This window comes from Salegentibacter maritimus (assembly GCF_016236915.1).
Lineage (GTDB): Bacteria > Bacteroidota > Bacteroidia > Flavobacteriales > Flavobacteriaceae > Salegentibacter > Salegentibacter maritimus.
In genome coordinates, this window is the sequence record NZ_JAEHOK010000019.1 from 1 (window position 1) to 57,671 (window position 57,671).

A 57,671-nucleotide genomic window follows, 5' to 3' on the forward strand; every position below is an offset into this window, starting at 1 on the left:
AACGTATAGGTATAAACGCACGTTTTAATTGCGTTTATACGACGTTGTGTGCAGTAATTTAGTATAAATTTATTGATTATAATGAATTTATCTCAATTACGTAGTCATCACGAATTGGAGATAGAGAATTTTAAAAAGCTTTTTATTTTTTTAGTTATTCATTTTATCATCCGATAAGGTGAGTTGCTAAAAAAAACCGCAGGATTCAACCAACTTTAGATAGCTTGAAAATTAGCAGAAAAACCCCCATAAAAAATGTGGTCTTTTTCTACTAACTTTATTAAACTTTTTAACGTGTCAACGTTATGATAGTGCCACTATCAACGATGCCAATCGCAAAAGTTTAGAACAGAAATCTTTATTTTCTGTTTGAAACTATCTAAAGTTTCCTTTTTCTTCTCCTGCATAAAAATCTTTTTAATTTCCTGTTATTCGTGATTATTGCATACAACTCGTTATATCCTTCACAATATACTTATTTAATCAGAAATATTTCGGGATAAACGCAGGTTTTCATCACTTTTATCAGAATTTGATATGGCTTTTAAACTCACATCTAACGGACTCTTAATCTTCATCAGGTCTTTCTGGGTAACATGCGTATAAATCATAGTGGTTTCTGGTTTAGAATGTCCTAGTAAACTCTGTATATGCCGTAAATCTATTCCATTTTCTAACATATGGGTGGCAAACGAATGCCGTAAAGTATGTGGCGTTACCCTTTTCTTAATATGAGCCAATTTGCAAGCATGATGCAAAGCCGCTCTTATACTCGAAGAACTGTAAGGACCGCCTTGCGGACTCTCTACAAAATAAGTTCGGGGCCGGTAGGTGCCCAGGTAGTTTAAAAGTAGCGGAATAAAACTTTCGGCCATAATTACTACCCGGTCTTTTCGGCCTTTTCCTGAACGTATGGTAATTTGTCTACGGTCTATATCTATATCTTTTTGCTGTAGGTTAATAGATTCCCCAACTCTAAGCCCCGAAGAATATAACAAGGCAAAAACTGCCCGGTGCTTTAAATTTCTTGTGGCTCTTAAAAGGTCTATCACTTCTTCTTTAGAAAGCACTACCGGTAAATATTTGCTTTTTCTAGGACTCCAAATTTGCTCAGCTTCTAATTCGGGAAAACGATGTAAGGTGGCAAAATGCTTTAAAGCACTTACACATTGCCGGTGTGTACTAATAGCGTAATTTTTCCCGGCAATTTCTTTTTCAATAAAAAGCTCAATGCTACGATTGGTAATGGTATCTAAATTGTCTTTTTGAAATTCTAGAAACCGTTGTACAAAGGTGTTGTAGGTTTTTAAGGTACTTTTGCTTAATCGCTGTCCCAGCAAATAATTCTTAAATTCCTCCAGGATATCCAATTGTTGGGCATTTAAATTTGAACTCTTTTCCTTAGGAGCTGCTATTGCCGTTACTTTAAGATTTTTTAAGGCCGAATAATCTATAATAGACCCTATTTTTTTTAAATTATAATAAATACGTTTTTTATTGTTGACCGAATATGGTAAATAAAAGCAAGAATAGGTGCGGGACCAGCGCATGCCTGCCATATTTTTAATGAACTCATTGAGCTCAAAATCAAATTTGTAAGTGATTCCAATTTGTAGTTCGTCTCGATGGTGAAACGGAAAAAGCCTAATAGTTCTCATAAGTCTATTTTAAACAAATAAGAAACTAAATTAGTTGGGTGAAAACCCTGAAAATTACGAAGAAAACTTAGCGAAAAAGGTCTTTATATTCCATAAAAAAGTCCTCCATTTTCTCCATGTTATCATTTAAGAACTTCATGGCTTCAGGCCATTGATTTCGGTTATGTATGCTAACATTATCTAGTTGCACATATACCCGGGAAATTATTTTTCCTTCAGGAAGTTCATAGGCTTCGTCAAAAATTGCTTCAGGTAAATATTCAGAAAGTAGAATGTTTTTTAAGGAGAGCAGCTTTTCGAAATAATAGGCTCTAATTAGCGGGTCTTCATCCAAAACATCTATAGAAACCTGGGCAAATTTTCGGTTAAAAGTAAATTTTAGCTGAAGTTCTTTTATGCCGGTATTATAAAGTACCCATTTTCTTCGGAAAACAATACCAAAACTGGTCCAGAACTGTTGCCTTAATTTTTTACTTTCAGCTTTGCTAAACATAGTATACCAATTTAATTTTGTACAGTCGCATAGAAAGCAAAGTTGCTTTTTTGTTCTATGAGCAAGGAAATAGAGCGTAAAATAAACGACTTTGAATGCGGCATTACATTGTTAATTTGGTATTAGATAAAATAAGCCAGTAAAATACCACCAACAATTACCGCAAGTTTAGAAATATTGAATTTATGGTTTTTGGAGGCTTCAAATAGAATGGTGGTAGAAACGTGTAAAAAAATACCAATTACCAGGGCATTAATGTAAACTGAAAGGTCCTTAAATACACTAAATTCAGATTTAAAAAAGCTTCCTAAAGGTGTCATTAAAGCAAAAATTGCCAGGAATACACCAACTTTTATCTTGCTTAAGTTAGAATGAATCAGGAAAACCGAAAGTATTGTGGCCACCGGGATTTTGTGTATTACAACGCCGTGTAGTATATGGTCGCCTTCATCCATAGGGAAGCCTTCTAAAAAGGCATGAATGCTTAAACTTATTAAAAGCAGTATTGGGAATTTATTCATAGACTCCTGGTGGTGTAAGTGCCCGTGTTCTACCCCTTTTGATACAAATTCCAGGATAATTTGTAATAGTAGCCCCAGCATGATAAAGATTCCCACTTCGTTTGTGCCGTTTAAATAAACCTCGGGTAACAATTCAAAAACAGTAACGGCCAATAAATAGGCACCACTAAAACTAAGTAGTAATTTAAACCCCGTAGAAGAGGAGGGATTTAAGAAAGTAGCAATAAGGTATCCGGCAAGAACAGAAACAAGGGGTAAAATATAGATCATTAATTACGTAAAAATATTATTAGAAAACCTAAGTCGTAAAAGCTTTTAGAATATTTCAGTATCCAAAGCCGGCAATACTATTATTCAGCAAAATTACCCTATTTTTGTGGACTGTAAAAAACCAATATGGAAAATAATTTTAAAATGATCGCCAAGACCATGTATGGTTTTGAGCCGGTTTTGGCTAAAGAACTTCTGGCTCTTGGCGCGATGGATATAAAAGAAGGAACCAGAAATGTAAGTTTTGTGGGAGATATCGGGTTTATGTATAAAGCCAATCTTTGCCTTCGAACTGCTATAAAAATCCTGAAACCTTACCGGAGTTTTAAAATATATTCTGAAGAAGATCTTTATAAGCAAATCTATGAGTTGCCCTGGGAGGATTTTATGGACGTAGACGATAGCCTGGCAATAGACGCTACGGTACATTCCGATACGTTTACACATTCTAAATATATTTCCCTTAAAACAAAAGATGCTATTGTAGATCGTTTTCGCGATAAGTTTGGCAGGAGACCCAATGTAGACCTGGATTTCCCAACTTTGCGGCTTAATATTCATATTGAAAAGAATTTTTGTAATGTTTCTTTTGATTCCTCTGGGCAGTCGCTTCATAAACGGGGATATAAATCGGCTACCAATATTGCCCCTATAAACGAAGTTTTAGCTGCCGGCCTGTTATTGCTTTCCGGTTGGGATGGGCAATCTGATTTTATGGATCCTATGTGCGGTAGTGGTACTATTTTAATTGAAGCCGCTATGATTGCCTGTAATATTCCTCCTAATTTAAACCGAAAGGAATTTGCGTTTGAACGTTGGAAAGATTGGGATGAAGATTTATTTGAAAAAATAGAAGCTTCGGTATTAAAAAAGATGCGGGAATTTCATTTTAATATCAAAGGTTACGATACTTCGCCATCGGCAGTACATAAAGCCATAGATAATATTGAAAATGCAAATCTATCTGAATTTATAAAAGTAGAAAGACAGGATTTCTTTGCTTCACAAAAGGAAGGTGAGCGGCATTTGCATATGTTGTTTAATCCGCCTTATGGAGAACGATTGGAAATAGATATGCCAAAATTTTATAAAGAAATAGGAGATACCTTAAAGCAATCTTACCCGGGGACTGATGCCTGGTTTATAACTTCTAATCTTGAAGCAATAAAACACGTTGGCCTAAGGCCTTCCCGAAAAATAAAACTTTATAATGGAGCTTTAGAATCGAAATTGGTAAAATATCAGATCTACCAGGGATCAAAAAAAGCAAAGTTCCAGGAATAGGATTCGGGAATCGGGAGTGGTTGATTCGTTGCTTTGATGGGGAGATTGCTTCGGTTGTACCTCCTTCGCAATGACTTTGTTTCAAAAGGAATTGTCATTGCGAGACCCAATACAAAATTTGAAAAACGCTGGTATTGACGTTTCAAAGCAGCGCTTTGGAATCTTTTTCCGCAGTATAAGTTTTGTTTTGCGTGAAAAAATCTTGAAGCCTTGGAAAGATTTTAGCAAAACAAAACTGGTTTTCAGCTTTGCTGAAAAATACCTTGGAAAAAGCGCCTTTTCTTTTTTTTCGTTTTCTTTGGGCGAGCAAAGAAAATGAAAGTTAGGATGCTTAAAGTCTTTTGTTAAGTTGCTGTTATTTAGATATTTAGTAAATAACGTTAATGATATCGACACCGGAGCCCGGCAATCTCGCCCCGTCTTTGCGAGGAGCGCAGCAACGCGGCAATCTGTCGTTGGTTTTCGATCTGTCGATTCAAGTTTAAAACCAGTTAATGCAGTTTAATTTTCAATTCCCCTATTTCTTATAAAAAGGAATTAGATAACTAATAGTGTATCCATAACCAACTCCAATATTACTATCGTCGTAAGTACGGTTAAAACCGGGTATAGCCAGGTTATCAAAATTATTTGGGGCAGACTGAAACAACCTGCGCTTTAATTGAACATTAACCGAGAGGTATAAATTATTCAATACTTCAACCTTAATCCCTGCAATTAACTCTATCCAGCTAGCGGTTAGACCGGAATATTCAATATTATCGGTTCTAATATCAGGTTCAAAAAAAGGATTAGTGGTGTAGATTTGGTATTCTTCAACTTCCTGGGTAAAAGTGGCAAAACCATAGCGCGCACCTACAAAAATAAGATTCTGCATTCCGGTCCAGTTTTCGTAAGCATTGTAATCGGCTCCCAGTTTTATATAACTTCCTCGGGAAGTTAGTCGAATATTGTCTTCTTCGTAACCTATACTCTCATTACCCAATTCGGCTGCAGCATAGTAATTTTTATAAACCCTGTAATCTCCAAGAATTTCAAAACCTGAATAATCTTCCTGAAAAGCCGTTCTTGCCAGTTTACTAAGATCTGTGCCCACGCGTAATCCAAATTTTTCGCGCTTGGCAAGGCTATCCTGTACTGTTGTTTCCTGGCTAAATAGGGGAGAAGCCAAAAACAGAAAGGAAAGACTAATAAAATATACTAATATGTGCTTGTGTTTCATCTTCAATGTTGGGTTCTTCAATAATATAAGAATCAATCCATTGTCCCTCTTCACCGCCTTCAATGGTTAGCTTTAAACTATTATAAATTACTTTATAAGCACAGGCGCGGTTTATATATACCTCTTCGGTGCCGTAAGTAAATGTTAAGGTGTCGGTATTTGGCGTAAATTCATCATCTTCCTCTTCTTCGTTATCCGAATCAAAAATAGTGAAAGAATAGGTAGTGGCGTTTTGGTTTGTCCTTAAAGGAATTACAATACTATTCTGATTTATTCGTCTGTACAGGGTCTTAACAGAGTCGTGTACAATAGACCTGATGCTTAAATTGGTGGGCCTGGCAGGTTCATCACGATCACTTGCATCATAAAACCGCATGACCATCATTGGGGTGGTTTGCGTTGCTTCAGCGCAAATATCGTCTCTTTGGCAGCTTGAAAAAAGCATTAGCAATCCACCGATTAAAAAGAGGTTTTTAAGATATTTTGTATTCATTTATTTTCTTTCTAAACAAACAACATTTTCTACGTGATGTGTTTGCGGAAACATATCTACCGGCTGTACTTTAGTTACTTTGTAATATTCGTCTAGCAAAGAGAGGTCTCGCGCCTGGGTAGCCGAATTACAACTCACATAAACAATACGCTCTGGCAATATACCAATTATTTGAGCAACTACATCTTTATGCATGCCGTCCCGGGGAGGGTCGGTAATAATAACATCGGGCTGGCCATGTGTATTGATGAAAGATTCAGAAAAAACCTTTTTCATATCGCCTACAAAAAACTCGGCGTTGTTAATCTGGTTTCGTTCCGCATTTTCTTTAGCGTCTATAATAGCTTCAGGTACCACTTCAACACCCACTACCTTCTTTGCCTTTTTCGCCACAAATTGTGCAATGGTTCCTGTTCCGGTATAGAGGTCATAAACAATTTCGTCTCCCTGTAAATTAGCGAAATCGCGGGTTATTTTATAAAGTTCGTAGGCCTGCGCCGAATTGGTTTGGTAAAAAGACTTGGCGTTTATTTTAAACTGAAGTCCTTCCATTTGCTCAAAAATATGATCGCGGCCTTTATAGCAAATTACTTCCTGGTCGTAAATAGTATCGTTGCCTTTTTCATTGATCACGTACTGAAGCGATTTGACCTCGGGAAACATTTCTGATACCGCCTCTAATAGTAATTCACGCTTTTCCCTGTCTTCATAAAAAAACTGGATTAAAACCATAAGCTCACCGGTAGAGGAGGTCCTAATCATTAAAGTTCTTAAGAGGCCTTCCTGTTTACGGGCATTAAAGAAACTAAGCTTATTATCGGTTGCGAATTCTTTTACAAAGTTTCTAACAGCATTACTGGGATCTTCCTGTAGATGGCATTTTTTGATATCCAGGATTTTATCCCACATTCCTGGAATATGAAATCCCAGGGCATTCTTATTGTCAAAATCCTGTCCGCTGTTTATCTCCTCGGGGGTTAACCAGCGGCTATCGCTAAAAGAAAACTCCATTTTATTACGGTAGAAATAGATTTCCTTACTTCCTAAAATGGGAGTAACTTCAGGTAGGTTAACTTTCCCAACACGAATAAGATTATTTAAAACTTCGTTCTGCTTATATTCCAGTTGATATTTATACTCCATATTTTGCCATTTACAGCCTCCACAAGTTCCAAAGTGCTGGCAAACAGGTTCTGTACGTTTATCTGAATATTGATGAAAATTTACAGCTGTTCCCTGGTAGTATGATTTTCTTTTTTTTGTAGTTTTAATATCGGCTATATCGCCGGGTACTACATTATCTATAAAGATTATTCGGCCATCTGGAGAGTTCCCGATTCCTTTTCCTTTTCCACCGGCACCGGTAACTTCAACGGCCTCAAATACCTTGTTTTTATTCCTTCTTCCCATAGCGCAAAAATAAGATAATTGTAAAGATTTATTCCCTGAGTTGCTTAAAATTTCGGCAAACATTTAGTAATTTGCCAAAACTTGAATTTTGGATGATTTCTCTCCCTTGCTGCCTGAGTTTTTAAATAATTGGGAGCAAAAGAAGGAATTGTGAAAATTAACAGTTAAAAATTAAATGAATGCCATTAACAGAAATTAAATCCTCAGAAGAAGCTATTAACCTGGAAGATAAACATGGCGCCCATAATTACCATCCGCTTCCTGCTGTTTTAAGCAAAGGGGAAGGAGTTCATGTTTGGGACGTAGAAGGAAAAAAATATTACGATTTCCTTTCTGCGTATTCCGCGGTAAACCAGGGCCATTGTCATCCTAAAATTGTAAATGCTATGTATGAGCAAGCCTCGAAATTAGCACTTACTTCCCGGGCTTTCCATAACGATGTGCTTGGTGCTTATGAGAAATATGCCACCGATTATTTTAAATTCGATAAACTTTTGCCCATGAATACAGGGGCAGAAGCTGTTGAAACCGCTATAAAAATTGCCAGAAAATGGGCCTATGAAAAGAAAGGGGTAAAAGAAACAGATGCACAAATTATTGTTTGTGAAAATAATTTCCACGGAAGAACCACCACCATAATTTCTTTTTCGAACGATGAAGGCGCCCGTAAAAATTTTGGGCCATATACCCCCGGGTTTATTAAAGTAGCTTATGACGATCCTGATGCACTGGAAAGAGCCATCACAGATAATGATAATATTGCCGGATTTTTAGTAGAACCCATTCAAGGGGAAGCAGGAGTTTATACCCCGGCAGATGATTATATGAAAAAAGCCAAAGAAATTTGTAACAAGCACAATGTCCTTTTTATGGCCGATGAAATCCAAACGGGTATTGCCAGAACAGGTTCTTTACTGGCCGTTTGTGGAAATTGTACCTGCGAAGGCCACTGTGAGCGACAGGAAACCTATACAAGACCAGATATTTTGATATTAGGAAAAGCACTTTCCGGAGGTAACTACCCGGTATCTGCAGTACTGGCCGATGATGAGGTAATGAATGTAATTCAGCCCGGTCAACACGGCTCTACTTTTGGAGGAAACCCTGTAGCTGCTGCTACAGCCGTTGCCGCTTTAGATGTTGTGCGAGATGAAAAACTGGCCCTTAATGCCCGTAAACTTGGAAATCTTTTTAGAAGATTAATGAACGACTATATTAAGGATTCTAATATTGTAGAATTGGTAAGAGGTCGTGGGCTATTAAATGCCATTGTTATTAATGACTCAGAAGAAAGTTTTACCGCCTGGGATATTTGTATGGCTTTAAAAGAAAACGGACTTTTAGCTAAACCAACTCACGGTAATATAATTCGTTTTGCGCCACCACTGGTAATGAACGAAGAACAGCTTAAAGATTGTGTAGATATTATTATTTCTACATTAAAGGAATTTGAAAAGTAATTTTCTCTAAAATGCATAAAGAAAGAGGCTGTTTGAAAAGTCTATCCTCGTCAAGCTGAACTTGTTTCAGCTTCTAACATGTTTTTAATTACCAACATGTTAGATCCCCGATAAAGAATCGGGGCAGGCTCTGAAATAAATTCAGGATGAGGGTTTTAAAACCTTTTCAAACAGCTTCTTTTATGTTTTAAAATAGCTTGTAAAAGCTGATAACTTTTGGAAAATGAACTCTTTTTAAGCTTTATCCCGAATTTCTCTCGTAGTATGACAAAAGGCTTTTAGAACTTTTTAATGCAATTGTTTCTTATTCGATAATAGAAATTTTTATGGCTACTTATCGGCATTTTGAGCTGCAAAGGGCTAAGTCCTTAAGCCTCTTTATTTTTAACGTAAATAAGTTTAAACTTACTGTTTTGGTTGGTTCGTGATTCAATTTCAAATTTGTCTATAGAATGAATCATGGGGGTTAGTTTTTGAAAGCCGTAATTACGAGAATCAAAATTGGGTTGCTTTTTCTGGAGTAAACTTCCAACATCTCCCAAAAAAGCCCAGCCATCTTCATCGGCCACGTCTGAAATAGTTTGTGATATAAACCGAATAACCTTAGGTGTGATCTTGTCAACATTTTTCTTTTTGGAAGCTTTCCCACCCTTACCGTTATTTTGATCGCTATCTTCTTTATCTGTATTCTTTAAAATTTCAATATAAATGAATCTGTCGCATGCTACAATAAATGGTTCAGGGGTTTTCTTTTCGCCAATACCAATCACATTTTTGCCTGCTTCGCGCAGCCTTGTTGCCAACCTTGTAAAATCGCTATCACTGGAAACCAGGCAGAACCCATCTACTTTATCTGAATATAAAATATCCATCGCATCAATGATCATGGCCGAATCTGTTGCGTTTTTTCCCTGAGTATAGCCGTATTGTTGAATAGGATTAATAGCATTTTCTAGCAGTACATTTTTCCATTTTGCTAAATGGGGTTTCGTCCAGTCACCGTAAATTCGCTTAATCGTTGGATTGCCGTATTTGGCAATTTCTTCCATCATTTCTTTTATATAGGCCGAAGGGATATTATCGCCATCAATTAGTACCGCGAGGTTAGTTTCCATAGAGTTTTATTTGAGGTAAATATACTTGTTTTACTCGATAATCGAGGTTTATTCCAATCGTTTTCGGGACTTCGAGGCTAGTCTCGAAATAATAAAATATTTTCATTTAATTGCTACCTGGCTTGCCCCGATTTAATTTATACAAAAAGAGGCTGTCTGAAAAGTCTATTCTCGTCAAACTGAACTTGTTTCAGCTTCTAACATGTTTTAATTACCAACATGTTAGATCCCCGATAAAGAATAGGGGCAGGCTCTGAAATAAATTCAAGATGACGGTTTTAAAACCTTTTCAGACAGCTTCTTACTTAATTGGCACCGCCAAAGGGTATAATACCCCGAGGCTTGCCTCGAAATTAAAAATTTGTTTCCAACGAATGCCTCGTGGGCTTGCCCCGAGGTAGTTTACTAATTAAAATCTATAAAGTGCGTTCATTTTTGAATTCTTATCTGGCATTTGTGCTTCCGGTATAAGAAACACATGTCCACCTTGTTTTAGAACTTCCCTGGCACCCCAATTCATCAATGAATAATTTCCTTCTTTTTGTGCGTCATCAATAGTAACGTTCATATTATCGGAATTATAGGTCCCCCAAATTTCACTTCGGTTTTCCAGAAACAGGCTGTCTACTTTTCCCTGTTGAATTGCAGGAAGAATATCGGTAACTGAAGCTCCGGTAGTATCGGTATTGTTAAGTTCATTAAATTTTTTAATTCTTTCCTTCTTGATCTTTTCCAGTTCAGGTTCTAAAACCTGTACGGCTTTCTCGTGTAATCCGAGCATATCACTATCTGATGGGTTACCCGGAATCACTGTTTTGATTAGATGCTTATAGGTATTCACTTTTTCGTAAATAGGAAATAAATAATCTTGGGTAGCCACTACCAATGAAACGCTTTCACTATTTAACACCGTTTCCAGACCTTTATCTATAGCTCTAAAATATTTGTTGATTTCTTCTTTGCGTACTTCATCGCTAGTACCTCCATGCCCGTGGAAAATGGTGTTTTCCCCGCCTGAATTTTGAGTTTTAAAATCCAGGTGTTTCTGTTTATAATCAAAACCTACCCTTTCTTCCAATTTGGAAGGAACAAGATCATCTACCACCACTTTACCTATACTATATCTTGTTGCCTCATAAAGCGCTACATCTTCCAACTGAAGTGCCAGCACATAAAAGCGGCTGTCTTCATTAAACATGGGGACCAATGGCTTTATATAAAACTCTTCCGAAATATAAGTATGCGCATCAAAATTTACGGGAAGTGTATATTTTTCAAAGAAATCTTCTGCCGCAAAAATTGCCAGACCGTCGCTTTGGTGTCGCCAAAAAGATTTTTCATTGAGTAAAGCTTTAATAGGTTCTCCTATTTTTTCAATCTTACTTTCCGGTACCGCTTTTTCTTTTAGTTTTGTAGCGACTTCTTTCCATAGGGATTTTAGATGTGTTTTATTTTTTTCTTCCAAAACTTCCTTGCCTGCACGTTGGGTAGGAATAAAAATAGAGACACAGGTAGTGTCTTTTACGTTGGTTAATTGCTCCAAATCCTTTTCATTTATCAAACTCATAATGTCATTATTTTGGTTAATTATTAATGAATATAAGTTGATTTTAATGGACCCCAATAGGATTTAGCAGCGCTTTAACGCTAAATCTTTCTTAAAGAATTTTATTCATATTCCACATTGGGTTCTACGTGAATAAGAACATCAAAAATTTCGGGAAGGTGGGTGAGAAGTTCGTTTTTTACCCGGTGGGCAATATCATGTCCCTCTTTAACACTAATGTGTGCATTTACAATAATATGAAGGTCTACATGGTAAATCATTCCTGTTTTACGCACATAGCATTTTTCAGTATCTAAAACTCCGGGCACCTTAATACTTACTTTACGAATATCGGCAATCATATCATCATACATATGTTCGTCCATAATTTCTCCCAGGGCGGGCCTTAGAATAAGATAAGCGTTATAAATAATAAAGCCAGAGGCAAATAGAGCCGCCCAATCGTCTGCGGTTTCATAACCCTTTCCCATAAAAAGAGCTATAGAAATGCCTATAAAGGCCATTAAAGAAGTAATTGCATCGCTACGATGGTGCCAGGCATCAGCCTTTAAAGAAGTGCTTTTGGTTTCGTTTCCTTTTTTAGAGACCTTTCTATAAAAATATTCTTTAATAATTACAATTGCTCCCAGTACTATAAGCGTATAGGGTTCCGGTACTTTATGCGGAGTTTTTATATGCTGAATGCTCTCGTAAGCAATTACAGTTGCTGAAACTATTAAAAAGCCTACCACGGCAAAAGTCATAAGGGGTTCAGCTTTTCCGTGACCATAGGGGTGATTTTCATCGGGTGGTTTACTGGAATATTTGAGCCCCAATAAAACCAGAAACGATGAGAATACATCAGTGGTAGATTCTATGGCGTCGGCAATAAGGGCATAGGAGTTTCCAAATATTCCGGTTACAAATTTAGCGACGGCCAGTACAGCATTTCCTAAAATGCTGAGCCAGGATGCTTTTATCGCTTCATTTGTGTTTTGGTTCATAGAAAGCATTTTATTAGAAATGTAAATTTAAAAGTAATAATATGATTTCCCGGAATAATTGAACTTTAAAAATGTTTAGAAAGCCGTTTATGTTTACCACCAAACTACAAACAAACGCTCATAATTGTTCCCCGGTTTTTTTATCCATAATAATGGTGCTTTTTTATTACTAAGCACTATTTCTATCTGTTTTATTATTTCTGAATGGCTAAACCAGGTTGTGCCGTGTTTTGGCAATATAGGCCAATCTTGTTTTTTAGGCGCATAATAATTAAAATCTCGATAAGCAGAGGTATTAAAATCTTTAAAATGCAACCAGGTACCGGTTATACAGCTATTGTTTACTTCCGGAAGTTGTTTAAATTGAAATTCCCTGGGAACAAAAAGATTTGCCTTAAAATAAGTTTGTTGAATAATTTCTTCTGATTTTAAATTTAGGCCTTCCAAAAGATTTTCTGTTTCAGGTCTAAATAGTAAAGGAAACTGTTTTTCCTTTAGCTTTTTAATTTTTTGCAAAAGACTGTCTTTTCGGTTTGGGCCAATCCAGCGCTCAGCTTCTATGGAAAAAGAAGGATCGTAAACATAGAATTTGTAAACCATTTCTATGTGATACACATACTTTTGGGTAAGCTCTTTTAGTAGAAAATCGAGTTCCCCCAGGGTGATTTTGTCCCGACTTACCTGAATGTTTCCGGCCAGTAAATTGTAAGTTGGGTTCTGCTGAATAATCCATTCAAAAAATCGCTCAACACGTTTACCCATCACAAAATTTTCTGCAAGGGAAGGCAGTTGTGCTATTGTAGGTTTTTGTTGAGGGGCATTTACTTCGGGTAATTGAAACTGTTGTATTTCCTGAAAATCTTTTTCCCATAAAGGAGGTGTATTTAAGAAACCTTCAAATTGTTTTGCGATACGATTTTGCATTATAAAAATTTAGATTAACTGCTTTCAACAATCGAAAATAGACATTTACTAAAGCTGTAACCAATAATAATTAAAAAGGTTTATATGCCAGACGCTGTAAGTTTAAACTATTAAAAAAACCAAAAATCTCTTGTCCTTATTAGTAATATAGACCTTTATTGATATGAAGCTCAGTATTTATGAGTATACTTCATTGAAATAACACTATTTGAATAAGATTTATAAGAACCTGATCTCCCTCATATTAATTAAAAAGTAACTGAAATATTTTTGTAAAAAATTACATTGTCTATGTCGTTGAACCTAATAAGTAAATATAATGTGCCGGGACCAAGGTACACAAGTTATCCTACCGTTCCTTACTGGGAAGACAATAGCTTTTCTATGACTGCCTGGAAAGAGAGTTTAAAGCGTAGTTTTAGCGAGAATAAAGAAGTTAGCCTGTACATTCATTTACCTTTTTGTGAGAGTTTATGTACTTTTTGCGGCTGTAACAAGCGAATTACAAAAAAGCACGAAGTAGAGTCTCCTTATATTGAAACCCTTTTACGAGAGTGGGACCTTTATCTGGAAATTCTTGGAGAAAAGCCCACAATTAGAGAGGTACACCTTGGCGGGGGAACTCCCACTTTTTTTGCTCCTGAAAATCTTAAGTTCTTATTAAATATGATTTTCCGAAAAGCCAATCGGGATTGTGATACCGAATTAAGTTTTGAAGGCCACCCTAATAATACAACTAAAGCACATTTAGAAATGTTTTCAAAATTGGGCTTTAAACGTGTAAGCTATGGGGTACAGGATTATAGTGCAAAGGTGCAAATAGCCATTCATAGAATTCAACCTTTTGAAAATGTAAAAAGGGCTACAGAAGAGTCACGAGAGGCCGGTTTCACCTCTGTGGGGCACGATATTATTTTTGGTTTACCCTTCCAAACCAAGAAAGATATTATTGAAACCATAGAAAAAACAAAATTGCTAATGCCAGATCGTATTGCTTTTTATAGCTATGCACATGTACCCTGGATAAAAGGAAATGGGCAACGCGGCTTTAAAGATTCAGACCTTCCAGTTGCAGATGTAAAGCGCGATATGTATGAAATAGGCAAGCAAATGCTTGAAGACGCCGGTTATGTAGAAATTGGGATGGACCATTTTGCATTAAAAACAGATTCTCTTTACAAAGCTTTGCAAGAAAAAAAATTACATAGAAACTTTATGGGTTATACCACATCTTCGGGAGCTTCCATGATTGGTCTAGGCGTCTCGGCCATAAGTGATAGTTGGTATGGCTTTGCACAAAATGAGAAATCGGTAGAAGCTTATCAAAGTCTTATTGCTGAAGGAATTATTCCTGTTTTTCGCGGTCATATTTTAAGTGAGAAGGATTTGGTAATACGAAAGCACATTCTAAATTTAATGTGCCATTTGGAAACCAATTGGGTGTCTTCTGATGATTATTTTGAAGAATTACCTGAGGTGCTTGCTAAATTGCGGGAAATGGAAGCCGACGGACTTGTAAACTTTTTTGATAAGGGATTAACGATTCCGGAAAAAGGAAGACCATTTGTGCGTAACCTTTGTATGGCTTTTGATTTAAAAATGCAGGCCAGAAAACCTGATACACAACTTTTTTCAATGACGGTTTAAATTTAAGTGTTAAAACCGAAATGTAATACCTCGCGGCAAGTCCGCGAGGTATTTAAATATAAGTTTGGTGTAGTAAAATATTAGAGGTTTCAGAAAAAAGTCCGTTATGAGATTTCTTAACGGACTTTTCATTTAAAAAAAAAACTGTGTTAGGAATAATTTTTTTAGTTGTAAATACTAAATGTTATCATCTTTTAAAATTCATTTTTGAATAAAAGCTTTGTTCCATAATCGATATTTACCCCAATAATTAGCGGTTCTCTGAGATTTAGGCTTTAATTCAAGAGAATTTGTATAATACCCGGTTTATTAAAAGTGACTTTACTTTTTGTCTTTACCGCCGTTTATCATATTTAAAACAATAAGAATTAGGCCGACGCAAACAACGCCAAAAATAGCAATAAGGAAACTTCCCATTTCCCAATTTACCAATGCAATTGTGTTTAATAGTTTCATAATCAGTGTGTTTTTGGTTAGTGGCAACTTTGTGTTGCAGTAATTTCCGGAGTTATTTCCATAGGGGAGAGGTAAGGAATTCCAAGCCCCATTCCTCTAAGAATAAACAGCAGCCCCATAAGAATTACAAAAACAGGAACTGCTTTTCTAATTTTAGATCTAATATTGAGGTTTATAAAATTCCCCAGATAGATGGCGGTGGTCATTAACGGGATTGTTCCAAGCCCAAAGAGAGCCATATACAAGCTGCCTTCTAGAGCGGTTCCCGAAGCCATAGCACCAAAAACCGCCATGTATACCAGTCCGCAGGGGAGAAAGCCGTTTAGAAAACCAATGGTATAAAAAGTGTCTGGTGATTTTTGCTTTAATTGTTTACCAAGATTGCTTTTTATTTTTGAGACAATTTTAAAAATTTGTTTTGATCCATTATACCTGGAAAACTTTTTATAGGGGAGAAGGATCACCAAAATCATTAAAGCTCCTACCAGGATAGAAAGTTGCTGCTGAAGCCCAAAAAGGCTAAAGCTTTTGCCAAGTAACCCGAATAAAAGCCCAATAATAGCATACGAACTTAGGCGGCCAAAATGATATAGGGAAATTTGCCCAAGCTTTTTAGCATTGTTTTTATGATCTACCGGCAATAAAAATGCTATAGGACCACACATTCCTACGCAATGAAAACTTCCCAGAAGCCCAAATATTAGTGCCGAGATTAACATTTAATAAACTATTTCGTTTTTGTATAAATACGGTGTATTCTCGTATTCCCAATGAATGTTAATGTTCCATCTGCCATCTACTAACTGCTCATCTTTAATAAAAATCTGATAAGATGTTAGTTTTAAAGGTATATTAAAATCTAATTTTTGATTAGACGGTCGATAAAAATGAAGGTTTCCTGAGATTTTTGAAAGTTCCAGGTTTTTAGGGAATTCTATAAGCCACCCCCCTTTAACCCTTCTGTCCTTAATGTTTTCTTCTAGCGAAAAAGCATTGGTTTCGGCATCAATTTCCTCCTGATAATGTAGTTCTTCCTGATAATATTCTTCAGTAACCAGGTCGTGATCAAACTTCGAATCAGTAAGCATGTTTATCACTAAATACATAATGAAACTTATAAAAAGTGCCATACCAATAACAATTCCTGTTCCCCAATTAAATTTCATAAATTCCTTTTTTTAGTTAAAACTACGAGGTCCCATAAACATAGTGCTGGTAGTTTCTATTAAACGATCACCGCTGTAAATACCAATTTTTAATTTTTCCTTTTCATCTTCCAAAGCAGCAGTGTGAATTTCTATAAACAAGGTACCTTCAGTTAATTCCTGTCCGGGTACTGTAATATTTGATTGTTTTACCGGTTTTATTTCCCCCTGGTGCGATAATAACTTAAACTCGATATTCTCAAAATCGGCTGTTGTTTTATTCACTAGTTTATAGGTGAAAACATTGCTTACAATATTATCGGCCTTTTTTTCATATAACTGTCCCGGTAACCTTAATATTCTGGCTTCGACCTCACTTCTAATAAATAACATTCCCACCAGGACAGCGGTTAGAATTCCCAAAACTATGCTATAGCCTTTTAATCTTGCAGTAAATTTAAATTTGGCCTTCTTTTCAATATTTTCTTCACTGGCATATCTAATTAAGCCTTTAGGCAGATCTACCGCCTCCATCATATCGTCGCAGGCATCTATACATGCAGTGCAGTTTATACACTCCAGTTGGGTACCGTTTCTAATATCTATTCCTGTAGGACAAACCTGTACGCATTGAAAACAGTCTATGCAATCACCTTTTCCGGTGGCGGCCCTATCTTCGTTCTTTTTAAACTTTGCCCTGCCTTTTTCTTTTTCTCCGCGTTTATGATCATAGGCAACAACTATAGATTTATTATCTAGCAATACACCTTGAAGCCTACCGTAGGGACAGGCAATAACGCAAACCTGCTCTCTAAACCAGGCAAAAACAAAATAGAAAACAGCAGTAAATATTAATAGCGATATAAAAGTGCTTAAATGGTTAAATGGGCCATCGGTTACATATTGTATAAGACGGTCACTTCCCATTAAATAGGCTAAAAAAACATTTGCTATTAGAAATGAAATTATAAAGAATATAAACCATTTTAGGCCACGTTTTCTTATTTTTTCAGCATTCCATTTTTGTTTTTCTAAACGTATTTGTTTTCCGCGATCTCCTTCAATCCAGTATTCAATCCTGCGAAATACCATTTCCATAAAAATGGTTTGTGGACAAAGCCAACCGCAAAAAATCCTACCAAAGGCGACGGTAAAAAGAATGATAAAAACCACTCCAAGTACCATCATTATTACGAAAATATGAAAGTCTTGTGGCCAGAAAGGAAATCCAAAAATATTGAAACGCCTTTCCAGGATATTGAACATTAAAAACTGATTGCCGTTTATTTTTACAAATGGAGCGGCGAAAAGAAAAATGAGCAATACATAACTTACATATTTTCTATACTCGTAAAACTTACCTGATGGTTTTTTAGGGAAAACCCATAGTCTTTTACCCTCGTCGTCTGCCGTGGCTATTTTATCCCTGAATTTTTCTTTATTATCCAAAACCTACGTGTATAACTATTTTACTTATTCTGTTTCAGGCTCCCAAATTTCACCCTCTGGTGCTTTTGCATCGGGAGGGTTGGTTCCTTCCAGGCTTATAACATAACTGGAAACCTGGGCAATTTCCTGGGCACTCAATTCAGATTTCCAGGCTACCATTCCTTTCCCGTCACGGCCTCCTTCAGATACTGTTTGAAAAACATTGCTAATACCACCTCCCAATATCCAGTGTTTATCGGTAAGGTTTGGGCCAATACTACCACCACCATCGGCTTTATGGCAGGCCATACAGCTGGTCATAAATATCTGTTCTCCTGCTTCAAGATCAGAAGCCTCGGTTAAGAGTTCTACCGAAGAAGCATCTATAAGATCTGGATTCGCTTTTTTGTAAGCTTCAATTTCCTCTTTTGCCTGGGCTACCTCGGCAAGGTATTCTTCTGCCTGAGTTTCTCCATCAAAAATGTGGTAATATCCCATATAAACAAATGCGAAAATGATACTCACATAAAAGCCATATAGCCACCAGGAGGGAAGATCGTTGTCCAGTTCTTTGATACCATCATAATTATGATCCAGAAGAATTTCATCTTCTTTTTCCATAGGTTTCTGGTTCAGCATCTTTTTATATAATCTCTTTATACCCGAAAATTGCTTTTCTGAATCTTCAGCTTTAAGATTTTTATAGCGTTCCTGTGCATCTGGCTTTAAACTACGGAAAACCATATTCTCCAAAGCCGTAACTGAAACTTCTATAGCGATAGCAATTACCAGTACAATGGCAAGAATGCCCCAAATAACCGGATATTGTTGAAATGCCCAGTCGGTTTCTGCCTCTATGGTTAATTCTATTAAAACCAAGGCAAGGATTAAGAATCCAGCTATTCTTAAATATGAGTTATTTTTCATAGTTATTTAATTTCCTGGTTAGTGTCTAGTGGTAATTGGCTTACCTCTTCAATATCTTTCTTTTTTGCGGTAATTACCCATAGGAAAAGCACTACAAAGAAGATGAAGAATATAAGCAAAGAGATAAGCGGATATATCATAACCCCGTCTATGCTTTCCATATGGCCTTTTACAAATTTAAACATGCTTAATTGTTTTTGGTATTTGAAACTTCTACATCTTTAGCTTTAATATCTGTGCCCAGTCTCTGCAGATAGGCGATAAGCGCTACAATTTCTCGATTTCGCATTTCTACGAATTCTTTCCCATTTTTAGCGGCGAATTCTTTTTCGGCTTCATAGGTTTCAACAAAATCCGGATCTGCATAAAGGTTTTTCTCTATTTGAGTTCCCTGCTCAGTCATCCATTGTTGTGCATTGTCAATTTCCTCCTGGGTATAGGGTACACCAAGGGTACGTAGGGCTTCCATTTTCGATTCGGTGTCGCCTTTGTCCAGCTCGTCTGTGATTAGCCATTTATAAGCCGGCATAATAGAACCTGCTGAGGTACTTTGCGGATCGTACATGTGGTTTAGGTGCCAGTTATCAGAATATTTACCACCAACCCTCATAAGGTCTGGCCCTGTACGTTTACTACCCCATAAGAAAGGGTAATCATACACATACTCTCCGGCTTTTGAGTATTCGCCATAACGTTCAACTTCACTTCTAAATGGTCTAATCATTTGCGAGTGGCAGGACACACAACCTTCTCGTATGTAAATATCTCTACCTTCGAGTTCTAGTGGGGTATAGGGTTTTACGCTCGAGATTACCGGTACATATTCATCTACCATTAATGAAGGCACAATTTGTACTATACCACCAATTAAAATTGCGATAGTGGCAAATATGGTAAGTTTTACAGGTTTTCTTTCTAACCAAGAGTGGTAAGCTTCTCCTGCGGTTCTCTTACGAGTTACTTTTTGTAGTGGTGCAGCTTCTGCTAATTCATCTTCAACTTCACTTCCCTGTCTAACGGTTTTTACTATGTTATAAAGTAAAATAAAAGCTCCCACAATATATAATGTACCTCCAATGGCACGCATCCAGTACATTGGAATAATTGAGGTTACTGTTTCTAAAAAGTTTCCGTAGGTAAGGGTTCCGTCTGGATTAAATTGCTTCCACATAGAAGCCTGCACGAAGCCTGCTACGTACATTGGCAATGCATAAATAATAATACCTAGTGTTCCTATCCAGAAATGGGCATTTGCCAATTTGGTAGAGTATAGTTTTGTTTTAAACAACCTTGGTACAAGCCAGTAAACCATACCAAAAGTTAGGAAACCATTCCAGGCAAGTGCTCCCACGTGAACGTGTGCAATAATCCAGTCACTAAAGTGTGCAATGGCGTTTACGTTTTTAAGAGAAAGCATAGGCCCTTCAAAAGTTGCCATCCCGTAGCCGGTAATCGCTACTACGAAAAATTTAAGTACGGGGTTTGTTCGCACTTTATCCCATGCACCACGCAGGGTTAAAAGTCCGTTTATCATACCACCCCAGGATGGGAACAATAGCATTACAGAAAAAGCTACCCCAAGGTTTTGAGCCCAGTCTGGTAAAGTTGAATACAATAAATGGTGTGGGCCTGCCCAGATATAGATAAATATAAGCGACCAAAAGTGTATAATAGAAAGCCTATAGGAGTATACCGGCCTGTTAGCTGCTTTTGGCACAAAATAATACATTAAGCCCAGGAAAGGCGTTGTAAGGAAGAATGCCACCGCATTGTGTCCATACCACCACTGTACTAAAGCATCCTGAACCCCAGAATAAAAAGAATAACTTTTTAATGCAGTAACAGGTATTTCAATATTGTTTACAATGTGTAATACAGCAACGGTTACGAATGTAGCAAGGTAAAACCAAATGGCCACATATAAGTGACGTTGTCTTCTTTTAATCATGGTTCCAATAAGGTTAGCTCCAAAAGCAACCCAAACCAAAGCAATTGCAATATCTATTGGCCATTCTAATTCAGCATACTCTTTAGAACTGGTGAAGCCCATAGGTAAGGTAATGGCCGCTGCTACAATTATGGCCTGCCATCCCCAGAAGTTGAAATTACTTAAAAAATCGCTATACATTCTGGCTTTAAGCAAACGTTGGGTAGAATAGTATACCCCAGCAAAAATTGCGTTTCCAACAAAGGCAAAAATCACCGCATTGGTATGCAATGGCCTTAAACGACCAAAACTTAACCATGGAATACCATCGGTTATGTTAGGGAATAAAAACATAAATGCGAGCAAAAGCCCTACACTCATACCCACTATACCCCAAAAAAGGGTAGCCATAGTAAACTTTTTTACGATTTTATTATCGTAATGAAACTGTTCTACTTCCATAGTTAATTAGATTTCTTGTTTTTGGTGGAACTGGATTTACTTGATTTTGGTTTTACTAATTCATCGTCAAATAACATTCTTACTGAGGGTGTGTAGACATCGTCATATTGTCCTTTTTTTACTGAAAAAATAAAAGCGACAAAGAAGATGAGGGCTACCAATACACTTAAAGCCAGTAAGAGGTAAATGATATTCATGTTAATTCAATTATTTAGCAAACTTAAAAATGTGTTAAAATCTAAAATATGATTTAAATCAGGTTTAGCCTAATACCGTTTTAATTTTTTTCCGGCCAGGTTGGTTGCTAATGTTGCAAAAGCTACTATACTAATTGAGCTTAAAGGCATTAATATAGCAGCAATAACCGGCATTAAATTGCCGGTTACAGCAAAAGCAAGGCCTATTGCATTATAACATAAACTTAATACAAAGCTCCATTTTATGATTTTTATTCCTTTTGCCGAAAGTTGAAAATACTTGCTTAATTGTGGAAGGTTTGAAGCTTCTAAAATACCATCACAAGCCGGAGAGAAAACGTTAATATTTTCTGAAATAGCAATCCCAACATTACTTTGTGCCAGTGCGCCGGCGTCGTTAAGTCCGTCGCCTATCATCATAACCAATTTGCCTTCTTCCTGAAGTTTTTTAATAAAAGCAAGTTTATCGTCCGGTTTTTGGTTAAAGTAGAATCTGGTCGTTAAAGGCAACATTTTTTCAAGCCTTTCCTTTTCACCATCATTATCTCCCGAAAGAATAAACAACTTTTTGCTTTCGCCCAGTTCTTTAAAGAGTTGGGCGAGGCCTTCTCGATAAGAGTTTTTAAAAACATAACAACCTTTATATTCTTCGTTGCTACTAATATGAACGCTTGTTTTATTAAGTTCTTTGGTTTCTGTGGAAAAATCCCTTACAAAAGTTTCAGAGCCAATCTTTATCCTGTTGCCGTTAGTTTCGGCACTAATTCCTTGCCCTGTATATTCCTGAAATTCATCCAAACCCTGTATATTATTTTTATCCAGAATTTGATATAATTGTCTGCTTAAAGGATGGCTGGAAGCTCTTAAACTGCTACTTAATAAGCTTTGTTCCTCGGTGTTTAATTTTAAGCCCTCATAGAAAATCTCTGTTTTATTGTTTGAGGTAATTGTTCCCGTTTTATCAAAAACTACACAATCTATTTTGGCTATTTGTTCAATAACACTCGCTTCCTTTAAGTAAAATTTATTCCTTCCGAAGATACGAAGCAAATTTCCCAGCGTAAATGGGGTAGCAAGAGCTATAGCACAAGGGCAGGCAATAATTAATACCGCCGTGAACACATTTAAAGCTTTTGACGGATCGTAGATTAACCAAAACAAAGTAGCTGTAAAGGCAATACTTAAAACCCCGGTGGTGAAGCGCTTACTTATTTGATTGATGAGTGTTTGAAATTCGCTGTTTTTATCTTTATCAAATACTTCATTACTCCAAAGTTTTGTAAGGTAACTTTGGTCTATGGCTTTTATGGCTTCAATTTCCAGAACGCCTCCCTGTTGTCTACCACCGGCATAGAGTGTTTCTCCAGATTCTTTTCTAACAACTTCGGCCTCTCCTGTTACAAAACTGTAGTCTATATTTGCCTGGCCCTTTATTAAAACCGCATCTATTGGTATTAATTCGCCATTTCTTATTAAAATACGATCACCGGCTTTTATTTTATAAACCTGTATTTGCTCTTCTAGGCTTTCATTGGAGTTGTTTTTTGTTAAGCGCGTAACGGCCATGGGAAAATAAGATTTATAATCCCTTTCAAAAGATAGGTATGAATAAGTTTTTTGCTGAAAAAACTTTCCTAAAAGTAAGAAGAAGACCAAGCCCGTAAGGCTATCAAAAAAACCGGTTCCCAGGTCTAAAAGGATTTCTGTAGTACTTCGTATAAAAAGAACGGCAATTCCAAGGGCAATAGGTACGTCTATGTTTAGTATTTTAGCTCTTAATCCTTTATAGGCCGAAACAAAATAACCTGAGCCCGAATAAAAAACCACTGGTAGGGAAAAAGCAAACATTAGCCAGCGAAATAAATGTTTAAATTGCTCAAGCCAAAACTCTTTTACTTCAAAATATTCGGGAAAAGAAAGAAACATCACATTCCCAAAAGCAAAACCGGCAACTCCAAGTTTGTAGATTAGACTTCTATCTACTTTATGATCTCTTTCATCGTAATCTTTTAGGGAAATATAAGGTTCATAACCAATTTTACTAAGAAGATAAACCAGTTCCTTGAGGTTTATCTTTTCGGGAGAGAAACTTATACGTACAGTTTTTTTTGGAAAATCTACTTGAGCCGATTTAACCCCGTTGTTTAGTTTTCCAAGATTTTCTAAGACCCAAATACACGAGCTACAGTGCATAGAGGGTACCAGGAAATTTACAATTTGTGTATTGCCTTCATTAAATTCTAATAACTTTTCAGCTATTTCCTTATTGTCAAGAAAATCGAATTTACCTTCTGAAGTCACCGGAGAGATCCCTGGTTTTTCCTGAAGATCATAATAATAAGTAAGATCGCTTTCGTTTAAGATTTCATAAACAGTTTTACAACCATGGCAACAGAAATCTTTTTCCTGAAAAACAAGGTGCTCATTTTTACATGCTTCACCACAGTGAAAACAGTTTTTCATACAAACCGAATTTTAATTGCAAATTTCGTGAAATTTCGACCATTTAATATGACCGGAATCAGGTTTACCTAACTAATTGCTATTGCTAACTTTTCGTAAGTAAAAATAACCAATTATTCCGGCAAGTAAAGAGGCCAATAAGATTCCAATTTTTGCCTGAGACATGTAACTTTCGTTTTCAAAAGCAAGGTCGGTAATAAATAAGGACATAGTGAAGCCAATGGCCGCTAAACAGGCAATACCATATACATGCTTCCATCTTACCTTTTGGGGCAGTGCTGCAATTTTAAGCCAAACCATAAGTTTTGAGAATAAAATTATCCCGGTTAATTTTCCTAAAATAAGTCCGCTAACAACGCCAATCAATACAGGACTTAAAACAGCATCAAAAGAGGTTTCCCCAAGGCTAACTCCTGCATTGGCAAAGGCAAATATTGGAAGAATTACGAAGCTTACTAATGGGTGTAGAGCATGCTCCAGCCGTTGTAGAGGGGGAGTGGCATCTTCGGTTAATGAAGAGAATTTTTCAATAGTATAAGTAATATGTTCTTCAGCTTCTTTAGGATCTTTTTTTCTATTCCTGAATTCCTGCTGAATTTCGTAGCCTAGAAGTTTAGCTTTTCTAAGGAATAGTGGGGTATTAATTTTTTTGGTGTTAGGAATTGCGAAGGCGGCCAGAACGGCAGCTATAGTGGCATGTACTCCTGAAAGTAAAATTGCCAGCCACAAACCTCCAATTCCCATAACTGCATAAAAAAGGGTATTTCTAATGCCAATTAAATTGGCTGCGGCAAGAATTAAGAGAAAAACCCCTGCAATTCCCAGACTTTGCAAGGAGATATCTGAGGTATAAAAAAATGCAATTACCAGAACAGCCCCCAGGTCGTCTACGATGGCAATAGCGGTTAAAAACACTTTTAGAGGTAAAGGAACCCTGTCTCCCAAAAGATAAAGTATTCCCAGTGCAAAAGCAATATCTGTAGCCATAGGAATTCCCCAACCCGATACAGAATCAAGGCCCGTATTAAAGTAATAAAAGATAAGTGCAGGAAAAATCATGCCTCCAATCGCGGCTCCTATAGGCAGCATAGATTTTTTTATGCTTGAAAGCTCACCTTGTAGAATTTCCCGTTTAAGTTCAAGTCCAACCACAAAGAAAAAGATAGACATAAGTCCGTCGTTAATCCAGTGCAGTAAATTTTTTCTTATCACAAAATCGTTTATTCCCAGATGAATGTATTGTTTCCATAAGCTATGGTAGGCATCAGCAAAAGGGGAATTAGCTACTATCATGGCTAGTAAGGCCGAAAAAATAAGCAATAAACCTACCGATGTTTTTTTCTCAATAAAATTCTTAATTGGGAGTATAAGATAAATGTCCAGAGGTGATTTTTTCATAGTAAACAGTTGCTAAAAATAGATGTAGAATACTTGATAATAAAGCTATTACCATTTTAGGGATGTAGATATGATAAAACTCAGTTTTTGGGTTATTCATAAAGTATAAAGATCATGAATTCTAATTTGTTTTTTGAAACTGCTAACAACAAAACATTACCCGGTCATCCAGGTTTAATTGATTGGAGCTTAGCTCGAAATAAAAAAATATTTCCGTTTATTGCCTGTTGGCTTGCCATAGGGTAATTTATTACCTTTAGGGCTATAAAGTTTAAATATGGTAAAAAAGCTAACCCAAAGTTTACGCAGGCCTAAAATGAAGTCGGTTAACCAACCTCCCGGAACAGTTACTTATGTAGGAAGAAAAGAGTCTGGTGAAACCAAGCTGGAAGTAATAGATTACAATAAAAATAATTTCGAGAAACTTACATCTTCCACTACCGAAGATGCTTTTAAATTTGAGGCAGAAGACCGTATTACCTGGTTTAATATAGATGGACTAAGCAATACCGAAGAAATTGAAAAGCTTGGTAAGTATTACGAACTGCATCCATTAATTATTGAAGATATAGTAAATACCACACAACGACCAAAGATAGATGAATATGAAGATTATTTATTTATAGTTGCAAAAATGCTATATCACCAGGATGGAAAATTAGTACATGAGCATATAAGTTTTGTTTTAGGTAGTAACTATGTGTTAACATTCCAGGAAGCTGGTGGAGATGTATTTGATGGGGTTAGGGGAAGGCTTGAAAAATCGTACGGGCGTATTAGAAGTAATGGCTCTGATTATCTTGTGTTTGCGCTTTTAGATGCTATAGTAGACCATTATTTCCTGGTAGTAGATGAGTTGAGCGAGAAAGTTGAAAGCCTTGAAGAACAATTATTTGAAAGTAAACCGGGCGATGATATCACTGCTGAAATTCAGGATCTTAAACGATCTATTTTAAGAGTTAGGCGAGCGGTTTTTCCCCTAAAAGAAGTTATATTTAGGCTTCAAAAAATGGAAAATGAGCTTATAAAAAGCCGCACTAGAAACTATATAGACGATCTACACGATCATATACTACAGGTTTCAGAAAACATAGATCTCTACAGGGAAATGGCCTGGGGACTTATGGATATGTATATGACCACCCTTAGCAATAAGATGAACGAGGTGATGAAAGTTTTAACCATTATGGCCTCTATTTTTATTCCCCTTACTTTTATTGCAGGAATTTACGGGATGAACTTTCAACACATGCCAGAGTTGCAATGGGAGTACAGTTACTATGTGCTTTGGGGGGTGATGATTGTGATTTTCCTCTTAATGATTTTTTATTTCAAGCGAAAAAAATGGTTATAACTCAAATAATAATATGAAAAAAATTACTTTAATTGGCCTTGCTTTGTCCTTTACGTTAAGTTGTACGGCGCAAAAAACAGAAAATCCGGTTTACATTGGTACTTATACCAAAAAGGAGGGGCATGTAGATGGAAAGGCCAAAGGAATATATTTGGCAATGCAAGACCCTGAAAACGGAAGTTTACAACCCCAAAAAACAGTTGCCGAAATTACGAATCCTAGTTTTGTAAAAGTCTCAAAAGATGGTGAAAACCTGTATGCCGTAAGTGAATTGGGAAGCGGGAATATAGATTCGGTATTTATTTATTCGTATAAAAGAAAGGAAGACAACAGCCTGGAAGAAATAGGAAAAATTTCTACCGAAGCTTTTGCGCCCTGCCATATTGAGATAGACAAAACCGGAGAGTATGTTTTTGTATCGAATTATTTAGGAGGTGTTGTGATGCTTTATAAAAGAGATGAAAACGGAAATCTTTTAAAACAGCAAAAGCTGGAGTTAGAGAATCCAAAAGAATCTCATGCACATTCGGTTTCAATTTCTTCCGACAATAAAACAGCTTATATATCAGATCTTGGGAACGATAGAATATGGATTTATAACTTTAATGAAAAGGAGGGGAAACTAAGTCCTAAAGAGCAATCATTTGTTGAGTTAGAAGAAGGTTCGGGACCAAGACATTTCGATATTTCTAAAGACAATAATTTTGCCTTTTCGCTGAATGAGATAAATTCTAGCATTAGTGTTTTTAAAATACAAAAAGAGGGTAAACTTGAATTAATACAGAATATTTCAAGTTTGCCTGAAACCTTCAACGGAAATAATTCGGGCGCAGATATTCACGTACATCCTTCCGGAAAATATGTCTATGCTTCTAATCGCGGCCATAATAGCATTGCGGCTTTTAAAATTAACCCAAATTCAGGAAAAATAAGCGTAATTGGCCATTACCCAACCAGAGGGGATACGCCAAGAAATTTTGGGATTTCCCCAGATGGAAAATTCCTGTATGCTGCCAACCAGGACACTTCAACTATTAGCAGTTTTAAGGTGAATATGGAAACCGGCGAACTGGAAGAACACTTGCTGCCTGTTGAGGTTATGTCTCCCGTTTGCGTAGAGTTTGCTGAAGATTAATTTTTATAAAAAGACCTCACTAATTTTAAACTGTGAGGTCTTTTAATCTAAAAATATATTCTGAAATGAATTCAGAATGATTTAAAGTTAAAATTGCTGGATTCAATTACTTACATCCACTTCTTCTATTACAAAAAAGCCATCATTGCCCTGTGCCTGGTACAGCGGCATAAAAATCCTGGCATCCCATTTACTTTTAACTTCTTCGCCGTTTTGTATCGCCAACACTTCTCCTTTTTCAATTTTTTGAAAATTTTCATAGCCCGGTTGCATTTTAAAAGAATCAGAATCTTTTAAACCGTGCCTATGTATCAGCTCAAAAGTTTTTTGTTCCGGGGCATTCTTTTTAGCAAAACGATCTACACATTCGGGATAGGTTTCAATTTTGGATAAATCCAGCTTACAGGCTTCTTTTAAAGCAAGCCAAATAACCCCTTCGTGATTTTCAACCGAAGTTTTATCTTCGTGCTGCCCGGCTTCAAAAACAAAGCCCGTCATCCCTATTCGGCTTAGATAATGATCTATATCCCCGGTTATAATATCACTAAACCCACGTACTATAAAAGTTGGGAAATTATGTGCCCAGGCGTCATTATCGTTCACTTCCTGTACAGAAACATAGGGCAAACTTGCCGATGAGGTAGTATGGCAATCCAGAAAATATCGTTTTGTATACTCCTTTTCCGGGTATTGATTTAAAATCTCAATGATTTCCCACATTTCTTTTTGTTCATGGGTATGCTTCTTTTTTTGTTTGATGTTTTCTTCGGTCCAAACCCTGTTTAAATCCTCATCTATATAACGTTTGTTTTGATTTAATGCTTTATGGTTTCCAGAAACTCCAACCAGGGTTCCTTGAATTGTGGGATTTGTCTTTTTTAATTGTTTAAAAACTTCTTCAAGAGCCTTTACACCACTGGGTTCATTGCCGTGGATTCCCGCGGTAACAAAAAGTAAAGGTCCTTCTTTATTACTGCTATATTCTCCAATTATCCTGGGAATATTTTTATTTGGTTTGTTGCTCATAACACGTGGTTTTTTATTGGCACCGCCAAAGGATAAATTACCCCCTAGGCTTGCCTATAAATTAAAAATTTGTTTTTACCGAATGCCTTCTCGGCTTGCCCCGAGACTTATTCCATACAGGCAATTTCCCTGTTGGTAAATTGATGACCATAAAGGTTTTTGTACTCAACTTTGCGTTCTATCGCCTCAATTACTACATCTGAGAATTCTGGTAATCCTATATCTTTAAAATGTTCCATCCCACCGGGACTTAACACATTAATTTCAATCAATTTATCTTTTACAACATCAAGACCCACAAAGAAAAGTCCGTCGCGAATTAGTTTTGGGGCAGTAAGATCTACAATTCGCTGCATCTCGGGAGTAAGGTCACTGCTATCGGCAGTGGCGCCCAGGGCAAAATTACTTCTAAATTCACCTTCCCCGCTTACTCGCCTAATAATAGCCTGTTTGCCGTCCTTAACCATTACACGACCGTTCATTAGAATTATTCTTACATCACCATCTTTGACGGCCGGCAAAAATTCCTGGGCAATAACATATCCCTTCTGGCTAATTGTTTCAATTATCTGATTAATGTTTTTTTCGTTTTCATCTACCAGAAAAACATTTTGCCCACCTGAGCCTTCCAGTGGTTTTAAAACAATCTTTTTATTGTTATTTTCCCAGAACTCCAGGATATCCTCTTTTTTTCGGGTAATAAGCGAGTTGGGTTTAATTTCTGCCGGAAGCTCTTCAAAGTATAACTTATCAATAAATGCATTAGAAAGAGCATAAGCATCGTTTAGTACCAATACCCCTTGCTGTTGCATCATTCTTCCAAAGGCAACCCCGGCTTGTTCTGCCCACTTTCGACCAGATTCTTCTTCGGTGGGATTATTTCTAATAAATAATACATCTAAAGTCTTTGCTGTGATCTTTCTTTTTCTGGCTTTAGAGCTTTGTAAAGCTTCCAGAAATTTTTTTGGTGATTTGGTTTTGGTATTCTTGGGTACCTGCGTGCTGTTTATGCTTATAGGCGCATCGTGGTGAAAATTAAAATCTCCCACTCCCATAGCATACACTTCGTGACCTCTGGAATGGGCCATAGTCATTAACATTACGGAAGTTCCGCAACTTTCGGTTTCAATATCGTTTAATACAAAGCAAATTTTCATTGGGTTATCATTTTTGAAAGGGGAAGTCCCTCCCTGATTAGGTTTAATTTATTGGTAATATTTTCGGTTAATAAATAACTGGGGCGCAACGCGCTTGTTTTTAATACTTTTCTTTCGGTTAGTTCTTCAATAATTTTGGTATGTTCTAATCCAAATTTTCCTGCTAGTAAAGGCTCATATTCTCCGCCATTTTGTAAATAATCACGAAGTTGTACCAAACCTTTTAAATAAATTATATCTTTTAGAAATCCGCCTCCCTGCATAATCCTGGAAGTAATATTAAAAGCCCTGGATGCAGAGAATCCGTAATCCATTTTTAATAGTCTAAATAACTGTGGAAATTCTGCTCCCTCAATTAAAGCTGAGCCCGCTATTACACGTCCGGCCAGTGTTCTAAGTCTGTTTGCCGTTAAGCCATCTACTAAATACTCAGACATTACGGCCAGGCCTTCCTGTAGCGGATCATAATCGGCAAGACCACTACTTAAAAGTTGCAAAGGCTGCCGGGTTCCGTTGTAATGGGTAAGCACATGGGTACCAACTTCGTGCTGAATTAAGGCCATTGCTTCGGTTTTATTCATTTTATAATCTGCCGGAACATAAAGCTCACCATTATTAACCATCATAATGTTCACATCTTTGCGAATATGAACTTTACTTTTAAAGTTTTCATCCTGTTCGGCGAAATAATCGAATTCTCTACGAGCCAAACTACTAAAGCCTTTGGCATCAATAAACTCGGCATTTTCATCTTCTTCTGTTTCATCAAGCTCTCTTAAAATTGTTCCTGCTTCTTCGCTTAATTTCGGACTTAAGCCTTTGTAAAGTCTAATGCTATTATAGAAAAAATTTGATGTACCTCGTTCGCTTAACATCGTAATTTGCTGATCCAGTTCTTCTCGTTTTTCCCTAAAAATATGGGACATAGCAGGATCGTCTATTTCTTCAATTTTTAAATTATAGAGTTCTCTTTTTAATAGATCGGGATCTATGGGAAGCAACCTATAATGGTAATCCAAAACTTTTTCGTACTTGCTTTCAAAAAACGTGTTTTTTATATCCTGAATATTAGCCGGTGAAATAAGCCATAGAAACTGGTAAGAACGTTCTATTTTTGCCAGGGCTTTGTCTACCTCAAAAACTTTTTCTTTTAAGTGTTTTCTTCCCAATGCAAGATAACTGCCTACACCGCTGGTAGTTTGTACACGCACATAATCGTAGATGGCTTTGTGAATACAGGTTATAAGGTAGTCCTTAAACTGCCTTAAAAAGACAGGATAAATTTTGTTGTCTTTATCGCGGAAAACAGGTGGAATTTCAAGGCCTACAACTACAGCACCTGATTTTTTTGCCTCTTCAATACTCAAAATTTCCTGATCGCCTTCTTTTTGTCTATTTGGGGTGTCTTTTATTTCAGCTTTTAAGTATAATCCACTAAAAACCTGATTGATATCATTAAGCTCTTTTTGTAAAACTTTTATAGAGGTAGGGAGCTTTTCAGCCGGAGCCTTTATAGTAAAACAATCATTGGGCTCACCCGTATAGATTTCAAAAATCATATAAGATTTAAAATCTGTTGAAAGTTTATCTGCTAAAGCATAAATAAGTTTTCGATAGGCCTCAAAAAACTTATCTCCAATTAAAAGATAGGAAGCTTCACTAACAACTATTCGTTCGGTACCTTCATCCTTCTGTCTTTTTCTGTATACTATCAGGTAAGGTAAATTGTCTTCTATATGTATTAAACCTCCTCCTGGAAGTGAAGCACTTAGTTTGCCATCTTCTTCCAGGATTGTTAAAATTTTTTTAATCGATTTTTCCGATAAATCAGATATATTCAGCATTTTGGTTTTCTTCTAAAAGTTTACTCGTTAATCGAGATTTATGCTTCGAGGTTTAGCCCGAAATCAAAAAATCTTTTCATTTAATGCCTCGTTGGCTTGCCATGAGGTAATTTACTTGTTCTATGTTACTAGAAAACCACTTTTATGTAGCACTAAATTGAACATATAAGTGGTTAAACTTGAAATAAATTTAGAAAGAAAACCAGTGAATATTAATTTGTAAACCTACTTTGGGTTTTATTTAAGAGATATATAGAAAATTACTTAAAAGCCTTTAAAATTAGCCGAAAGCACTTATTTGAGATAGAATGCCTGATGAAATTTGTTAGTAGGCGAAAAATATATTCACTTTTCCTTTGATTTTTCAACCTGATTACGGGCGCTTTTAATTTCCTCTTTCGTGGCAGGTTTTGGTTTTTGTTCTGCGGCTTTTTCGGATTCTAGATTGAGTTCTATATATAACGGCAAATGATCTGAATCTATTTTGCTTCCCAGTTTAAAATCGGATACTCTAAATTCTTCGGTTACAAAAACGTGATCTAAAGACCAGCGCATCCAAAAACTGTTAGCATCGAAAGTGTTATAAAAACCTCGGCCAATCCTGGTATTTAATAATCCGCCAACCTTTTGAAAGAGGGCAGTAGTTGAAGACCAGGCTACATCGTTAAAATCTCCGGCTACTACAACCGGTAATTTAGAGTCTCTGGCCATGAGGGCTACTTTCATCATCTCTGCATCCCTATCGGTAGAAGAAGGGTTATGCTGCGGCATGGGAGGGGTAGGATGGATGGCGTGAAACATTATTTCTTTACCCGATCTTAATTCCAGGACGCTATGAATAGAAGGAATACTATCATCTACTAAATATCGCAGTTGGGGATTTTTGAGTGCTAATTTTGAATAAAGTAACATCCCATAAGTATTATCCAATGGCGCTTCAACTTTATAGGGGTAAGAAGCAGTGATTTTAGAAAGATCATTTTTCCATCGGCTATTCGTTTCTGTAAAAAGCAATATATCGGGATTTTGCTTTTTGATATCGGCAATTATCAAATCGGGATTTTCGTTTTCCTGCAACACATTGGCCGAATAAAGGCTAAATTTATTACTGGTATTTTCTGAGGAAACCTGTCCAACCTCGTAGTTTTTATGGGGAAAGTAGGGATATATTTTCACCACCTGAAAAGTAAAACAGGCTATAAGCACCCCCATAAAGATATAGTCTTCAATTCTTTTAACCTCAAACCTAATAAAATAGGCAGCGATTGCGGTAAGGGTAAGCAGGCTTAATTGAATGTGTAAATAATCAAAGATTCTTATCCACCAATAGTCGGCTGCAATTAATGGAACTAAGGTCATTACCACTGCGATAATCCCAAAAACCTGAAGAAATCCTTTTAAAGTCATATTACTTTATTGGTATCGCCAAAGAGTATACCCGAGGCTTACATCGAAATTAAAAATTTGTTTCCAACTAATGCCTCGTTGTTTTGCCTTTGGAATTTTACTAATATTTTGATGAAAAATATGATAAGTTAAATAAAATTAAGCATTTTGATTTCTTTTTAGCCAATAATTGAGAATTAATGCTTAAAAGCTTGCCGATGGATAAAAATCTTTCCATCTAAGGCGTTTGATTTGCCACAAAATAATTTATACGCTATTTGAAATTTAAATAGACTTAGATTGATGCGGGCTAAACTATTTTTTCGCCTTGTTGGTAGATCCACTTTCAATTTGCTTATTTAAATAATCTCTTAAATCATCACCTGATGGAGCCTCAAACAATTGAAGATCAAAAAATGATACCGCGGCTATTACATGATCAAAGATGTCGGCAGTGATATACTCGAAGTTTTCCCAGCGTTTATCACGGCTAAAGCATAGAATTTCTACAGGAATACCGTGTTCGGTTGGTTGTAGGTGCCGTACAATAATGTACATTTCTTTATGAACCGCAGAATGATTGTTTAAATAAGTATCTATATATTTTCTAAAAATACCCAAATTGGTTTGGTTTCTTCCGTTTAATGGTAAGCTGGTATCAATTTGGTGACTAGCGTTGTATTCATTAATTTCATCCTGTCTGTCTTTAAGATAAGTAGAAATTAACTGGATTTTTTTATACTTTTCAATGTCTTCAGCGGTAATAAATTTAACCGAATTCTGCTTAATAAAAATCGCCCTCTTAATTCTTCTTCCCGGAGATTCCTGCATACCACGCCAGTTCTGAAAAGATTCAGAAATGAGGCTATAGGTAGGGATAGAGGTAAATGTATTGTCAAAATTCTGAACCCTAACCGTAGCGAGGGTTATTTCGGTTACGGTACCATCGGCTCCATATTTACTAAAAGTTATCCAGTCGCCAATTCTAACAATATCGTTTACACTAACCTGAATAGAAGCTACAAAGCCCAGGATAGTATCTTTAAAAATCAACAACAAAATTGCTGAGGCAGCACCAAGGGAGATAATAAAATTAATAACATCTTTGTCGGTAATTTCAGCTACAATAAAAAGCACTGCAAACAACCAAACAATAATCATCACTACCTGAATATAACTTTCAACAGGTTTGTCGTGAAAAGATTCTAAAGTTCTTAAATAGGCTTTTGTCCCCCTTAAAATGCTTCTTATAATCCAAACAATAAGAAGTATTATATAGATGTCTACTACAAAATAGAACGACTTAATGGCCAGTGGGAAGTCTACCAAGATAAAAGGTACGGTAATGTATACAATGAATATAGGAAGGATTTGCCCTATATATTTTGGAAAATTGGTTTTTATAAGAAAATCGTCAAACGAGGTTGTGGTTTTATTACTGAAACTTTTAAAAGCTTCTATCACAAAATTCTTTATCAGGTAATTAACCCCAAAAATTATTAAAATAAGAATCAGGATATTTAATAGCAGGTTAAGGTAAAGAGCCACCGTAGTATTTACCCCCTGATTAATTAAGAAATTTTCAAAAAGACAGATAAGATTCTTAAATCCTTCTTCTAGATCCATAGTTTAGAGATATTTTTTTTCAACATAAAAAGGACCAAATGGAACCAGGGAACAACCCAATATCACAAATAGTTCTTTAAAGTTCCAGTTTAGGGGTTTAAATAACCAAACAGCACCTAAAACATAGGCAATAAAAAGTACCCCATGAGCCATTCCTACTTGTTGTACCATTGCTGGCATATCCCAAATATATTTTAGCGGCATGGCGATAAATAATAACAATAAAAATGAAAGTCCTTCCAGGATACTTACATACTTAAAAACCTTTTTTTGCTTTTCTAGAGACATAGTTTAAAATTTAGATTGCAAAGATAGTTTTTATAGAGAATCTGGTAATTTATAATGGCTTTTTCCTTGAAATATTTAGCGGTGAATTTATATTCTATAAGAAGGATTAGCAAATTGAATTTTATTAATTTGCATTTTAATTAAAACAAAAGAAATGAGCTCAAAAATATTGGTAACCGGCGGACTTGGTTTTATAGGTTCACATACCGTGGTGGCACTTCAGGAAAAAGGTCACGAAGTGGTGATTATAGATAATTTGTCTAATTCTTCTATAGATGTGCTTGCCGGAATCACTAAAATAACCCAAAAAACACCGGCTTTTGAAAATATTGACCTTCGGAATAAAAATGAGGTAAAAGAATTTTTTGAAAAGTACCCGGATATTGAAGGGGTTATTCATTTTGCTGCTTCCAAAGCCGTGGGAGAAAGTGTTGAAAATCCATTGCTTTACTACGAAAATAACCTTTCGAGCTTAATTTATTTACTCCAGGAACTACAACAAAAAGAAAGTGCCTATTTTATTTTTAGTTCTTCCTGTACCGTTTATGGACAGGCCGATGAATTACCAATTACCGAAAATGCTCCGGTTAAAAAGGCCGAATCTCCTTACGGAAATACCAAGCAAATAGGAGAGGAGATAATTACCGATACGGCTAAAATCAATAAAAACTTTAAAGCGATTTCACTTCGGTATTTTAACCCTATTGGGGCTCATCCATCGGCTGAAATTGGAGAACTGCCAATTGGTACCCCACAAAACCTTATTCCTTTTATTACGCAAACTGCTATTGGAAAAAGAAAAGAACTTTCGGTATTTGGTGACGATTATCCAACCCCCGATGGAACTTGTATAAGAGATTATATTCATGTAATAGACCTGGCCAAAGCGCATGTTGTGGCTTTAGAACGTCTTCAGCAAAATAAAGAAAAAAGCAACTTTGAAGTTTTTAATCTTGGAACTGGGAAAGGAAGCTCGGTGCTGGAAGTTATTAATTCATTTGAGCGCTCTACCGGAGAAAAATTACCTTACAAAATAGTGGGTAGGCGCGAAGGAGATATCGTAGCAGCTTATGCTGATACACAAAAGGCTAATAAAGAATTGGGTTGGAAAACCGAAAAACATTTAGATGAAGCTCTAAAAAGTGCCTGGGAATGGCAAAAAGAAGTGGTGAAAATAGAGGAGAATAATTAATTTAACTGATGTATATATAAAAGAGAGGCTGTCAAAATTTAAAACAGCCTCTCTTTGTATTTATAAATACCTACCGTGTACCATTCACAATAAAAGCGTGAATTACCCCCGGAACCCAGCCCAGGGCAGTTAGTAAAAGACTTATTAGAAATGTGACCCCTAAACCATGTTTAAGAAATACAGATAGTGGTGGTAATAGGATATTTAAAATAATGGTTAACATAATTATATTTTTTTGGTTATTACTATCGAAATTACATAGAAATACCAGTCTAATAATTAGATTTAACGAGTTCTTGGTAGGGGTTTAACAAAACATCAGGCTTTAAATTTTCTATATCTGGCCAGCATAAATACATAAATGCTGTAGCATACAAAGCCCGCAGCAACTATGCCCATTAACCACGAGCCATATTGCGATTCCTGTAAGAATGAAAACGCATCAGTAGTACCTTTCATATTAGAGGTATTTGATGCCAGCGCAGCTTTAACAAAAATATAGGCAAGTATAAAAAATATGATGCCCCGGGCAATTAACCCAAGATAGCCGGTATTTTTAATGGTTTTTCTTTTCTTTTCGTCACTAATAGAATCATAACCAAAATCCTGTAAAAATTCTTTTGTTTTGGCTTTTTTAAATTGAAAGATACCTGCAATAGCCAGCCCAATACCAATTACAGCAAATACAATTACACCGGCAGTACCCGAAAGTCCCGAACTGGAATTGCCGCTACCAGAAGAAGCAGCATTAATTAAAGTCATAAATGCATAAACAGATAAACCAAGGTAAAGTATAGCACTTATAAAATATGCCAGTCTTTTCGCTTTCGCTTTTTTATCATCACCAATATTTTCTGGATCTTTTAAAGATTGGATAAATCTCCATACCGAATAACATAAAAGTCCAAGACCAAGTAGAATTAGTAAAGCATTTCCAAAGGGCTGCTTTTCCAAAAATTCAATTATCTGTAATTTACTGGACTTTTGCCCGCCCATATTAAAAGCAGCCAAAAAGGTAAGTACTCCTGTGATGCCATACACAGAAGCTTTAGCAACATAGCCAACACGGGCTACATTTTTTAGTTTAGAATCCATATTAAAATTTTAAGGTTAGTTCCTTAAAATTAGTTTTTTGGAATTTAACAGCAGTATTCTTGGGAAAAGTTTAGTGTTTACACCATTTCAAAAATTACCAGGGCATACAAATAAAAACGCACAAACCTAAGTAAACCAAACAATAAATAACTCGGGAATGGAAATTTTATAATACCTGCTGCAATACTTGTCATGGCAAAGGGAATAGGTAGTAATGCTCCTACAATAATTAAAAAGCCACCCCATTTTCTGGTATTTTTAATATGTTGAGCCATTTTCACTTCTATTGCTTCGTGAACAGCCGGGATTTTGGTCATCCATCTTCCCATAAAATAGGAGATCACACCGCCTAAATAAGATACAAGGGCTAATAATGAAAGATATAAAATAGGACTGGCCGATTTACCTGACCATGCAATAAATAGTTCAGGAGGAATTAAACCAAGCAGGGATTCTGAAGCAAAGAAAACACTAATAATACCCAAAGGGGAATAAGTCTCGGTTACCGTAACCAACATGTCCTCAATATCAAGAACAAACCTATCTATAGCCCAAAGTGCAGCTATAAATAAAACGATTGGTAAAATTGCTTTCTTTATGCTGTTCCAAACAAAACTGTAAAAACCGGTATAACTATAATACTGGTGTAACAAGCGTATGCGCGACTTCTTTTTAGATTTCGCATCTTTCTTCATCAAATTCTCCTTTAGCAATTTACTCACTAAGTAAGTTTATAAAACTTCGATATTGTATCAAAAAACTATATTACCTTACTTAATGTCCCGGAACAAACCCGAGATGGTTTCTTATTGAGGTATTCAATAAGATTTGCCCGATACCTTTCAAATATCAGGCCGTAATATTCATAAAAGTTACGATCTAATTCTCTTCTGCATATTCATTGAATGCGTTTACGTATTCACGCAACTCAATTTCATTTACACGATTTGAGGGGTCGGCCATTAGAGAAAGTAAATAATCCAGACTTTCCTGTCCGGTTGTTTCTTCCTGTACCGGTGCTTCCTCTCCTTCTTCTACCGCCTCATCATCAGGAATGGCAATATTAAAAGAATCGTAAGCCTCTACGTGTTCAAAGGTTAACCTAATTACTTTTGCTAATAAAGGCTGCCCTTCTTCTACTACAAGGGGTCTTAAGTCTTTGAGGTCGCTTATCAACGTGTTGGTGATTATTCCGTTGCGCATTAAATCACGCTGAATCTTGTTTAGTAATTTTTGGGCTTTTATATTGTTCAAGAGAAAATAAGTTAATCAGGTTATACTATTTTTTGCAAATGTACTGCTTTCGTCGTTTTATGAAACATTTTTGGAAAAAAATAAGTAGAAATTCAGATAAATATATTTGGAATTATATGACTGCTAATTTAAACAGATGGTTCTTATGGTTTTGATAAACAGATTTTTATATGTTGTTAGTTTAAAGCTTGGTTTAATATTAACAATATCTTAGTCCTTAAGATTTCAGCAAAATAGCATTGTTTAGTAGATTTAACTCAATCAAAAAAAATAAGAAATACTATGAATTCATTAAAAGGAAAAGTGGCATTTATAACCGGTGGAAGTAAAGGTATAGGTTATGGAGTAGCCCAGGCGTTGTTAGATTTAGGGATGAAGGTAGCTATTACAAGCAGATCTAAAGAGGCTGCTGAAAAAGCTGCTAAAGATTTAAGTGCAACCGATGCCTTGGGTCTCGAAGCCGATGTAAGAAATTACGAAAGTCAGGAAAAGGCTGTAAAAGCAGCTATAGATAAATTTGGACAAATGGATGTGATGGTAGCCAATGCCGGAATTGGGCATTTTGGTTCCATAAACGAGTTATCACCAAAACAATGGCAGGAAACGATAGACACCAATCTTACCGGTGTATTTTACAGTGTTAAAGCTAGTTTAGAAGCTCTAGAAAAATCTAAAGGATACCTTATTACTATTTCCAGCTTAGCCGGAACTAATTTTTTTGCAGGAGGAGCTGCTTATAATGCCAGCAAATTTGGCCTAACAGGATTTACACAAGCGGTGATGCTAGATCTTAGACAAAAAGGAGTGAATGTAAGCACCATAATGCCCGGATCTGTAGCTACTCATTTTAACAATCATACGCCAAATGCTGAAGATGCCTGGAAGATACAACCTGAAGATATTGGCGAGTTAGTAGTAGATCTTTTAAAAATGAATAAGCGTACGCTACCAAGTAAGATAGAGGTAAGACCATCGCAGCCACCAAAAAAATAATTTTTTATTAAGTTATATTTAGAGGCTGTTTTAAAAGGTTATTTTATCGGTTATTTTGAATTTATGTCAAAATCTAAGTGTCTTATTGAAGACATCATAGACACAGAAAGAAATTTGGCTTAACGACAATTAAACTTTCCAAACAGCCTCTTTTTTTATCGGTTCATTTATCGTAATATTGCAATAAACAATTTATATGGGGCTTACAAAATCTGAAATGTTTACAAGGTCGCAAAACGAACTTGCTGGTATCGCTAAAGTACTGGGCCATCCCGCACGGATTGCAATTTTGCAAGAAATAATAAAATCTAAATCCTGTATTTGCGGTGATTTGGTGCAGGAAGTAGGGCTGGCGCAACCTACCATTTCCCAACATCTAAAGGAATTAAAGAATATTGGGCTAATAAAGGGTGATATTGAAGGTACGCGCGTGTGCTATTGTATTAATACTAAAAAATGGGAAGAGGTGAAGCAGCTTTTTCATAGTTTTTTTGATACGCATATTCCAATGAATGATGATTGCTGCTAATTCACTTAAACTAAATAAGCATTATTGTTCTTTCTAAAAATTTTAAATTTTCCTTTTAGGTAAATTACCTCTGGGCAAGCCCAAGAGGTATCCGTTGGAAACAAATTTTACTTTCGCGGCAAGCCTCGGGGCATTACACCCTTTGGCGGTGCCAATAAAAATTCTATCTGTTTATGACTCAAAAGAAAATGGGATTTCTCGATAAATATCTAAGTTTATGGATTTTTCTGGCCATGTTTATAGGGGTGGCTATTGGTTATTATGTTCCGCAAAGCGCCGGTGTTATAAATTCGTATAGTGTAGGTGCTACCAATATTCCTATCGCCATTGGATTAATTTTAATGATGTATCCCCCTTTGGCTAAAGTAAATTATAAGTATTTACCGGGCATTTTTAAGAATATAAAGATCCTTGGTATTTCCTTATTACTTAATTGGATAATAGGGCCTTTATTGATGTTTTTTCTAGCTATCATTTTTCTTCAGGATCATCCCGAATATATGGTTGGGCTTATTTTAATTGGGCTGGCCCGTTGTATCGCAATGGTTTTGGTATGGAATGATCTTGCTGAAGGTAGTAGCGAATATGGCGCCGGTTTGGTGGCTTTAAATAGTATTTTTCAAATATTCTTCTATAGTTTTTATGCCTGGGTTTTTATTACTGTTTTACCACCCTATTTTGGGTTTGAAGCTGCCATTGTAGATATTTCAATAGGAACCATTGCAGAAAGCGTTGCTATTTACCTTGGTATTCCTTTTCTGGCAGGCTATTTAAGTAGGGTGTTTTTGGTTAGGGTCAAAGGCGAAGACTGGTATAAAAACAAATTTCTTCCGGCAGTTTCTCCACTTACCCTTATCGCATTACTATTCACCATTTTGGTTATGTTTAGTTTAAAAGGAGAAACCATAGTAAATATTCCGGTAGATATTGTTTTAATAGCTATTCCTTTAGTGATTTATTTCGTCTCAATGTTTTTTATAAGTTTCTTTATTTCGAAATATTTTGGAGCTGGTTATAAACAAAATGCCTCCATTTCTTTTACGGCAACAGGTAATAATTTTGAACTTGCTATTGCGGTAGCTATTGCGGTCTTCGGAATAAACAGTGGGCAGGCCTTTGCAGGTGTGATTGGGCCCTTAATTGAAGTTCCTGTTTTAATAGGCCTGGTTAGCGTGGCATTTTGGCTGAAACAGAAATATTATCCGAAAGAAAAATTAGGCTAATGGCTGAAATCTATGATGTAATAATAATTGGAGGTGGGCAAAGCGCACTTGCCTGTGCTTATTACGTGAAAAGAACAAGCCTGAATTACCTAATACTTGACGAGCAGGAAACTTGCGGCGGGGCCTGGCAAAAAACCTGGGATTCTTTAAGTTTATTTTCCCCGGCAGAGCACGCTTCGCTTCCGGGTTGGTTAATGCCAAAAGCTAAAGATAAGTTTCCCGATAAAAACCATGTAATTAACTATTTGTGTGCGTATGAAGAACGATACGATTTTCCAATTAAAAGGCCGATAAACGTCACAAATGTGGAAAAAGAATTGGCTGTATTCAGGCTTAAAACTTCGGAAGGGGAATTTTTTTCAAAGTCAGTAATTTCGGCTACCGGAACCTGGAATGCACCTTATATACCCAAAATTGAGGGAATGGAAACTTTCCGCGGAAAACAAATTCATTCATCGCAATATAGAAATACAGATAAATTAGAGCATAGGAAGGTACTTGTTGTTGGGGAAGGAAACTCTGGCGCCCAAATTTTAGCCGAAGTTTCTAAAGTGGCACACACCAGTTGGGCCACTTTAAAAGAACCTGAATTTTTACCAGACGATGTAGACGGTAGCGTGCTTTTTAATGTGGCCACAGCTAAATATAAAGCTGAAAAAGAAGGGAGGGAATTTAATCCCAAAAATTATAATCTTGGCGATATTGTTATGCTTCCTGCCGTTAAGCAAGCCAGGGAAAGAGGAGTACTTGTAAGTAAAGGTAAGTTAAGCGGATTTACGCAAGATGGCGTGATTTGGGAAGATGGAACACGGCAAGTGTTTGATATTATTATTTGGTGTACCGGTTTTCACTATGCTACTAATCATTTAAAAAATATTGCCCATTTGGATGAGAAGGGGAAAATTAAAACTGAAGGGACAAAAGCCAAACAAACAGAAGGACTTTGGCTGGTAGGTTATGGTAGATGGACGGGGTATGCCAGCGCTACTTTAATTGGGGTTGGTAGAAGCGCCCGGGCTACAGTAAAAGAGCTAACCGAATATTTAAAGGGTCTTTAATTTATACCTATACAATAATAAGTTGAACAACCTAAAAATTTACTGTATTATTGATATTTCATGCTTTGGCGGTGCCAATAAAAAAGGAATTTTTTTAGGAGGCAATGAACTAAAGATATTCTTCTAATCAGGCTTCTATGATGGAGTAAATGTTATGATTTCTTAAAGAAGTGCGAAAAAACCTATAATACACCGTAACTTTACCGATAAAAAAGCATCAAATTTGCCCAATATTATTCCCAATTACTGGCAGGAATTCCTGAAATACCTTAGAAGTACCGACTTTTCTAAAGCTATGGTGCTTACCTTGTCTATTGGTTTGCCGGTAGGGGTTTCTATTTGGTTGGGGAATTCTGAAATAGGTTCGGTATTGGCAATGGGAGCTTTATTAAGTTCGCCCAGTGATATCCCCGGTAGCTTTAGGCATCGCAATTTTGGAGTTATTATAGCAGCCTTGCTGGCGGGAATAGTTTCGATAATTATGGCCTATGCATCAGCTTATCTCTGGCTGGTTTTCCCGCTTTTGGGACTTTTAATGTTCGGGATAGCTTATTTGGCTGTTTATGGATTTAGGGCTTCCCTGGTTGCTTTTGCCGGACTATTTGCCATAGTGTTAAGTTTTGCCAATATTTCTACTGAAATTCTTCCCTGGGAACGCGGACTTCTTATTACTGCCGGTGGAATTTTCTATTTATTATTGAGTAATCTTTGGACTCTTATAAAACCTAAACAGCATACAGAACAACTTTTGGCCGAATGCCTCGAGCTAACTGCGCAGTACCTTAAAACAAGGGCACATTTGCTTACTGAAACAGGGGAGCGCGAAAAACTTCAGAAAGAATTATTCTTGCTACAAAGCGATCTTAACGAGAAACACGAAAGCCTTAGAAACCTTCTAATAAATGCGAGGCGGGCTTCCGGAAATTCTAATTATGCACGTAAGAGATTGCTTATTTTTATAGAATTGGTAGATATCCTGGAATTGGCCATGGCCAATCCCGTAGACTATAATAAAATGGATGAAGTTCTAGGGGAAGACCGGGAACTGCTGCATCGATTTAAAAAATTAATTAAGAAGATTGCTTTTCAACTGGATGAAATTTCTATTGTTATAGAAAAGAAAAAAGAAGCTAGCTCCAAAGAAATTAGGGCGTATTTAAAAGGGATAGAGAAGAACTTTAAGGAAGTTCGTGGGCTTATTGCTTCCGATAATACCGAAAAGGCCTTTTTGCTTCAAAATCTATTTGATTATTTAGAAAAGCAGGGACAAAAAATTAATACCATTATTAGGGTATTGCATAATTTAGATACCCGGGAAACTACTTTGTTAAAAAATAAAGAAGTTTCGCAGTTTATTACCCCACAGGATTATGACCCCAAACTTCTAATTGAAAATTTTAATTTTGGCTCGCCAATTTTTAAACATTCATTAAGGCTTGCTATCGTTGTTTTAGTAGGTTTTGGTATTGGACTATATTTTTCTTTTGAAAATGCTTATTGGATAATTCTCACTATAGTGGTAATTATGCGCCCAAATTACGGGCTTACCAAAGATCGTTCTAAACAGCGAATTCTAGGAACCCTAATAGGTGCCGTTATTGCCCTGGGAATTGTTTTGGTAGTTAAAAACCAGGTTGTGTACGGTGTTTTAGGCCTGTTTTCGTTAACCCTGGCATTTTCCTTATTGCAGCGTAATTATCGTACTGCGGCTGTTTTTATAACCTTAAGTATTATCTTTATTTACTCCCTTTTAAAACCCGATGTTTTTAGTGTGATTCAATTTAGGGTGATAGACACTGTTTTGGGGGCCGGCCTGGCTGCGTTGGGGAATATTCTTCTTTGGCCTGCCTGGGAATCACAACATATTAAAAGTGTGATTGCCGAAAGTATAAGGGCCAATAAAACTTACCTGCAAGAAATTGATGCTTTTTATCATAAAAAAGGCAGTTTGCCAACTTCCTATAAGCTTTCCAGAAAAAAAGCATTTCTGGAAATGGGTAATTTAAGTGCCTCTTTTCAAAGAATGACGCAGGAGCCAAAATTTAGACAAAAGGAATTAGGGCAACTTTATAAAATTGTAGGTTTAAACCAAACCTTCCTTTCTGCACTGGCCTCGCTAGGAACTTTTATTCAAAACCATAAGACTACGGCTGCTTCAAAAAATTTCGAGATTTTTGTTTTTCATATTAGCACCAATTTGGAAAATGCCAAAATGGGCCTTGAAGATATCAGGCAACTACAGGATGTTGATCCTACCCGAACTCAAAAAGCAGCTTCAGAGTTGTTTAAAACCTATAAAAAACTACTTCTAGAAAGAGAAAACCAGTTAAAAGAAGAATCGGGAAAAGGTCAAAAAGAGGTGCAGTTAAAATTACAGGAAGCGCAATTAGTTAGCAGTCAATTACAATGGTTGTTGGAGATTTCAGAAAACCTTCAAAAAACTATAGCGAAAACAAAATTCAGCTAAATGAGTAAACGCCAGTTAAAAAAATACCTTCAGGATTTACCAAAAGAAGAATTGGAAGAACAAATTATAGACCTTTATGAGCGTTTTAAACCCGTAAAGGTTTTTTACGACTTTGTTTTTAATCCACGAGAAGAAGAACTTATACGGAAGGCTAAATTAAAAATATCTAAAGAATATTTTCCGGAAACCAGGCGTAAACCTAAAGCCCGTAGATCTATAGCTCAAAAAGAAATCAAGCATTTTCAGCAGCTTGGTGTAGAACCACATTTAACAGCAGACCTTATGCTTTTTAATATTGAAATTGCCCAAACATATGCTGAAGAAAAAAATAATTTGAAAGAAGCATTCTGTAAAAGTATGTTTAAATCTTTTGAAGAAGCGGTAAAGTTTATTTTAAAAGAAGGTATCCTACCTGAATTTAAGCTTAGGATCTTAAAGATTGCATCCGAAGCCGAACGACAAAAATGGCCTAATTCATACAGGTTTGAAAAGATAGAAATGCAATTTCAATAAATACCTTTTATAACTGACTTTTATATTTGAGTGGATATTTAGAGAGAGGCTTTTATAAGTAGAAGAGAACTTAATATTTTTATTTCGTATAGAAATTAAATAGGCTCATTGAAAGCATTTATAATAAATTAGGTAGAATTTGATTTGCTATTGTTTACTTTTGGAATAAAACGAAAAGTACCTTTCTAAAAATTGCAGTTTTAAATGAGCCAGAGTGAAGTTATAGAGAAAATAAAGGCACAAAAAAATTTACCAAATTTAAAATTCAGTATTAAGGAAAAAACTGAAGCCTTTACCAATAACCTATTTTACACGTTGTTTGATGAAGAAACGCCTGTAAAAGAAAATATTAAAAAGTTAGGAGAAGATTTTGAAGAACTTGCAGATTTGGTGTGCTGGGAGCCAGATACCCCCTGTAGGGATATTTGGCAGGAATATTTAGATAGATTGCCCGAAATTTTAAAAAAACTACATAAAGATGCCAGGGCAATTTCAGAGAATGATCCTGCAGCAAATTCCATAGAAGAAGTTATTCTTTCTTATCCCGGTTTTTTCGCTATAGCTATTTATCGTTTTAGCCATGAGTTTTATAAATTCGGTCTTCCACTTGTGCCACGTTTAATGGCCGAGTGCGCACATGCCCTTACCGGAACAGATATTAACCCGGGAGCGCATATTGGTACACCTTTCTTTATAGATCATGCCACAGGAGTGGTAATAGGTGAAACAGCGGTTATAGAAGATAATGTAAAGATCTACCAGGGAGTAACCCTGGGGGCACTTTATGTAGATCGCAATTTAAAAGATGTAAAAAGGCATCCTACCATAGAAAAAAATGTTACAATTTATGCGAATGCTACTATTTTAGGAGGTGAAACAATTATAGGGGCCAATAGTGTGATAGGAGGAAATGTATGGTTAACGGCTTCTGTGCCTAAAAACTCCATGGTTTCACATAATCCACAAATCAATATAAAAAATACGAATAGATAATGAATAATTCTATATTAGATTTAATAGGAAATACACCTTTGGTGAAAGCCCAAACTTTAGTTGAAAACCCAAAGGTGGAACTCTACTTTAAGCTTGAAGGTCAAAACCCGGGAGGAAGTGTAAAGGATCGTGCAGCCTATAATATGATTAAAAGTGCACTAGATAGGGGAGACATAACCCGGGAAACTAAACTTATTGAAGCCACAAGCGGAAATACCGGTATAGCCCTTGCTATGGTAGCTAGGATATTTAAATTAGATATTGAATTGGTAATGCCCGAAAATTCTACCATAGAACGTGTACAAACTATGCGTGCATATGGAGCTAAAGTTACACTTACAGATGCCGAAGGGGGTATTGAAGGAGCCAGGGATTATGCAGAAACTAAAATGGCCGAAGGTGATTATTTTATGATCAATCAGTTTAGTAATAATGATAATTGGCAGGCCCATTATCATACTACCGGACCAGAAATTTGGAACGATACCCGGCATAAAATATCGCATTTTGTTTCTTCTATGGGAACTACCGGAACCATTATGGGAACTTCTACCTATTTAAAGGAAAAGAATAATGAAATTCAAATTGTTGGGGTGCAACCAACCGATAACTCCAGAATTCCCGGAATTAGAAAATGGCCCGAAGCCTATCTTCCTAAAATTTTTGTACCTACAAAAGTAGACCGAATACTGGAGGTAAGTGAGGAGGAAGCTGTTTCAATGACTAAAAAACTGGCCGAAGAAGAAGGGATTTTTGCCGGTATGAGTAGTGGAGGTGCCGCTGCTGCCGCTCTTAGACTATGTAATGAATTAGAGGAAGGTGTTGTTGTTAGTATAGTTTGCGATCGTGGGGACCGTTATTTATCGTCTCATATTTTTGATTAAAATAAATACTCCGGAAATTGAAAAAAAATTTCCGGAGTGAATATAGAAGCTATTTAAGTGGCTTTGTTGGCAAAACCAATGGGTATAATACCCGGCTGCTTGCCTCGAAATTGAAATTTGTTTCAATAAATTTCTTTTGAACTTACCCCGAGGTGTTTTACTCTAAAGTAGCTACAGCATAACCTGTGGCGTCTCTAGTAACATTCATTTTTACATTTTTCTTGTTTTTACCATTTTCAAGTTTCACTTTATAATATTCTTTATCAATAGTCCATCCAGACTTTGTAAATGCCAAATGTTTGGTTCCTACAATACTGTAACCTTCATTAGCTCTTAAGATTTTTACAAGGGTTCTATTTGGTAAATTAACGTCTACAAAGCGTTGGTTACTGGAAATAACCTCACCATTTCTATTATAATTTACTTTTAGTTTACCTTTATTGGTAATAAAACTTACGGTATATTTATCGTAGCCTTTATCCTGATTGGCCTCAATAAAATCTTCAATGCTAAAATTTTCTCTTGCATATTTTAAAGGATTAGCGTGAAATTGTCCAACGTAGTCTTCACTAACCTGAAATGTTAGTGAATTTGATGTTTCGTCAATTTCCAGAGACTTTGGATTAAAATCCATCCTTAATTCGTCTAGCTTAATTATGCCTTGTGAATATACCATTCCCACAATGGTGAAACACAATAGGCTTAAGATTAACTTTTTCATAATATTTTATTTTAGAGATTAATAAATAATTATATGCCAAAAGTAATCTTCTCTTAAGCCCAATAAAACTACCTAAGTAGCAGTATTTCAAGCTTTAATAGTTTTTAACGGTTGTTTATTAATTAGTTGCTTTCTTTAAAAGTAGTGGTAAGTTAATTACTTCCATTTTTTTTCGGCTTATTTTCAAAATACCTTCCTTTTTAAAATTTTGGAAATGCCTGTTAACTACAGCTCTTGTAGAGCCTATTAAATTTGCTATTTCGTCGTTAGAAAGATCATGTATATACTCTAGCTTTTGAGATTCATGATTCAGGTTTTTTAAAATTAACCTTGCAAGACGTGCCGGAATTTCGAAAAAAGTATGATTAATAGCATAGTCTTCAACGCGTAGAAGCTGTTTCCCTATGTATGTTAGCAGTTTTTCATTAAGCTCGGGATATAATTTTAACCATTTTTGCATGGTAAAGGTAGGGGTCGTTAACATATGTACTTCCTCTAAAGACTCGTAATAAATTTTATGATTACAATTATCAACTAAAGAAATTACATCAAAAAAATCGTTTTGCTTCAGTAAAAACAGGGTAAACTCCCTACCAGTTTCTTTGTTGGTTTGATATACCTTTAAACGTCCTGAAATTATAATATGAAATTTATGCTTTAAATTTTTGCAGTTGCTGCAAGTGCGTGCCGGCCAAATCTCCTTTACAAAGTTAGAGGCGATTTCAGCCAGAGTTTCCTGCTTAAAATCATTAAAAAGAAGGTTATTACCTATAACATCTAAGCCACTCCTGTTTGTACTACCGTTCTTATTCATAATCAAGCAGTTTGAAAAAAATGAGTCAACCGGGGAGAGTAGAAATAAGTTCTAAATTTAATAAATTCTTCCCTTTTAATTCGTATTTGTTTCCTAAATATTTCTTTAAACCTAAGAAATCAGCTATTTTTGCAAACTTGCAGATTTGAACAAAAATTATGGCGGTGGAAACCTTTGGAATAGAAGATAAGAAAGTAGATAAACAACTTTATGACTATCAACAAAAAGATATAGACAAAATCTTTGGTGTGATAGATAAGCATCCTGAACATTATAACCTTCTTTATCAGTTGCCTACAGGCGGTGGTAAAACGGTTATATTTTCACAAATGGTGCGGGAATATATTCAACGAACTCAAAAAAAAGTACTTATTCTTACCCATAGAATCGAGTTGTGTAAACAAACCTCTAATATGCTAGATGGGTTTGGGGTACGTAACAAGATTATTAATTCTAAGGTAAAGGAATTACCAGACCAGGAAAATTACATGTGCTTTGTAGCCATGGTAGAAACCCTGAACAATCGTCTACACGACGAGAAATTGGAGATTCAGGACATTGGTTTGGTAATTATAGATGAAGCCCATTATAATTCATTTAGAAAACTATTCAAATTTTTTGAAAAATGCTTTATACTTGGAGTTACGGCTACACCACTTAGCTCCAATATTAAGTTGCCTATGAAAGATAATTACCGCGAATTAATTGTAGGTGATTCTATAGGCTCTCTTATTGAAAAAGGCTTTTTGGCCCGGGCAAATACCTTTAGTTACAACGTAGGCCTTACGAGTTTAAAGGTAGGAATGAATGGAGATTATACCGTAAAATCTTCTGAAGAATTGTATTCTAACATTTCTATGCAGGAAAAGTTGTTAAATGCCTATTACGAGCGTTCCCGCGGTAAGAAAACACTTATTTTTAATAATGGTATCAATACGTCAATAGAGGTCTATGAAACCTTTAGAAATGCAGGTTTGCCTATTCGGCACCTGGATAACACCACTAGTAAACAGGATAGAAAGGATATTTTAAAATGGTTTAAACATACGCCTGACGCTATTGTAACCTCCGTTAGTATTCTTACTACCGGTTTTGATGAACCTACGGTAGAAACTATAGTTTTGAATAGGGCTACAAAATCATTAACCCTTTATTTTCAAATGATTGGTAGAGGATCAAGGGTCTTACCGGGAAAATCTGAATTTAACGTGATAGATTTAGGTAATAACCTAGCAAGATTTGGCGAATGGAGTGCCCCGGTAGACTGGAAACAAATTTTTAGAGCCCCAGATTTCTATTTTGAAAATTTATTGAGTGATGAAGAAATAGAGCGGGAATTTAAATATGTAATGCCTCCCGAAATACGAGAGCAATTTTCTAAATCCGAAAATGTAGATTTTGATGTGGAAGAAGCTTATGATGAGGTTATAAAAAAAGGATTAAAATCGAAGGCGGTTTTAGAATGGTCTATGGAGCAACACGTAAAAATGTGCGTAGAAAATTCTGAAGATGTTTTTGATGCTCGAATTTTGGCCAAAGAACTAAAAGACGATATTGCTTCAAGAATTAAACAATACTCTTATTGTATTAGTAAAAGTACCAAGAATTATCGCGATTGGCTGGAAGAGGATTACTCGAGAAAACTGAGAATGGCCATCAATAAAGAATTTTAGAAGCAAATTACCTCTCCTGGTAAGCTTTAAATGCATTAAATCTCGAAGATCGAGTGCATGGGCATTATTAATTAAACAATATTTAAATAAATTGTTTAATTAATAATGCCTTTTTTACAATTTTATATCAGCTATGGACCTTTTATAGTACTTTAGTAAGTTTGTTTTCTATAGCTTCTAGTCTTTATCTTTCCCACCAAAAAGGCGTTTAAAGAAGCCTTTCTTTTTCTCTTTTTTCTCCTCTTTTTCAGGTTTATCCTTATCGCTTCCACCAAATAAACGTTTAAAAAAACCGTCTCTTTTTACCGGATCGCAATCCAACATTTCACTAATTTCAGAAGAGATAGGAGCAAACCGGGCTTTTGTGATATCGTTAAAGCTGGTATCCATATTCAGTTTTTGCATGAGTTTAGCAAAAATTGGTAATGCCGAATTTGCTCCCTGGCCAATATAGGTGTTTCTGAAGCCTATTCTATGGTCGTCGGCACCAACCCAGGTAACTGCAAGTAGGTTGGGGGTAATACCCACAAACCAGCCATCTTTGTTGTTTTGTGTAGTACCTGTCTTGCCCGCAATATCATTCCTTAATCCGTAAGTGGTTCTTAGCCTGGTGGCCGTTCCCTGGTTTACCGTAGCTTTCATCATGTTTATCATGATTTTTCGGTTGGTTTCAGAAATAGATGGGGCCTCTGAAATTTCAGGCTTAAATTCAGCTAAAATGTTTCCCTGGTCATCTTCAATTCTGGAGATATAAAAAGGCTTACTCGTTTTTCCATTATTCACAAATGGCGTATAAGCCTTGGTTAACTCGGTTAGACTTAAAGAAGCCGTTCCCAATGCGATTGATGGAACTTTGGGGAGTTCAGAATTTATACCCATAGCTTTTGCCTGGTTCACTACCGCTTGAATTCCTGTCTCCATAAGTACTTTAACGGCAATAGTATTCATAGACTTACTTAGCGCTTCCTTTAAGTTATAATTTATATGCGGATCTTCTTCATCACCTCCTGAATTAGAAGGAGTCCAGCCATTGGCATAACTTACTTCTCTTGCCGAAAAGTAGGTGCATGGATCCATCCCATTCTCAAGGGCTGCGGTGTAAACAAACGGCTTGAATGTAGAGCCTACCTGGCGCTTACTTTGTGAAACATGATCGTATTTAAAATATCTAAAGTCTATGCCGCCAACCCAGGCCTGTACTGCACCGGTTTGTGGTGTAACGGCCAGCATCCCTGCGTTTAGGAATTTTAAATAATGTGCTACACTGTCTTTAGTGCTAATATTTCTAGTTTCAACTTTATCGTAATCAAAAAGTTCTATTGATTTTTTTCTATTTAAAATTTCCAGAATTTGGTTCTCACTTTTGCCTTCCGTGGCCAGTTTTTTCCAGGTCGAGGTTTTCTTAAGGGCTTCTTTTACTATGTTTTGATTTGTTAACCAGGGGGCACTCTTTCCCCAGGCTTCTTCGTGCTGTTTTTGAAGAGCCCGCAAATGTTCTTTTAATGCCTCTTCGGCCAAACTTTGCATTTTATAATTTAAGGTGGTGTGTATACTTAAACCATCTCTATAAATATTAAACTTTTTACCATCCTTGTTTTTTAATGTATCCAGGATTTTACTCAAGTCTTTTCTTATTTGCGCCCTAAAATAGGGAGCCAATCCTTTATCGTGACCATAGTTTTTGTAATTAAGAACCAATGCTTTTTGCTTTGCTTCATTTACTTCGGCCTCTGTTAAATAGCCATACTTTCCCATTTGTTCTAAAACAACATCCCTTCGCAACCGACTTCTTTCAGGGAAAATTCTTGGATTATAAGAATGGGATGCTTTTAATGTGCCTACTAAAACGGCGGCTTCTTCAAGATTGATTTCTGAGGTATGTTTCCCGAAGAATTTCATAGAAGCACTCTCTATTCCGTAGGTATTATCACTAAAAGGTACCGTATTGAAATAAAGTTTGAGAATATCTTCTTTTGAATAGATATCTTCCAGCCTTTTTGCGATAATGGCTTCCTGAAATTTATTGACAACAATTCCAAGCGGTCCATAATCTTTTCTTCCGTAGATATTTTTTGCCAATTGAAGGCTAATAGTACTACCACCACCGGAAGAATCGTCCTGAAGTAGAATAGATTTAAAAAGCACCCTTAGAAGACTGCGGTTATCAATTCCGTTGTGTTCAAAAAAGCGTGCGTCTTCAGTTGCGACCAGTGCGTTAATTAAATGACTGGGAAGTTCTTCAAATGTAATGGGTTGCCGGTCAAAAACATAAAATTTCCCAATAAGTTCACCATTATCGGCCAGAACCTCTGTAGCCCTGTTTTGTCTGAGTTCTTTTAATTCGGTAGAGGAAGGGAGTTCACCCCAGGCTCCAAAATAAATGCTGGCAAAAAATATTATAAAAACGCTAAAAAGACTTACCAGAGTTATGAAAGCCCATTTAAGCCAGGGTTTCCTTTTAATTTTATTGAGCATAGTAAATTTTATTGTTACAAATAAACAAATACCATATAAAAAGGGTTTCCTATTTAAAGATTTTTTAAGTTTTTAAAGTGCAGGTTTTCAGGTGTATCTAAAATTGGCTATAAAAAAGCCGGTCACAAATTACATTGTGCCGGCTAAGGAATAATACATTTCATAAAGAATTTATTTTAAGATCAACACATAGGTTGATGGTTTAAATGCCAGTTGTTTCTTGTAAAATTTTCCTGAAATTTAATATTTGGCTTTTTCCCATATAACTGGCAATCTCTTACGCTTCCAAAATTTCGGTTGATATATTCGTGGATTTTCATAATGTTAAGTTTTTTTAGTAACGACGTTTTATATCCCAGTTACTACGATGGTTTGATTTTAACTGATTTAAAAAAGGACGATTGTTTTGAAAGGTTTTCATAATTTCTAGGTTTTAGGATTATCTTAAATAGCGTCTTTTACTATTCCAGTTTTTCTTAGTACTATTTTTTTCCTGATTAAAAAATGCTCTGCTAATGGTTTCTGAAGTTTTCATAATTTCTAGGTTTTAGGATTATCTTAAATAACGTCTTTTACTATTCCAGTTTTTCTTAGTACTATTTCTTTCCTGATTAAAGAGTGCTCTGCTAATGGTTTCTGAAGTTTTCATAATTTCTATAATTTAAATGTTATACCTAATAGACTGTTAGTAATCTTGTTTGTTACAGTACTATGTTATAAACAGTACTAAATTAACTTATTTTTAACAAATTAGGGGGTTTTTGACGGGTTTTGGACTTGCTTTTTAAGCTAATTTTTAAATTCGTCTGTTAATAATATTTAATTATACAGGCAAAGCTTAGGAATAAACTTACTTTAGGATCTTATTCTAGAAACCTTATGAAAATGAATAGAATAATTTTGGGGATTATAGCTGCAATTTTTATTGTAGCCGGACTTATATACTGGATCTTTAAGGACAATAGTTATATTTCTTTTGATGATGCTAATAAAACCTATTCTATTGAAAAGAAGTGGGAATTACCACCCATTCTAGAAGAAATTTCAGGTATCAGTTATTTAGGAAATAATGAAATGGCTTGTATCCAGGATGAAGATGGTACCATCTTTATTTTTAATTTGGAAACCTCAAAAATTACATCGCGCATTGAATTTGGAGAACCTGGCGATTACGAAGATATTGCTGTTCTGGAAGATACGGCTTATGTACTTAGAAGCGATGCCAAAATTATTGAGGTTAAAAATTTTAGGAGTAAAAGTTTTAAAACGAATAGTTATCAGGTATCGGGATTAGATATAAATGATGTAGAAAGTTTGGAAATAGATAGAGTAAATAATCGTTTGCTCTTTGCTGTAAAAGAATATAATAATCGTAAAGCTATTAAGGAAATTTATGCTTTTAATCTTTCTACTAAAACTGTAGAAGAGCAAACTTTTGTAAGCCTGGATGGTGAAGCTAAAATCTATAAAGATTTAGTAGGGGGGAAGGCATCACAGGTAATTAGGCCCTCTGCCATAAGGTTTCATCCAAAAACGGGAGAATTATATGTTTTAGAGGGAAATCAACCAAAACTTATTATCCTCCAAAAAAATGGAACAGAAAGTAATATTCATATTTTAGACACAGAGACTTTTCCGCAACCCGAGGCTTTAGATTTTGATGAAAAAAACCGCTTGTATATTTCTAACGAAAGCCGAAGACAGCCTGCAAATATTTTAAGAGTTAAACTAAATAGCAAATAAGGTTTATGGCCGATTCTATAGAGACCACTTCAGTTAAGAAAAGTAAAGCACCCCTAATAGTATCAGGAACTATAATAATTGCCCTTGTTGCGGCTTATTTTTTTATTCCCGGAGTTAAAGATTTTTTTTCAGAAGCCTGGAGTGTTTTAACCAGTAACGATGAAGAAAGAATAACCAATTGGGTTTCAGAATTTGGATGGCTGGGACCAACAGTTCTTATTTTGGCCATGGTGGCACAAATGTTTTTAATAGTAATTCCATCGGTTGCGTTAATGGTAGTCTCTATTCTGGCTTACGGACCTATCTTTGGAAGCTTAATTATTTTTGCTGCAATTTTTTCGGCTTCTAGTGTAGGTTACTTTATAGGAAGGTATTTTGGTCCTGTGATCGTAAAGAAATTAATTGGCCCAAAGAATGAAAATAAAATAGAAGATTTTATTGAAGATTATGGCTTTTGGGCAGTTATTGTAACCAGGATAAATCCGTTTCTTTCTAACGATGCCATTAGTTTTGTAGGTGGCATTCTTAAAATGGGCTACTGGCGTTTTATTGGAGCCACACTGGTTGGAATCGCACCATTAACTATTTTTATAGCCATTATAGGAAAAAGTACAAGTGGTTTAAAAACCGGTCTACTCTGGGGGTCTATTGTAAGCTTAATAATTTTTATTTTATATGTTTGGTGGGATAAAAATAAACGAGGGAATAAAAATTAGCTCAAGTATTTAATTTAGAAATTATTTACCTGGTAACCTAAATTTATTGCTGAGAGGTTTATCTTGAGACCTGAAAAATCTACTAAATGGCCATCTGGCTTTAGCATAAAATAATTTATCTCCTTCAAATTAAGTATTTTAATTTCTATCACTTATCTTTGTAAAAGTTTAAGCTGTATCCTAACAGGGATTCTTAACTTTCTTTACATATAGATGGTTATTAGCCTTGCCACTACCGGTAATCTCTTCAGGTAATTCCAAGCTTACTCACCTAATTATTAATTAAACATAACTAATGGGCAAATCGCAGCAGACATTTAGTAAAACTGAAAAAGAAAAAAAGAAAATAAAAAAAAGAAAGGAGAAGGAGCTTAGAAAGCAGGAGCGAAAAGAAAACTCAAATAAAGGAGGTAGCTTTGAGGATATGATCGCTTATGTAGATGCAGATGGTAATCTTACTGATACACCACCAGATCCTTCCCAAAAGGTTGAAGTTGAAGCCGAAAGTATAGAAATTGGTATTCCTAAGAAAGAAGATTTACCAGAGGAAGATCCTGTAAGAAATGGAAAGGTCTCCTTTTTTGACCATTCTAAAGGTTTTGGATTTATAATCGACTCAGAAAATAACGAAAAGTATTTTGTTCACGTTACCGGATTAATCGATGAGATTAATGAAAATGATAAGGTAAGCTTTGAACTTGAAAAAGGAATGAAAGGTATGAATGCTGTACGAGTAAAACAGCAGTAGACCTATAATAACAATAAGGTTTGGTAATGCATATTGCTAAACCTTTTTATTTTTCCCAATCTTTAATAAAAGTTTTAGGCTTTGTGGTGGAATAAATACGAAGTGCTACAGTGTTTATTTTTACATTCAGGAGATTGTAGTTTTTTAGAATTAAAAATTAGGATCAGCTTGATACTGAGCCATTAAAATTAGTTTTAAAACTTATAGGCTACGATAATACCGTGACTATTTCCTAGTATCCCATTTTTTAGGCCGAAGTTATAGTAGTAAACAAACTTAAAATTTTGTAAGGCATAAATTCCACCTAGAAAATTTATAGAATGGCTACTTCTATATCCAGTACCAATTTCAAACTTATTTTTAAAATTTACGGCAATATTCGCATCTATTTGTAATGGTGCTCCATTTTCATATTTTAAAAGTGCGCTAGGTTTAATCATAATTTTCTGAAATCTATTGGTGAAAAAACGATATCCGAAATAACCATAAAACGGATTACTCAGGTTCAAATCATTTCTTGATGCTAGTTTATCGCCTAAAATATTGGGAGCTGAAACTCCCAGATAAAAGTTTGCCCTATTGTATAAAATACCCACTCCCATTGTGGCAATATGGGCATGTATGTTTTCATCAAACTTAGGATCATTGGTAATGCCCAAATCCAATAAATTTTCATTAAACTGTTGCACGCCAGCGGTAATACCAAAGGACAATACATTCTGATCGTATACTTGCCAATAAGGCCGATTATTCTCCACATCGAAAAATATTTTATAAGAATAGGCCACAAATGCTCTTGTACTGGTGGTTACCCCTATTTTATCGTGCAAAACTGCTGCTCCCAAACCCATTTTATTGTTGTTAATGGGTGTATGGAAACTAAAACTAAGTGTTGTTGGGCTCCCTTCTATATTATTTAAATACCCATAATTGCTTATAGACGCTTCAGGGCTTTCAGCAATTCCGGAATAAGCAGGATTTAATATAAAAGGATTGTAATTATATTCCGGGAATAAAGCGGTTTGTTGTGCACTAGAAATATAGGTGCATATAAAAACAATAAAACAAGTGGTTATGGCCGTTTTATATTTTTTAGTCATGTAAACTTTCTGAGCCATTTATTTCTATTTAGTTATTTGAATAGTAACAATCATTTTTCTTAAAAATCCATAGAGGATCTTTAACGCTTTAAGACTAGAAAGCCTTTTAATTTTTTAAGTCGATGGTTTTTAGTGATATTTTCAATGGTAAAGAAATACGTGCCTGAAGGTAAGTTGCTACCTCCAAGTTTGGTTGATTTGTTAGCTATTCCTC

The 57,671-nt window shown here is 35.9% G+C and carries 55 protein-coding genes (1 of these 55 running past the window's edge); 19 read left to right on the top strand and 36 right to left on the bottom strand.

Annotation, left to right across the window (positions count from 1 at the left end):
* Nucleotides 1–479: 479 nt before the first annotated feature.
* The 3 genes from xerA to I6U49_RS13215 all read right to left on the bottom strand — a co-directional run bounded on the left by xerA (nucleotide 480) and on the right by I6U49_RS13215 (nucleotide 2,942).
* On the bottom strand, nucleotides 480–1,658 hold the full coding sequence (gene xerA / locus I6U49_RS13205) for a site-specific tyrosine recombinase/integron integrase (protein WP_198629163.1): 1,179 nt from the start codon (nucleotides 1,656–1,658) through the stop codon (nucleotides 480–482).
* A 67-nt stretch (nucleotides 1,659–1,725) separates the two neighbouring features.
* Nucleotides 1,726–2,151, bottom strand: coding sequence for a DUF4268 domain-containing protein (locus I6U49_RS13210; protein ID WP_198629164.1), 426 nt, complete (start codon nucleotides 2,149–2,151; stop codon nucleotides 1,726–1,728).
* Between the two features lie 122 nt (nucleotides 2,152–2,273).
* The gene (locus tag I6U49_RS13215) at nucleotides 2,274–2,942 is read right to left on the bottom strand and encodes a ZIP family metal transporter (protein ID WP_193709411.1); all 669 of its coding nucleotides are present in this window, start codon (nucleotides 2,940–2,942) and stop codon (nucleotides 2,274–2,276) included.
* A gap of 126 nt (nucleotides 2,943–3,068) precedes the next feature.
* On the opposite strand from I6U49_RS13215, the gene I6U49_RS13220 reads away from it, so the two are divergent.
* On the top strand, nucleotides 3,069–4,226 hold the full coding sequence (locus I6U49_RS13220) for a THUMP domain-containing class I SAM-dependent RNA methyltransferase (protein WP_198629165.1): 1,158 nt from the start codon (nucleotides 3,069–3,071) through the stop codon (nucleotides 4,224–4,226).
* A gap of 118 nt (nucleotides 4,227–4,344) precedes the next feature.
* Complete coding sequence (locus I6U49_RS13225) at nucleotides 4,345–4,545, top strand: hypothetical protein (protein WP_198629166.1); 201 nt, start codon at nucleotides 4,345–4,347, stop codon at nucleotides 4,543–4,545.
* Nucleotides 4,546–4,743: 198 nt separating this feature from the next.
* Here I6U49_RS13225 and I6U49_RS13230 read toward each other — a convergent pair whose 3' ends face one another.
* Genes I6U49_RS13230 through rlmD form a run of 3 tightly spaced genes read right to left on the bottom strand, consistent with a single transcriptional unit; the run spans nucleotide 4,744 to nucleotide 7,351 of the window.
* On the bottom strand, nucleotides 4,744–5,448 hold the full coding sequence (locus I6U49_RS13230) for a DUF6048 family protein (protein ID WP_198629167.1): 705 nt from the start codon (nucleotides 5,446–5,448) through the stop codon (nucleotides 4,744–4,746).
* Entirely contained in the window at nucleotides 5,414–5,941 is a 528-nt protein-coding gene (locus I6U49_RS13235; protein ID WP_198629168.1) for a DUF6452 family protein, read from the bottom strand. Before I6U49_RS13235 ends, I6U49_RS13230 begins: the two co-directional genes overlap by 35 nt.
* Nucleotides 5,942–7,351 (bottom strand): 23S rRNA (uracil(1939)-C(5))-methyltransferase RlmD, encoded by a 1,410-nt coding sequence (gene rlmD / locus I6U49_RS13240; protein WP_198629203.1) that lies wholly within the window; start codon nucleotides 7,349–7,351, stop codon nucleotides 5,942–5,944. It lies immediately after the preceding gene.
* 179 nt (nucleotides 7,352–7,530) lie between these two features.
* Between rlmD and rocD the strand changes: the two genes are divergently transcribed.
* A complete protein-coding gene (rocD, locus tag I6U49_RS13245; protein WP_198629169.1) occupies nucleotides 7,531–8,811 on the top strand; it encodes an ornithine--oxo-acid transaminase in 1,281 nt (426 codons plus the stop codon).
* 368 nt (nucleotides 8,812–9,179) lie between these two features.
* On the opposite strand, the gene I6U49_RS13250 is transcribed toward rocD, so the two are convergent.
* The 4 genes from I6U49_RS13250 to I6U49_RS13265 form a co-directional block, all read right to left on the bottom strand.
* Nucleotides 9,180–9,926, bottom strand: coding sequence for an NYN domain-containing protein (locus tag I6U49_RS13250; protein WP_193709416.1), 747 nt, complete (start codon nucleotides 9,924–9,926; stop codon nucleotides 9,180–9,182).
* Nucleotides 9,927–10,335: 409 nt separating this feature from the next.
* Nucleotides 10,336–11,493, bottom strand: coding sequence for a baeRF7 domain-containing protein (locus I6U49_RS13255; RefSeq protein ID WP_198629170.1), 1,158 nt, complete (start codon nucleotides 11,491–11,493; stop codon nucleotides 10,336–10,338).
* Between the two features lie 101 nt (nucleotides 11,494–11,594).
* Entirely contained in the window at nucleotides 11,595–12,476 is an 882-nt protein-coding gene (locus I6U49_RS13260) for a cation diffusion facilitator family transporter (RefSeq protein WP_198629171.1), read from the bottom strand.
* A 93-nt stretch (nucleotides 12,477–12,569) separates the two neighbouring features.
* Nucleotides 12,570–13,400, bottom strand: a complete 831-nt coding sequence (locus tag I6U49_RS13265) for a DUF1853 family protein (RefSeq protein WP_198629172.1) — start codon at nucleotides 13,398–13,400, stop codon at nucleotides 12,570–12,572.
* Between the two features lie 291 nt (nucleotides 13,401–13,691).
* On the opposite strand from I6U49_RS13265, the gene hemN reads away from it, so the two are divergent.
* Nucleotides 13,692–15,047 (top strand): oxygen-independent coproporphyrinogen III oxidase, encoded by a 1,356-nt coding sequence (gene hemN, locus I6U49_RS13270; protein WP_198629173.1) that lies wholly within the window; start codon nucleotides 13,692–13,694, stop codon nucleotides 15,045–15,047.
* A 321-nt stretch (nucleotides 15,048–15,368) separates the two neighbouring features.
* Here hemN and I6U49_RS17120 read toward each other — a convergent pair whose 3' ends face one another.
* The 10 genes from I6U49_RS17120 to nhaA all read right to left on the bottom strand — a co-directional run bounded on the left by I6U49_RS17120 (nucleotide 15,369) and on the right by nhaA (nucleotide 25,450).
* Complete coding sequence (locus I6U49_RS17120) at nucleotides 15,369–15,503, bottom strand: hypothetical protein (protein ID WP_262894739.1); 135 nt, start codon at nucleotides 15,501–15,503, stop codon at nucleotides 15,369–15,371.
* 17 nt (nucleotides 15,504–15,520) lie between these two features.
* Complete coding sequence (locus I6U49_RS13275) at nucleotides 15,521–16,222, bottom strand: sulfite exporter TauE/SafE family protein (protein ID WP_198629174.1); 702 nt, start codon at nucleotides 16,220–16,222, stop codon at nucleotides 15,521–15,523.
* Nucleotides 16,223–16,669 (bottom strand): FixH family protein, encoded by a 447-nt coding sequence (locus I6U49_RS13280; protein ID WP_193709423.1) that lies wholly within the window; start codon nucleotides 16,667–16,669, stop codon nucleotides 16,223–16,225. It abuts the gene before it with no gap.
* A gap of 12 nt (nucleotides 16,670–16,681) precedes the next feature.
* Nucleotides 16,682–18,097 (bottom strand): cytochrome c oxidase accessory protein CcoG, encoded by a 1,416-nt coding sequence (ccoG, locus tag I6U49_RS13285; RefSeq protein ID WP_198629175.1) that lies wholly within the window; start codon nucleotides 18,095–18,097, stop codon nucleotides 16,682–16,684.
* A gap of 24 nt (nucleotides 18,098–18,121) precedes the next feature.
* On the bottom strand, nucleotides 18,122–19,003 hold the full coding sequence (locus tag I6U49_RS13290) for a cbb3-type cytochrome c oxidase N-terminal domain-containing protein (protein ID WP_198629176.1): 882 nt from the start codon (nucleotides 19,001–19,003) through the stop codon (nucleotides 18,122–18,124).
* A 2-nt stretch (nucleotides 19,004–19,005) separates the two neighbouring features.
* On the bottom strand, nucleotides 19,006–19,188 hold the full coding sequence (locus I6U49_RS13295; RefSeq protein ID WP_193709426.1) for a CcoQ/FixQ family Cbb3-type cytochrome c oxidase assembly chaperone: 183 nt from the start codon (nucleotides 19,186–19,188) through the stop codon (nucleotides 19,006–19,008).
* A 2-nt stretch (nucleotides 19,189–19,190) separates the two neighbouring features.
* A complete protein-coding gene (ccoN, locus tag I6U49_RS13300) occupies nucleotides 19,191–21,392 on the bottom strand; it encodes a cytochrome-c oxidase, cbb3-type subunit I (protein WP_198629177.1) in 2,202 nt (733 codons plus the stop codon).
* 2 nt (nucleotides 21,393–21,394) lie between these two features.
* Nucleotides 21,395–21,589: a cbb3-type cytochrome oxidase assembly protein CcoS gene (ccoS, locus tag I6U49_RS13305; RefSeq protein WP_193709428.1), complete on the bottom strand. Its 195-nt coding sequence runs from the start codon at nucleotides 21,587–21,589 to the stop codon at nucleotides 21,395–21,397.
* A 69-nt stretch (nucleotides 21,590–21,658) separates the two neighbouring features.
* The gene (locus I6U49_RS13310) at nucleotides 21,659–24,052 is read right to left on the bottom strand and encodes a heavy metal translocating P-type ATPase (protein WP_198629178.1); all 2,394 of its coding nucleotides are present in this window, start codon (nucleotides 24,050–24,052) and stop codon (nucleotides 21,659–21,661) included.
* A 72-nt stretch (nucleotides 24,053–24,124) separates the two neighbouring features.
* Entirely contained in the window at nucleotides 24,125–25,450 is a 1,326-nt protein-coding gene (nhaA, locus tag I6U49_RS13315; RefSeq protein WP_198629179.1) for a Na+/H+ antiporter NhaA, read from the bottom strand.
* 277 nt (nucleotides 25,451–25,727) lie between these two features.
* Between nhaA and corA the strand changes: the two genes are divergently transcribed.
* Both corA and I6U49_RS13325 read left to right on the top strand, forming a co-directional pair.
* Nucleotides 25,728–26,804, top strand: coding sequence for a magnesium/cobalt transporter CorA (corA, locus tag I6U49_RS13320; protein ID WP_198629180.1), 1,077 nt, complete (start codon nucleotides 25,728–25,730; stop codon nucleotides 26,802–26,804).
* 13 nt (nucleotides 26,805–26,817) lie between these two features.
* Entirely contained in the window at nucleotides 26,818–27,939 is a 1,122-nt protein-coding gene (locus tag I6U49_RS13325; protein ID WP_198629181.1) for a lactonase family protein, read from the top strand.
* 102 nt (nucleotides 27,940–28,041) lie between these two features.
* Here I6U49_RS13325 and I6U49_RS13330 read toward each other — a convergent pair whose 3' ends face one another.
* The 6 genes from I6U49_RS13330 to I6U49_RS13355 form a co-directional block, all read right to left on the bottom strand.
* Nucleotides 28,042–28,965, bottom strand: a complete 924-nt coding sequence (locus I6U49_RS13330; RefSeq protein ID WP_198629182.1) for a M14 family metallopeptidase — start codon at nucleotides 28,963–28,965, stop codon at nucleotides 28,042–28,044.
* 107 nt (nucleotides 28,966–29,072) lie between these two features.
* A complete protein-coding gene (locus I6U49_RS13335) occupies nucleotides 29,073–30,122 on the bottom strand; it encodes a glutathione synthetase (protein WP_198629183.1) in 1,050 nt (349 codons plus the stop codon).
* Nucleotides 30,119–31,966, bottom strand: a complete 1,848-nt coding sequence (locus I6U49_RS13340; RefSeq protein ID WP_198629184.1) for a flavohemoglobin expression-modulating QEGLA motif protein — start codon at nucleotides 31,964–31,966, stop codon at nucleotides 30,119–30,121. The genes I6U49_RS13335 and I6U49_RS13340 overlap by 4 nt, the downstream gene beginning before the upstream one ends.
* 345 nt (nucleotides 31,967–32,311) lie before the next feature.
* Nucleotides 32,312–33,373: an endonuclease/exonuclease/phosphatase family protein gene (locus tag I6U49_RS13345; RefSeq protein ID WP_198629185.1), complete on the bottom strand. Its 1,062-nt coding sequence runs from the start codon at nucleotides 33,371–33,373 to the stop codon at nucleotides 32,312–32,314.
* 294 nt (nucleotides 33,374–33,667) lie between these two features.
* The gene (locus I6U49_RS13350; RefSeq protein ID WP_198629186.1) at nucleotides 33,668–34,978 is read right to left on the bottom strand and encodes a mechanosensitive ion channel family protein; all 1,311 of its coding nucleotides are present in this window, start codon (nucleotides 34,976–34,978) and stop codon (nucleotides 33,668–33,670) included.
* Between the two features lie 3 nt (nucleotides 34,979–34,981).
* Nucleotides 34,982–35,266 (bottom strand): DUF3817 domain-containing protein, encoded by a 285-nt coding sequence (locus tag I6U49_RS13355; RefSeq protein WP_198629187.1) that lies wholly within the window; start codon nucleotides 35,264–35,266, stop codon nucleotides 34,982–34,984.
* Nucleotides 35,267–35,420: 154 nt separating this feature from the next.
* Between I6U49_RS13355 and galE the strand changes: the two genes are divergently transcribed.
* Entirely contained in the window at nucleotides 35,421–36,458 is a 1,038-nt protein-coding gene (galE, locus tag I6U49_RS13360) for a UDP-glucose 4-epimerase GalE (protein ID WP_198629188.1), read from the top strand.
* 70 nt (nucleotides 36,459–36,528) lie between these two features.
* Here the strand turns inward: galE and I6U49_RS13365 are convergent, their stop codons facing one another.
* From I6U49_RS13365 to I6U49_RS13380, 4 genes are all read right to left on the bottom strand, one after another.
* Complete coding sequence (locus I6U49_RS13365; RefSeq protein WP_193709774.1) at nucleotides 36,529–36,687, bottom strand: YqaE/Pmp3 family membrane protein; 159 nt, start codon at nucleotides 36,685–36,687, stop codon at nucleotides 36,529–36,531.
* An 89-nt stretch (nucleotides 36,688–36,776) separates the two neighbouring features.
* Entirely contained in the window at nucleotides 36,777–37,553 is a 777-nt protein-coding gene (locus tag I6U49_RS13370; RefSeq protein ID WP_198629189.1) for a DUF1206 domain-containing protein, read from the bottom strand.
* Between the two features lie 77 nt (nucleotides 37,554–37,630).
* Nucleotides 37,631–38,248 (bottom strand): YqaA family protein, encoded by a 618-nt coding sequence (locus tag I6U49_RS13375; RefSeq protein WP_193709775.1) that lies wholly within the window; start codon nucleotides 38,246–38,248, stop codon nucleotides 37,631–37,633.
* 184 nt (nucleotides 38,249–38,432) lie between these two features.
* Nucleotides 38,433–38,807 (bottom strand): hypothetical protein, encoded by a 375-nt coding sequence (locus I6U49_RS13380; RefSeq protein WP_198629190.1) that lies wholly within the window; start codon nucleotides 38,805–38,807, stop codon nucleotides 38,433–38,435.
* A 282-nt stretch (nucleotides 38,808–39,089) separates the two neighbouring features.
* On the opposite strand from I6U49_RS13380, the gene I6U49_RS13385 reads away from it, so the two are divergent.
* From I6U49_RS13385 to cysM, 8 genes are all read left to right on the top strand, one after another.
* A complete protein-coding gene (locus I6U49_RS13385) occupies nucleotides 39,090–39,800 on the top strand; it encodes an SDR family oxidoreductase (RefSeq protein ID WP_198629191.1) in 711 nt (236 codons plus the stop codon).
* A gap of 196 nt (nucleotides 39,801–39,996) precedes the next feature.
* A complete protein-coding gene (locus tag I6U49_RS13390; protein ID WP_193709443.1) occupies nucleotides 39,997–40,329 on the top strand; it encodes an ArsR/SmtB family transcription factor in 333 nt (110 codons plus the stop codon).
* A 173-nt stretch (nucleotides 40,330–40,502) separates the two neighbouring features.
* Nucleotides 40,503–41,552, top strand: coding sequence for an ACR3 family arsenite efflux transporter (gene arsB, locus I6U49_RS13395; protein WP_198629192.1), 1,050 nt, complete (start codon nucleotides 40,503–40,505; stop codon nucleotides 41,550–41,552).
* Nucleotides 41,552–42,610 (top strand): ArsO family NAD(P)H-dependent flavin-containing monooxygenase, encoded by a 1,059-nt coding sequence (locus tag I6U49_RS13400; protein WP_198629193.1) that lies wholly within the window; start codon nucleotides 41,552–41,554, stop codon nucleotides 42,608–42,610. Before arsB ends, I6U49_RS13400 begins: the two co-directional genes overlap by 1 nt.
* A gap of 223 nt (nucleotides 42,611–42,833) precedes the next feature.
* Nucleotides 42,834–45,077: an FUSC family protein gene (locus tag I6U49_RS13405; RefSeq protein WP_232804722.1), complete on the top strand. Its 2,244-nt coding sequence runs from the start codon at nucleotides 42,834–42,836 to the stop codon at nucleotides 45,075–45,077.
* Nucleotides 45,078–45,590 carry a DUF6155 family protein gene (locus I6U49_RS13410; RefSeq protein WP_198629194.1) on the top strand — a complete coding sequence of 171 codons (513 nt, stop codon included), beginning with the start codon at nucleotides 45,078–45,080 and terminating at the stop codon, nucleotides 45,588–45,590.
* Nucleotides 45,591–45,794: 204 nt separating this feature from the next.
* Nucleotides 45,795–46,583: a serine O-acetyltransferase EpsC gene (gene epsC / locus I6U49_RS13415; protein ID WP_193709447.1), complete on the top strand. Its 789-nt coding sequence runs from the start codon at nucleotides 45,795–45,797 to the stop codon at nucleotides 46,581–46,583.
* The gene (cysM, locus tag I6U49_RS13420; RefSeq protein WP_198629195.1) at nucleotides 46,583–47,467 is read left to right on the top strand and encodes a cysteine synthase CysM; all 885 of its coding nucleotides are present in this window, start codon (nucleotides 46,583–46,585) and stop codon (nucleotides 47,465–47,467) included. The genes epsC and cysM overlap by 1 nt, the downstream gene beginning before the upstream one ends.
* A gap of 157 nt (nucleotides 47,468–47,624) precedes the next feature.
* Here cysM and I6U49_RS13425 read toward each other — a convergent pair whose 3' ends face one another.
* Nucleotides 47,625–48,188 carry a hypothetical protein gene (locus I6U49_RS13425; protein WP_198629196.1) on the bottom strand — a complete coding sequence of 188 codons (564 nt, stop codon included), beginning with the start codon at nucleotides 48,186–48,188 and terminating at the stop codon, nucleotides 47,625–47,627.
* A gap of 118 nt (nucleotides 48,189–48,306) precedes the next feature.
* A complete protein-coding gene (locus I6U49_RS13430; RefSeq protein ID WP_198629197.1) occupies nucleotides 48,307–49,002 on the bottom strand; it encodes a Crp/Fnr family transcriptional regulator in 696 nt (231 codons plus the stop codon).
* 158 nt (nucleotides 49,003–49,160) lie between these two features.
* Between I6U49_RS13430 and I6U49_RS13435 the strand changes: the two genes are divergently transcribed.
* A complete protein-coding gene (locus I6U49_RS13435; RefSeq protein ID WP_193709451.1) occupies nucleotides 49,161–50,675 on the top strand; it encodes a DEAD/DEAH box helicase in 1,515 nt (504 codons plus the stop codon).
* Between the two features lie 177 nt (nucleotides 50,676–50,852).
* Here the strand turns inward: I6U49_RS13435 and I6U49_RS13440 are convergent, their stop codons facing one another.
* Nucleotides 50,853–53,150, bottom strand: coding sequence for a penicillin-binding protein 1A (locus I6U49_RS13440; protein ID WP_198629198.1), 2,298 nt, complete (start codon nucleotides 53,148–53,150; stop codon nucleotides 50,853–50,855).
* Nucleotides 53,151–53,332: 182 nt separating this feature from the next.
* Nucleotides 53,333–53,470 carry a hypothetical protein gene (locus I6U49_RS13445; protein ID WP_198629199.1) on the bottom strand — a complete coding sequence of 46 codons (138 nt, stop codon included), beginning with the start codon at nucleotides 53,468–53,470 and terminating at the stop codon, nucleotides 53,333–53,335.
* Between the two features lie 565 nt (nucleotides 53,471–54,035).
* On the opposite strand from I6U49_RS13445, the gene I6U49_RS13450 reads away from it, so the two are divergent.
* The 3 genes from I6U49_RS13450 to I6U49_RS13460 all read left to right on the top strand — a co-directional run bounded on the left by I6U49_RS13450 (nucleotide 54,036) and on the right by I6U49_RS13460 (nucleotide 56,357).
* Nucleotides 54,036–54,893 carry an SdiA-regulated domain-containing protein gene (locus tag I6U49_RS13450; protein WP_198629200.1) on the top strand — a complete coding sequence of 286 codons (858 nt, stop codon included), beginning with the start codon at nucleotides 54,036–54,038 and terminating at the stop codon, nucleotides 54,891–54,893.
* A gap of 5 nt (nucleotides 54,894–54,898) precedes the next feature.
* Nucleotides 54,899–55,609, top strand: a complete 711-nt coding sequence (locus I6U49_RS13455; RefSeq protein WP_193709454.1) for a TVP38/TMEM64 family protein — start codon at nucleotides 54,899–54,901, stop codon at nucleotides 55,607–55,609.
* Between the two features lie 295 nt (nucleotides 55,610–55,904).
* A complete protein-coding gene (locus I6U49_RS13460; RefSeq protein WP_193709455.1) occupies nucleotides 55,905–56,357 on the top strand; it encodes a cold-shock protein in 453 nt (150 codons plus the stop codon).
* Nucleotides 56,358–56,551: 194 nt separating this feature from the next.
* Here the strand turns inward: I6U49_RS13460 and I6U49_RS13465 are convergent, their stop codons facing one another.
* The gene (locus tag I6U49_RS13465) at nucleotides 56,552–57,475 is read right to left on the bottom strand and encodes a PorP/SprF family type IX secretion system membrane protein (RefSeq protein WP_232804723.1); all 924 of its coding nucleotides are present in this window, start codon (nucleotides 57,473–57,475) and stop codon (nucleotides 56,552–56,554) included.
* A 62-nt stretch (nucleotides 57,476–57,537) separates the two neighbouring features.
* Nucleotides 57,538–57,671, bottom strand: part of the annotated coding region (locus I6U49_RS13470) for a T9SS type B sorting domain-containing protein (protein ID WP_198629201.1) (this coding region is incomplete at its 5' end). The annotated region continues 2,590 nt past the right edge of the window; 134 of its 2,724 annotated nt are in view.

Excerpts from the sequence above, each read along its gene's own strand:
- xerA (WP_198629163.1), bottom strand. The coding sequence starts at position 1,658 with ATGAGAACTATTAGGCTTTTTCCGTTTCACCATCGAGACGAACTACAA.
- I6U49_RS13210 (WP_198629164.1), bottom strand. The coding sequence starts at position 2,151 with ATGTTTAGCAAAGCTGAAAGTAAAAAATTAAGGCAACAGTTCTGGACC.
- I6U49_RS13215 (WP_193709411.1), bottom strand. The coding sequence starts at position 2,942 with ATGATCTATATTTTACCCCTTGTTTCTGTTCTTGCCGGATACCTTATT.
- I6U49_RS13220 (WP_198629165.1), top strand. The coding sequence starts at position 3,069 with ATGGAAAATAATTTTAAAATGATCGCCAAGACCATGTATGGTTTTGAG.
- I6U49_RS13230 (WP_198629167.1), bottom strand. The coding sequence starts at position 5,448 with ATGAAACACAAGCACATATTAGTATATTTTATTAGTCTTTCCTTTCTG.
- I6U49_RS13235 (WP_198629168.1), bottom strand. The coding sequence starts at position 5,941 with ATGAATACAAAATATCTTAAAAACCTCTTTTTAATCGGTGGATTGCTA.
- rlmD (WP_198629203.1), bottom strand. The coding sequence starts at position 7,351 with ATGGGAAGAAGGAATAAAAACAAGGTATTTGAGGCCGTTGAAGTTACC.
- rocD (WP_198629169.1), top strand. The coding sequence starts at position 7,531 with ATGCCATTAACAGAAATTAAATCCTCAGAAGAAGCTATTAACCTGGAA.
- I6U49_RS13250 (WP_193709416.1), bottom strand. The coding sequence starts at position 9,926 with ATGGAAACTAACCTCGCGGTACTAATTGATGGCGATAATATCCCTTCG.
- I6U49_RS13255 (WP_198629170.1), bottom strand. The coding sequence starts at position 11,493 with ATGAGTTTGATAAATGAAAAGGATTTGGAGCAATTAACCAACGTAAAA.
- I6U49_RS13260 (WP_198629171.1), bottom strand. The coding sequence starts at position 12,476 with ATGAACCAAAACACAAATGAAGCGATAAAAGCATCCTGGCTCAGCATT.
- I6U49_RS13265 (WP_198629172.1), bottom strand. The coding sequence starts at position 13,400 with ATGCAAAATCGTATCGCAAAACAATTTGAAGGTTTCTTAAATACACCT.
- hemN (WP_198629173.1), top strand. The coding sequence starts at position 13,692 with ATGTCGTTGAACCTAATAAGTAAATATAATGTGCCGGGACCAAGGTAC.
- I6U49_RS17120 (WP_262894739.1), bottom strand. The coding sequence starts at position 15,503 with ATGAAACTATTAAACACAATTGCATTGGTAAATTGGGAAATGGGAAGT.
- I6U49_RS13275 (WP_198629174.1), bottom strand. The coding sequence starts at position 16,222 with ATGTTAATCTCGGCACTAATATTTGGGCTTCTGGGAAGTTTTCATTGC.
- I6U49_RS13280 (WP_193709423.1), bottom strand. The coding sequence starts at position 16,669 with ATGAAATTTAATTGGGGAACAGGAATTGTTATTGGTATGGCACTTTTT.
- I6U49_RS13290 (WP_198629176.1), bottom strand. The coding sequence starts at position 19,003 with ATGAAAAATAACTCATATTTAAGAATAGCTGGATTCTTAATCCTTGCC.
- I6U49_RS13295 (WP_193709426.1), bottom strand. The coding sequence starts at position 19,188 with ATGTTTAAATTTGTAAAAGGCCATATGGAAAGCATAGACGGGGTTATG.
- ccoN (WP_198629177.1), bottom strand. The coding sequence starts at position 21,392 with ATGGAAGTAGAACAGTTTCATTACGATAATAAAATCGTAAAAAAGTTT.
- ccoS (WP_193709428.1), bottom strand. The coding sequence starts at position 21,589 with ATGAATATCATTTACCTCTTACTGGCTTTAAGTGTATTGGTAGCCCTC.
- I6U49_RS13310 (WP_198629178.1), bottom strand. The coding sequence starts at position 24,052 with ATGAAAAACTGTTTTCACTGTGGTGAAGCATGTAAAAATGAGCACCTT.
- nhaA (WP_198629179.1), bottom strand. The coding sequence starts at position 25,450 with ATGAAAAAATCACCTCTGGACATTTATCTTATACTCCCAATTAAGAAT.
- corA (WP_198629180.1), top strand. The coding sequence starts at position 25,728 with ATGGTAAAAAAGCTAACCCAAAGTTTACGCAGGCCTAAAATGAAGTCG.
- I6U49_RS13325 (WP_198629181.1), top strand. The coding sequence starts at position 26,818 with ATGAAAAAAATTACTTTAATTGGCCTTGCTTTGTCCTTTACGTTAAGT.
- I6U49_RS13330 (WP_198629182.1), bottom strand. The coding sequence starts at position 28,965 with ATGAGCAACAAACCAAATAAAAATATTCCCAGGATAATTGGAGAATAT.
- I6U49_RS13335 (WP_198629183.1), bottom strand. The coding sequence starts at position 30,122 with ATGAAAATTTGCTTTGTATTAAACGATATTGAAACCGAAAGTTGCGGA.
- I6U49_RS13340 (WP_198629184.1), bottom strand. The coding sequence starts at position 31,966 with ATGCTGAATATATCTGATTTATCGGAAAAATCGATTAAAAAAATTTTA.
- I6U49_RS13345 (WP_198629185.1), bottom strand. The coding sequence starts at position 33,373 with ATGACTTTAAAAGGATTTCTTCAGGTTTTTGGGATTATCGCAGTGGTA.
- I6U49_RS13350 (WP_198629186.1), bottom strand. The coding sequence starts at position 34,978 with ATGGATCTAGAAGAAGGATTTAAGAATCTTATCTGTCTTTTTGAAAAT.
- I6U49_RS13355 (WP_198629187.1), bottom strand. The coding sequence starts at position 35,266 with ATGTCTCTAGAAAAGCAAAAAAAGGTTTTTAAGTATGTAAGTATCCTG.
- galE (WP_198629188.1), top strand. The coding sequence starts at position 35,421 with ATGAGCTCAAAAATATTGGTAACCGGCGGACTTGGTTTTATAGGTTCA.
- I6U49_RS13370 (WP_198629189.1), bottom strand. The coding sequence starts at position 37,553 with ATGGATTCTAAACTAAAAAATGTAGCCCGTGTTGGCTATGTTGCTAAA.
- I6U49_RS13375 (WP_193709775.1), bottom strand. The coding sequence starts at position 38,248 with ATGAAGAAAGATGCGAAATCTAAAAAGAAGTCGCGCATACGCTTGTTA.
- I6U49_RS13385 (WP_198629191.1), top strand. The coding sequence starts at position 39,090 with ATGAATTCATTAAAAGGAAAAGTGGCATTTATAACCGGTGGAAGTAAA.
- I6U49_RS13390 (WP_193709443.1), top strand. The coding sequence starts at position 39,997 with ATGGGGCTTACAAAATCTGAAATGTTTACAAGGTCGCAAAACGAACTT.
- arsB (WP_198629192.1), top strand. The coding sequence starts at position 40,503 with ATGACTCAAAAGAAAATGGGATTTCTCGATAAATATCTAAGTTTATGG.
- I6U49_RS13400 (WP_198629193.1), top strand. The coding sequence starts at position 41,552 with ATGGCTGAAATCTATGATGTAATAATAATTGGAGGTGGGCAAAGCGCA.
- I6U49_RS13410 (WP_198629194.1), top strand. The coding sequence starts at position 45,078 with ATGAGTAAACGCCAGTTAAAAAAATACCTTCAGGATTTACCAAAAGAA.
- epsC (WP_193709447.1), top strand. The coding sequence starts at position 45,795 with ATGAGCCAGAGTGAAGTTATAGAGAAAATAAAGGCACAAAAAAATTTA.
- cysM (WP_198629195.1), top strand. The coding sequence starts at position 46,583 with ATGAATAATTCTATATTAGATTTAATAGGAAATACACCTTTGGTGAAA.
- I6U49_RS13425 (WP_198629196.1), bottom strand. The coding sequence starts at position 48,188 with ATGAAAAAGTTAATCTTAAGCCTATTGTGTTTCACCATTGTGGGAATG.
- I6U49_RS13430 (WP_198629197.1), bottom strand. The coding sequence starts at position 49,002 with ATGAATAAGAACGGTAGTACAAACAGGAGTGGCTTAGATGTTATAGGT.
- I6U49_RS13435 (WP_193709451.1), top strand. The coding sequence starts at position 49,161 with ATGGCGGTGGAAACCTTTGGAATAGAAGATAAGAAAGTAGATAAACAA.
- I6U49_RS13440 (WP_198629198.1), bottom strand. The coding sequence starts at position 53,150 with ATGCTCAATAAAATTAAAAGGAAACCCTGGCTTAAATGGGCTTTCATA.
- I6U49_RS13445 (WP_198629199.1), bottom strand. The coding sequence starts at position 53,470 with ATGAAAATCCACGAATATATCAACCGAAATTTTGGAAGCGTAAGAGAT.
- I6U49_RS13450 (WP_198629200.1), top strand. The coding sequence starts at position 54,036 with ATGAATAGAATAATTTTGGGGATTATAGCTGCAATTTTTATTGTAGCC.
- I6U49_RS13455 (WP_193709454.1), top strand. The coding sequence starts at position 54,899 with ATGGCCGATTCTATAGAGACCACTTCAGTTAAGAAAAGTAAAGCACCC.
- I6U49_RS13460 (WP_193709455.1), top strand. The coding sequence starts at position 55,905 with ATGGGCAAATCGCAGCAGACATTTAGTAAAACTGAAAAAGAAAAAAAG.
- I6U49_RS13465 (WP_232804723.1), bottom strand. The coding sequence starts at position 57,475 with ATGGCTCAGAAAGTTTACATGACTAAAAAATATAAAACGGCCATAACC.